The sequence below is a fragment of the Duganella sp. CF517 genome, from assembly GCF_900110275.1.
Lineage (GTDB): Bacteria > Pseudomonadota > Gammaproteobacteria > Burkholderiales > Burkholderiaceae_D > Rugamonas.
This window is the reverse complement of record NZ_FODC01000003.1, coordinates 573,822-631,492: the sequence shown is the minus strand read 5'-3', so window position 1 is coordinate 631,492 and position 57,671 is coordinate 573,822. Positions and strand designations below refer to the sequence as shown.

Genomic DNA, 57,671 nt, shown 5'->3' with positions numbered 1-57,671 from the left:
CGAGCGGACCGCCTCCAGGCTGCGCCGCTCGACGCTCTCGTTCACCTGCGCGATCGGCTCCATGATGGCGGCCTTGGCGCGGTGGTACGTGTCGTCGAAGAGCAGGGCCAGGGCGGCGGCGACGGCCATCGGATCGTCGCCGCCGAAGTCGCGCATCGCCAGCGCCTTGTTTTCGATCGCCGTCAGGCGGTCCGATTCGTCCTTGGCCCGGGTCAGCAGCGACAACTCGGCCGGTGTGAACGGAGTGTTTTGAATGAGTTCCATCAGCGCGACCGGATGGCCGTCGCGCCTGGGCCGCTGCTGCTGTTCCAGCACCAGGTCCCAATAGACATTGTCGTAGCTTTGCGGGCGCGCCTGGCGGCCGTCGCGGATATCGATAATCTCCTGATAATTTTTCCGGTATTTGGGGTCGCCGGTGGCCACATACGTGCGCGCCATGCGGGTCAGGTCGTCCGACGATTGCCGCAGTTCCTCCACCAGGCTGCGGGAGACGTAGCGCAGCTCGTTGGCGCGGTCGATGCGCTTTTCGGTCCACACGTACAGCAGGAAGGCGATGGTGACGATGAACAGGGCGCTGAAGCAGGCCCACAGCATGCTGGCGAATGGGGCGGCTTTGCGGAGTGCGGGGGACGTCATCATCATCGATTGCGGCGGCGGCGGAAAATGGAAACAGCGCTGGGGGTGGCTGGTTCAGTATATTGCTGGAATGACAGACAAACCAGCGCGCGCCAACCGAACATGGCCGCCGGGGCCGGCGCATAACCATAAAACAACGGCAATCGCACCGGAAACGGCGAGGCGCACTATAATATCCGCTCGCTTTGTAACGTTCTGCCAATAGCTGCCAGCCAACCTTGTCAGCCCAACCGGACTTTCTAATCTATGCACTACGTGTCTACCCGCGCCGCCGCATCGGCCGCTTCGTCATCTCCCCAACAATTTTCGGACATTCTGCTCGGCGGCCTGGCCGTCGACGGCGGCCTGTTCCTGCCGTCGGCCTACCCGCAGGTGACCGGCGCGGAGCTTGACGCGTGGCGCCAGCTGTCCTACGCCGACCTGGCGTTCGAGATATTGAAGAAGTTCGCGACCGACATTCCGGAAGGGGACCTGCGCGCGCTGACCGCCAAGACCTACACCAAGGAAGTCTACCGCAACGCCCGCGCCGGCGAAAAGGCCAGCCAGATCACGCCGTTGCGCGTGCTCGAAGAGGGCCCGAACGGCACCAAACTGGTGCTGCAGGCGCTGTCGAACGGCCCGACCCTGGCCTTCAAGGACATGGCGATGCAGTTGCTGGGCAATCTGTTCGAATACACGCTGGCCAAGCAGGACGCGGAACTGAATATTTTCGGCGCCACCTCTGGCGACACCGGCAGCGCGGCCGAATACGCGATGCGCGGCAAGAAGGGCATCCGGGTCTTCATGCTGTCGCCGCACCAGAAAATGAGCGCCTTCCAGACCGCGCAGATGTTCAGCCTCCAGGACCCGAACATCTTCAACATCGCCATCGAGGGCGTGTTCGACGACGCCCAGGACATGGTCAAGGCGGTGTCCAACGACCTGCCGTTCAAGACCAAACAGAAGATCGGCACCGTCAACTCGATCAACTGGGCGCGCGTGGTCGCGCAGGTGGTGTACTACTTCCGCGGCTACCTGTCGGCCACCACGTCGAACGACCAGAAGGTCTCGTTCACCGTCCCGTCGGGGAATTTCGGCAACATCTGCGCCGGCCATATCGCCCGCATGATGGGCCTGCCGATCGACAAGCTGATCGCCGCCACCAACGAAAACGACGTGCTCGACGAATTCTTCCGCACCGGCGTGTACCGCGTGCGCAAGTCGGCCGAGACCTACCACACCAGCAGCCCGTCGATGGACATCTCCAAGGCGTCCAACTTCGAGCGCTTCATCTACGACCTGGTCGGCCGCGACGGCGAGCGCACCCGCGCGCTGTTCCACAAGGTGGAGACCCAGGGCGGCTTCGACCTGTCGGGCAAGCCTGGCAGCGACGGCGACGAATTCAAGCTGGTGTCCAAGTACGGCTTCAAGTCCGGCAAATCGACCCACGACGACCGCCTGGACACGATCCGCGACGTCGCCGACGATTACGGCATCGTCATCGACACCCATACCGCCGACGGCATCAAGGTCGCGCGCGAGAACCTGGAACCCGGCGTGACGATGATCGTGCTGGAGACCGCGCTGGCGGCCAAGTTCAACGAAACCATCCTCGACGCGCTGGGCGAGGACGCCGAACGTCCGCAAGGTTTCGAGAACATCGAAGACCTGCCGCAAAAGTTCGTGGTCATGAAGCCCGACGTCGAGAAGATGAAGGCTTACATCGCCGCCAACACCGGGCTGTGATCATGAGCGCACCGCTGTCCCCGTCCAAACCGCCACCGAGGCCGATGCTGGCCGTCGCCGAGGCGCAAGCATTGATGCTGGCCGCCGCGCGTCCCGTGGCGGACACCGAAACGGTGCCGACGCTGAACGCCAACGGCCGCATCCTGGCCCACGCGCAGGTCTCGGGCATGAATGTGCCGGGCATGGACAACACCCAGATGGACGGCTACGCGGTGCGCGCCGCCGATTGCGCCGGCGGCGACGCGGTGCTGACGGTGTCGCAGCGGATACCGGCCGGCCATGTCGGCCAGCCTTTGCTGCCGGGTACCGCCGCCCGCATCTTCACCGGCGCCCACATCCCCGAGGGCGCGGACGCGGTCGTCATGCAGGAGCAGTGCGAGTTGGTGGGCAACCTGGTCACCATCCGGCACGCGCCCAGGTCGGGCGAATGGATACGCCGCGCCGGCGAGGACATCACCAACGGCAGCGTGATCCTGCCGGCCGGCGCGCGCCTGCGCAGCCAGGAGCTGGGTCTGGCGGCGTCGGTCGGCCTGGCCGAATTGCCGGTCAAGCGCAAGCTGCGCGTGGCCGTTTTCTTCACCGGCGACGAATTGACCATGCCGGGCGAGCCGCTGGCGCCCGGCGCCATCTACAATTCCAACCGCTTCACTTTGCGCGCGCTGCTGGAGAACCTGGGCTGCGAGATCACCGACTACGGCATCGTGCCCGATTCGCTCGAGGCCACCCGTTCGGTGCTGCGCGAAAGCGCCCAGGCGCATGATCTGATCATCACCTCCGGCGGCGTTTCCGTCGGCGAGGAGGACCACGTCAAGCCGGCGGTCGAGGCGGAAGGAAAGCTGAATATGTGGCTGATCGCCGTCAAGCCGGGCAAGCCGCTGGCGTTCGGCCAGGTCAAGGACGCATTCTTCCTCGGCCTGCCGGGTAATCCGGTGGCCAGCTTTATCACCTTCCTGATGTTCGTGCGGCCGTTCATCCTGCGCTTGCAGGGCGTGTCCGGCGAGATCGCGCCGCGCGCGTTCTCCATGCGCGCCGATTTCGACCTGCCCAAGGCCGACAAGCGCAACGAGTTCCTGCGTGCGCGCATCAACGCCGCCGGCGGACTTGAATTGTTCAGCAACCAGAGTTCCGGCGTGCTGACATCGACCGTCTGGGGCGATGGCGTGATCGACAACCCTCCCGGCACCACCATCTCCGCCGGAGGCATGGTCCGGTTTATTCCGTTTAGCGAGTTGATGTACTAATGGCTGTTACCGTAAAATTTTTCGCCAGCGTGCGCGAGGCCGTTGGCGCCTCGTCGGAGACGCTGGTTCTGCCGACATCCGTGACAACGGTCGGCGAGTTGCGCGCCCATCTGGCGGCGCGCGGCGACGCGTGGGGGCAGGCGCTGGGCAGTCCGGCCTTGCGCATGGCCTGCGACCAGATCATGTGCGGCGCCGACAGTCCCGTCGCCGACGGCGCCGAGGTGGCGTTCTTCCCGCCGGTGACCGGCGGCTAAGCCGGCGGATCAGACGGCGGAGGGCGGCGGCGGAGGGGCGGCGGCCGGACCGCCGCCACGGTTATTTGCCGGTTTTGCGCGCAGGCGGCGTCGGTGCAACCCCGGCGCGCGCTTCGGCTTCGCGATAGCGGCGCCACGCGCTCCACGTGAACAGCGCGGCCGCCAACAGCGCCCAGGCGGCGGCGCTCAGATAATCGTTGCGCGAGGTCGAGCCCTTGAACCATTCGACGGCGGCCAGGATCGCAAACAACGGCACGGCGGCCAGCAAATAGCGTTTAATCCAAAAAGTCGTGCCCATCATGTCTCCAATAATATTGTTCTTTATCTCGATCGTATCGGACCGAATGCATGCAGTCTAGTTTGACACCTTTTCGCGTCGCCGTCATCGGTGGCGGGCCCGCCGGCCTGATGGCCGCGCAAACGCTGGCCCAGGGCGGCGCGCAGGTGGACGTGTACGACGCGATGGCGTCGGTCGGGCGCAAGTTTTTGCTGGCCGGACGGGGAGGGATGAATATCACCCACGCCGAGCCGTATGCGGAATTCGTACCGCGCTACGCCGCCGCCGCCGCCGCGTTAAGGCCGATGCTCGACGCGTTCGGCCCGCAGGACGTGCGCGACTGGGTGCATGGCCTGGGCGTGGAGACGTTTGTCGGCACGTCCAGCCGGGTTTTTCCGACCGATATGAAGGCCGCGCCTTTGCTGCGCGCGTGGCTGCACCGGTTGCGCGAAGGCGGCGTGCGGTTTCACATGCGTCACCGTTGGCTGGGGTGGCGCGACGGCGTCCCGCTGCTGCAAACGCCCGACGGCGAGGTATCGGTGCACGCCGACGCGGTGGTGCTGGCGTTGGGTGGCGCAAGCTGGGCGCGATTGGGTTCCGACGGCGCCTGGGTGCCGCTGCTGACGGCGCGCGGAGTCGATGTGGCGCCACTGGTGCCGGCCAACTGCGGCTTCGATGTCGACTGGAGCGAGCATTTCAGCAGCCGGTTCGCCGGCGAGCCGCTGACCACCGTCGCGGTCATCTCGACCGGGGCGGATGGCAAGCAGTTCCGCAAACAGGGGCAGTTCGTGGTTACCGCCGGAGGCGTCGAGGGTAGCCTGATTTACGCGCTGTCGGCGGCGCTGCGCGACCAGATCGCGGCCGATGGCGGCACGACGATTTATCTGGATCTGCTGCCGGATTTGTCGGCGCAGCGCGTGTCCGATGAAGTGTCGCGCCCGCGCGGCGCGCGCTCGCTGGCCAGTCATCTGCAAAGCCGGTTGGGGGTCAAGGGCGTCAAGTCGGGACTGTTGCGCGAATGTTTGGGCAAAGAGGAATACGGCGATCCGGACCGGCTGGCGCGGGCGATCAAGATGCTGCCGGTGCGGCTGGTGCGTCCGCGGCCGATCGACGAGGCGATCAGCAGCGCGGGCGGGGTGCGCTGGGATGCGCTGGAGGGCACGATGCTGAAGGCGGCGCCGGGCGTGTTCGTGGCCGGCGAGATGATCGATTGGGAGGCGCCGACAGGCGGGTATCTGCTGACGGCGTGTCTGGCCAGCGGGCTCGCGGCGGGGCGTGACGCCCTGGCCTGGCAGGCTATCCGTTCTACTCCCAGCTGACGTCACCCGAACCGCTGCGGTTCACGTTGCGCTGGTCCGGATTGCCCAGCACCCGGATGTCGCCGCTGCCGCGCAAGGTCAGATCCGCCGACTGCTTGGCGAAGACATGGCTGGTGCCCGAACCCTTCAAGTCCACCGTCACCTTGTCCGCCGCCAGGTGGCGCGCATCCAGGTCGCCGGAGCCGGTCAACTGCGCGTCCAGCGTTTTGCAGCTGCCCGACGACTTGATCTCCCCGGAACCGACCAGCTCCAACTCCACATGCTCGCTGCTGCCGGCGTTCAGATGCAGGTTGCCGCTGCCATGGGCCCCGGCCACCAGATTGCGATAGCGCCCCGAAAAGTTCACGTTGCCGGAGCCGTGCAGCCGCAATTCCAGCCTGTCGCCGCTGAAACCGGACACCTTGGTGTCGCCGCTGCTGCGCACGGTCAGCTCTTCCAGCATCGGCAGCACCAGTTCGACCTGCAGGCGGTGTTTAGGATTGAGCAGCATGCCCTTGGTGCCGATGTGCAGATCGCGCCCGTCCTGTATCGTTTCGATATTGGCCAGCGAGCGCTGCTCGCCACGCACCTTCATCGACGCCGTCGGCCCCTGGGTCAGGATCAAGTCGATCGGCCCCTCCAGCACCACGGTCACCGCCATCGCGTCGACCTTGCGGGTTTCGCCGCTCAAGGTGCGGCCGGCCACGCTGGTCGGGCTGGTGGTGCCGTAGGCCTTGAGCATGCTGTAGGTCACGCCGATCAGCAAGAACGACAGCAGCAACAGCCCGATTCCGATTTTGAGTAATGCACGCATCAATGCCTCCCTAGCGTCCGCGCAGCAGCGACATGTTCATCGCCGCGTAGCGCCGCAAGCCGATCACGGTGTAGCGCGTCAGCACGATGCTGATCAAACACAGGCCGATGCCGGCCAAGATCAGGCCGAAGCCGATGAAGGTCTGCGTGGTGCGGGCGCCGCTGTCGAAATCGGTGGTGATGTGGACGTCGCCCGAGGCCACCGCCTCGGCGCGGTCGAACAAGCGGCTGGCGCGGCTGGTTCCCTGCACCGTCTCGGCGCCGCCCTCGTCGTCGCCGCCGGGCGCCTTGCTGATCTGGATGCCCATGTCGTTGATGGCGATGCGCCAGCTCTTGGCCTCGGCTTCCTCCTCCTTGGTGTCGAAACGGGAGTGGGTCAGCGCCATGACGTGGTGCAACGGACCTTCGAGCGACAACTCGTTCTGGCCCGACAGCCCGCTGGCGGTCACCGCCACGCCGCCGATGTAGAACGCGAAGGCCGACACATAGACCGCCAGCAGCATTGCCGCGTACACCATTGCCGGAATGACCATGAACAGGTTGAAGACCGCCAGGCCGACGAACGACACCATCACCCGGACCAGATTGGCAGGCGTCTTTTTTTGCTCAAAAGAATTTAAATGGGCCGAGGCGCGCAATGTCATCGCGATCTTGCGCGGTTCGTCGAGTTCCTTGTAGACCTCGGCTTCGCTTTTGCCGGCCACCAGGCCGTCGATAAAGCGCTGCTCGTAGTAGGCCAGCGTCTTGGCCACCGTTTCCGGTGGCAAGCCCTGCATCGCCTGCTTGAGCGCATCGAGGTATTGCTGCTTGCTCATGATGTGTTCCAATGACGTCTTTGTCGATGGTGCAACTGTACGCAGATCGGCGGCCCCATGCCAACGCCATGTGACAGGCTGCACAAATCGCGGGGCAGGCGACAGAAACCGCCCACCGGACGGGTGAGGGTTAGGTGACGCCCTTCAAATGGGCGGCCGCCGCCACGCCGCTGCGCACCGCCGATTCCAGCGTCGCGGGGTAGTCGCCGGCCGTGTAATCGCCCGCCAACGCCAGCCCCGGCAGGCCGCTGGCATTGCGCGGACGCACCAAACCGGGCGAACTGGCGTAGGTTGCGCGCTTTTCGGTGATGACCTTGAACCAGCTCGGCCGGCCCAATTCCGGCCACTGGAACGCCGCCGCCAGCTGCACGGCGACCGCTTCGGCCAGCAGATCCTGCTGCTGCGCGGCGACGCCGGCCGAGGCGCTGATGACCACCGCCAGCAAACCGGCCTGGCTGGCGTCGAGCTGGCCCCGGTCGAAGACGAACTGGCCCCACTGGTAATTGTCCGGGTCTTCCAGCAGCGCGAAGAACGGCAACGCCAGCCGCGTGGCGGCATCGTATTGAAGATACACGGTGGTGATGGCTTCCGATTCGAACGCCGTCAGCCGGGCGCACACGTCCGTGGTGTCGCAGTCGGGCACGGCGTGCAGCAGCGAGGCGGCCTGGACGGCGCCGGTGGCCAGCACCACGCCGTTGAAATACGTGCTCCAGGTGCCGCCGACGGCCGCGCCGCTGACTTCGACCTGCCACAGGCGCCCTTCGATCGACCGCAGCGCCTGCACCTTGGCGCCGGTGCGTACCGCGCCGCCGTGCGCCCTCAGGAAGGCCGAGGCCGCGTCCGGGAACAGCGCCGACAGGTCGACACGCGGCAGCAGCATGTCCGAGGCGCTGCGTTTGGCGCCCAGGCTGTCGCGCAGCACGTTGAGGAAAACCTGGGCCGAGGCGCGTTCCGGCGGCGTGTTGAGCGCGGCCAGGCACAGCGGGCGCCACATCAGCTGGATCAGGCGCGGCGTCTGCTCGAAGCGTCGCAGCAGTTCGCTGACGCTGCAGTCATCGTTGAGTTGCCAGCCCATCCAGCGCGCCGTGCTCGAGAAGCGCGCCAGACTCATCTTGTCGGCGCGGTCCAGGCCTTTGCTGCGCAGCAGCGCGAGCGCCAGGTGCAGCGGGGCGGGCAGGCGCGGCGCGACGAAATCCATGCCCCCGCCGCCGGGTGGATAGCGCATTTGCAGCGGCAGCGTCAGCAGCGCCTGGTCGCGGTCGACGCCGACCAGTTTCATCAGGCGCAAGGTTTCGCTGTAGGCGCCCAGCAGGATGTGCTGGCCGTTGTCGAGCAGCTTGCGGTCCGTCTCGATCCGGCGCGCGCGTCCGCCGAGCGTGCGCGCCGCCTCGAACAGCGTGACCTTGAAGCCGGCCCGCGCCAGTTCGACGGCGGCGGCGCATCCGGCCCAGCCGCTGCCGATGACGGCGACCGAGCGCACATTGGACGGTTCGGCTTTCGCCGCCGAGCGTTTTTCTTCCGGCGACCCGGTCACGGCGTCATCCCCGGCCACGGCGTCGTCGTTAACCACGAATATAGGTCTTCCAGGCGAGCCACAGCTTGCGGATGGGCGTGAGCGAAATGCGCTGGGTCAGCACGTGGTAGCCGTCGTCCCGCACTTCCGTCAGCAGTGTGCGATAGATGGCGGCCATCATCAGGCCGGGACGCTGCGCGCGCCGGTCTTCCTTCGGCAGCAGCGCGAAGGCGTCGTCGTACGCCTGCTGCGCGCGGGCCACCTGGAACGCCATCAGCTTTTCGAAGTTCTCGCTGTGGCGGGCGTTGAGCAGGTCGGCGGCGGTCACGTTGAACTGCTGCAGCTCGTTGATCGGCAGGTAGATGCGGCCCTTGCGCGCATCCTCGCCGACGTCGCGGATGATGTTGGTCAGCTGGAAGGCGTGGCCCAGCTTTTCCGCGTACTTCAGCGTCTCGGGCCGGGTCGCGCCGAAGATGCTGGCCGACAGGATGCCGACCACCGAGGCCACGTGCCAGCAATACGTGGTCAAGGCCGGATAGTCGAGGTAGCGGGTCTGGTTGAGGTCCATCTCCATGCCGTCGATGATGGCTTGCAGATGCTGCTGTTCCAGCTTGTAGATGGCGATGTGCGGCTGCAGCGCTTGCGTCACGGGGTGGCTCTGCTTGCCTTCGTACATATTGGCGATTTCCTTGCGCCACCACGCCAGCTTGATGCGCGCCACCGATTCGTCGGTGCATTCGTCGACGGTGTCGTCGACCTCGCGGCAAAAGGCATACAGGGCGGTGATGGCTCGGCGACGCTCCGGCGGCAGGAACAGAAAACTATAATAAAAACTGGAGCCGCTCTGGGCGGTCTTTTGCTGGCAGTAGTCGTCGGGGGACATGAATAAAAAAGCAAGGAATGACTATCGAAGCCGCTATTCTATAGTGTTAAGCGCACGGATGGGGGCTGGGTTATGGTCGCCATTTCCTTGGTTGCGGGAGCGGCGCGAGGATACGGATCCGGGAAACAGACCATATCGTTTTGCGGGTGGTCGAGCCGGAGCCGATGCCGCATGTCTGCGGCACCGTGTTCGGCTGCCCGTTGGAGGAACGGCAAGACGCCATCGGCCTGGTACAGCTGCGCCGGCGCCTCGAGGATCGAGCTGGTGAGCGTGGTCGAGCTTAAAGGCCCGCCGGCATCCGGTTGGCGCGCCGGCGGCCCGGTGGATCGGACAGCACGCGCACGATGACGTTGACCGGGATCGCGCGGCGCACCAGGAATTCCGACGCGAACGCCTTGCCGTGGCTTTGCTGCAGGCGCACGCCCAGTTCCACGATCTTGGACGTTTCGGTATCCGGACGCTGCGACTGGCCCATCGCCATGCCGAAGTAGGAGTTGTGTGACAACATGATGACACCTCGTAATTTTTCCCGAACATAACACAACAAGTGACTATTGTGCAGCGGCAACGATTAAATCGTACAAGGCTTGCAGCTTACTGCTGAGCCAGGCCCGCGCCTTGAGGCTTGATCACCGCCACCGCGCCGCCGGACGGCGCCAGCTTCAGCGTCAGGTGCCCCGTCGCCGAGACCTTGCTGTCGCTGGCGTTCAAGCGGGTCGGATCGGCGCCATCCTGCAGCACGTGCGCGGTGAACGCGCCCTTGCCGAGGAACGACAGCGGCACTTTCAGCGTGCGGCCCGCCTCGTTGGTCATCGCACCGAGGTACCAGGTGTCGCCCTTGCGTCGCGCCGAGACGATGTGTTGGCCGATGTCGCCGGACAGGATGCGCGTCTCGTCCCACGACGTCGGCACCGCCTGGATGAATTCCGCGCCGTCGGCCTTGTCGTAGGCCGCCGGGGCATCCGACACCATCTGGAACGGGCTGTCGTAGACCACGTACATGGCGACCGCCTGGCCGCGCGTGGTCATCACCATCGGCTCGTGGTTGCGGTGCTTGAAGTTGGCCGGCGTGGTGTTGCGGAAACCGCCCGGCGTGTAATCCATCGGGCCCAGGATCATGCGGGTGAACGGCAACGTGACGTTGTGGCCGGCGGTGATGCGCGCGCTCCACTTGTTGTTCTCCGCGCCCAGCACGCCTTCTTGCGTGATGTAGTTCGGCCAGGTGCGGTTCAGGCCGGTCGGAGGATAGGCACCGTGCAGGTTGACCATCAGGTGGTGCTGGGCGGCCTTTTCCAGCACCTTGTGGTACCAGTCGACCATTTCCTGGTCGTTGCGGTTCATGAAGTCCACCTTGACGCCCTTGATGCCCCACGCTTCATACTGCTTGAAGGCGGCGTCCATCTGGTTGTCGAGCTGCTGCCACTGCAGCCACAGCCACACGCCCACGCCTTGCGACTTGGCGTACTGGAGCAGGGCGGGCATGTCCATTTCGGGCTTGCCGCGCGTGACGTCGGCGTCCGCGTTCGGTTCGATATCGCTGCCCACCGACCAGCCTTCGTCGATCAGGATGTCGTCCAGCTTCATGCGCTTGGAAAAGTCGACGAAGGCCTTGTAGGTGGCGGTGTTGACGCCGGCGTTGGGCACGTCGACGGCCCAATCGTTCCACCAGTCCCACGATGTCTTGGCCGGCTTGATCCAGCTGGTGTCCTTGATTTGCGACGGCGCGGCCAGCGTGGGGATGAGCGACGAGGCGGCCAGGTCGCCCGGCGCGTCGGCCAGCATCACCACGCGCCACGGCGACTGGAACCCCTGTCCCTTCAACTGCACGCTGGCGGAGATGGTTTTGCGGGAGCGGAAGTTGCGGTCGTTGTCGAAGCGCGGCGGCAAGGTCACCGCCACGCCCAGTCCGGCGTCGCCGCGTCCGGACAGGAAGAAGCCCGGATAGTCCTTGACGTCCGATTCGGCGATGGCGAAAGTGGTCTGGCCGGCGCCGGTCTTGCACACCAGCGGCGAGATGTAGTGGTGGAAGTTGCGCAGCTTCGACGCTTTGGTCTGGTCGTATTCGGCCTCGAAGCTGGTGTCGAAGCGGCCCATGTTGGCGCCCCAGCAGTCGTAATCCTTGGCGAAGTTGAACTGGGTGTTTTCGCTTTTCACCTTGACCGCTTTCAGGCCCGCCTGTTCCGGCAAGGTATAGCGGAAGGCGACGCCGTCGTCGTAGGCCCGCACCAGCAGGTGGAAGTCGAATGGTTTGCCGGCGGCCGCGAACGCCAGGTCGGCGTGGGTGTAGCGGTCGGGCGCGCTGCGCGCCTTGCCGACGACGATCTCGTAGGTCCCGTTGACGCTGCCGCCGCTGCGCCCGGTCAGCTTGGCGCCGGGGCCGATCGTGCCGATGTCCAGATTGAGTCCGAGCGGCGACGGCTCGATGATGACCTTGCCGTTGCGGCTGACCGAATAGGTCAGTTTATCGCTGTCGATGGTCACCACGTTGTTGCCGCCGGGTGACTTGACGGTGATGGTCTCGGCGTTGGCCGTCGCCATGGCGGCGACAACGGTGGTCATCGCGATGAGGGTGGCCGCGCGGACTTGATCTGACATGGTTCGGGTCTCCGATTATGGGTAGTTGGTTTGGTTGCCCCCCATTTTGCGAGAAACTTGTCATCGCGGCAATTACGAAATTCACCAAGACATAGCATGTAAATCCGCAACCCCGTCTAAATCGCTGGCAATCCCAGTTCTTTTCTTCGCTGGTTCAAATTGATCGGGTCGGCAATGGGTGCCACCTTGTTGCTGCCGTATTCGAACTCCGTGCCGTAGAGTTGTGGTTTGCCTTGTTTAACCAGAATCCTGTCGATCAGCATGGCCAACTCCATACCGGGGATCTCGCCCCGCTTGTTGGCCGCTTTGACCGTGTCGAGATATTTCAGCTGATAGTCGAGGTCGGCGTGCTGGATCGTGAGAAATGCCGCAAACGATGCGCGATTGCTGTTGAGTGTTCCCGGCCAGCCGCAGCGCCTGATCAAGTCGTCGAGCTTTGTTTGATTGCGGTTGTCCGTGTCGGAAATGCTGATTTCAAGGCGTTCCTTCTCTTTTAGGTCGACTTTTTGGTGCCTGTGCTCCATCTCAAGGATCCGGATATAACGACCTCTCAATGCTTGGTCATCCTTATGCATTTTTTCATAGGTTTTTGCCAGCGCGGTTTTCTCGCATGCGTCGGCGAGGGCGCATCCTGGGGAGGCGAGTGCGAGTGCGAGGGCGAGCAGACAGAAGTCGCGTGGTTTCATGGAAGTCCTTCTCAAATTAAGGTCTGATGTAGCGCGTCGAGCGTGCTGTGGGCGGTTTATGCCAGGAGCTGGCGCGCTGGACAGGGCTGCGGCTGGGATCGTGTCCGAATGACAGACTTGACCCCGGCGGGGGTGGCGCTCGGAACCTAGTATAGAAGTCAGGTTATCCTTTTGGCAAGTGCGGGCGGCGGTTTCAGGCGACGCGCGCCACCCGCTTCAGTTGCCGCTTCATCCGCACCGACGCCCAGAACACGTTCAGCCAATCGCGCTTGGTCAGCTTTGGACGATGCAGGAAGACGTCGTATTCCGCCTCTTCGATGGCGTCGAGGATGCGCAGGCCGCCTTGCACCATCATCCGCAGCTCGAAACCGATCCGACCCTTGAGCCGCAGCGCCAGCGGCGCGCCGCTCAGCATCAGGGCGCGCGCGCGCTCGACCTCGAATTTCATCATCGAACGCCAGCGGGGGCGGGCGCTGGCCTGGTCCAGCGCTCCAGGCAGGATGGCGTAGCGGTTCAGGTCCTCCAGCGGTATATAGATGCGTTCCTTTTGCAGGTCGATCGCCACGTCCTGCAAAAAATTGATCAGCTGTAGCGCGCTGCAGATGGCGTCGGCGTCGCGCAGGTTGTGCTCGTCGGCTGCGCCGTATAGATGCAGCATCAGGTGGCCGACCGGATTGGCCGACCGGGAACAGTAATCCAGCACCGCATCGTAAGTCTGGTAGCGGCTGACCACCACGTCCTGCTTGAAGGCCGACAGCAACGCGTACATCGGCTCGAGCGGCAGGTCGTACTCGCGTACCACCTGCGCCAGCCGTTCGAACATCGGCGCGTGGCCGCTGTCGCCGGCGGCGATGCGGTCGAGCGCGGCTTCATACGCGCTTAGCGCGGCCAGCCGCTGCTCCGGCGTGGCGTCGCCCTCGTCGGCGATGTCGTCGGCGCTGCGCGCGAACGCGTAGATGGCTTCGACTGCGGGACGTAGACGACTTGGTAACAAAATGGACGCAACAGGGAAATTCTCGTAGTGATCAACTGACATACACACCCAGCCTAAAGCAATATTTTTAGATTAATGACGCAAAAGTCATTTGCAAACGAATTTGCTCGGCTTATAATTAATTAACGGAAAGTCATTTATTTCCAACCCGTAATAGTAGTGCCAACTACCCTCCAGAGCAAGAAAAAGGACAGTACTGTGGTCGCCCCAAAAATCCCGCGTCAGATCTCCCCCCCTTTAATGGCGTTGCTGATGGCCGCCACCCTGGCCGCCTGCTCCAAGCCGCCCGAGAAAACCGAGGACATCCGTCCGGTGCGGGCGATTGTGCTCAGCAGCAGCGACGTCGATGTCAACGCCGAGTTTTCCGGCGAGGTGCGGGCCCGCGTCGAATCGCGGCTGGGCTTCCGCGTCGCCGGCAAGATCGTCAGCCGCAAGGTCGACGTCGGCACGTTGGTCAAGAAGGGGCAGGTGCTGATGCAGCTCGATCCGCAGGATTTGCAATTATCGCAGGCGCAGTCGCTGGCCGCGCTGCGCTCGGCTGAAACCAGCCGCGACCTGGCCAGGGCCGAGTTGAAGCGTTATCAGGAATTGCGCACCAAGAACTTCGTCAGCCAGGCCGTGCTCGACGAGAAGGAGTCCACCTTCAAGTCGGCGCAGTCCAACGTCGAGGCGTCGCAGGCGGCCTATCGCGGACAATCGAACCAGGCCGGCTACGCGGCGCTGGTGTCCGATGTCGACGGCGTCGTGACGGCGGTGTCGGCCGAAGCGGGCCAGGTGGTGCAGCCCGGTACCGAGGTGGTGCGCGTGGCCAAGGCCGGCGACAAGGAGATCGTCATCGGTTTGCCGGAAGATAAGGTCGATTCGCTGCGCAAGATTTCGGACGTGCACGTGCGGCTGTGGGCCGATCCGGGCAAATCGGTGATCGGCAAGATCCGCGAGATTTCGCCGGTGGCCGATCCCGCCACCCGCACCTACACGGCCAAGGTGACGATTCCGGACAGCCTGGCAGAAGCCAAGCTGGGCATGACGGCCGTGGTGCGGTTCGCGTCGAAGACGGCCACGCCGCAGATCAAGGTGCCGCTGACGGCGCTGTTCAACGAGAAATCGGTGACATCGGTCTGGGTGGTGGAGGGCGGCGTCGCCAAGCTGGTGCCGGTCACCGTCACCGGCGCCGCCGGCAACGACCTGATCCTGGGCAGCGGCGTCAAGCCGGGCCAGACCATCGTGACAGCCGGCGTGCATCTGCTGAAACCGGGCCAGAAAGTGAAGATCCTCGGTAACGATGTGCCGGTGGCGGCACCCGCGCCGGCCGCACCGGTCGTGCCGGCGGCGCCCGCAGCCGGGGCCGCCAAATGAAGGGCTTCAACCTCTCACGCTGGGCGCTGGAACACATTCCGCTGACACGCTATCTGATCGCCGTGTTGCTGATCGGCGGCGCCCTCAGTTACGGCAACCTGGGCCAGGATGAAGACCCGCCATTCACCTTCCGGGCGATGGTGGTGCGCGCCAACTGGCCGGGCGCGACCGCGCTGCAGGTGGCCGAGCAGGTCACCGACAAGCTGGAAAAGAAGTTGCAGGAAACACCGGGCATCGACGAGATCAGCAGCTATTCGAAGCCGGGCGAGACGCTGATCATCCTCAAGCTGCTCGAATCGACGCCGCCGAAGGACGTGGCGCAAGCCTGGTACCAGGTGCGCAAGAAGATCGGCGACATGCGCGGCACCTTGCCGCCGGGCGTGCAGGGGCCGTTTTTCAACGACGAGTTCGGCGATACCTACGGGTCGATCTTCGCGCTGTCGGGCGACGGTTTCACCTATGCCGAGATGAAAGACTACGCCGATTTCGTGCGCCAGCAATTGCTGGGCGTGAAGATGGTGTCCAAGGTCGAGCTGTTCGGCGTGCAGGACGAGAAGATCAACATCGAGTTCTCGCACAAGAAGTTTTCCCAACTGGGCATCCCGATCGAGACCATCGCCAACCAGATCGCCGCGCAGAACAGCGTCGAGTCGACCGGGGTGCTGGTCACGCCGACGGACAACCTGCAGGTGCGCGTCACCGGCGCGTTGAAAACCGTCAAGGACCTGGAGGAGATGGAACTGCGCGCGAACGGCACCACGTTCCGCCTGGGCGACTTCGCCACCGTCAAGCGCCAGTACCAGGACCCGCCGGGCGACAAGATGCGCTTCAACGGCAAGGAAGTGATCGGCCTGGGCGTGTCGATGGAAAAGGGCGGCAATATCATCGAGCTCGGCAAGCACATGGAGAAGACCGTGGCCGAGATGAAGGCCAAGCTGCCGGTCGGTATCGAGCTCGAACGCGTTTCCGACCAGCCCGAGGCGGTCAAGGCCTCCGTGGGCGAGTTCGTCCACACCTTGATCGAGGCGGTGCTGATTGTGCTGGCCGTCAGTTTCGTCGCGCTCGGCCTGCACACCAAGCCGTTCCGCCTGGATATCCGTCCCGGCCTGGTGGTGGCGCTGAGCATCCCGCTGGTGCTGGCGGTGACCTTCCTGTTCATGCGCGTGCTCGACATCGACCTGCACAAGATTTCGCTGGGCGCGCTGATCATCGCGCTGGGCCTGTTGGTGGACGACGCCATCATCGCCGTCGAAATGATGGTGCGCAAGATGGAGGAGGGCATGTCGCGCTTCGACGCGGCCACCTTCGCCTACACGTCGACCGCGATCCCGATGCTGACCGGCACCTTGATCACCGTCGCCGGCTTCCTGCCGATCGGCCTGGCCAAGTCGGCCGCCGGCGAGTACACGTTCTCGCTGTTCTCGGTCAACGCGTTGGCGCTGATCATTTCGTGGGTGGTGGCCGTCACGTTCACGCCTTACCTCGGCTTCATCTTGCTGAAGGTTAAGCCGCACGCCGACGGCGCCAGCGAGCACGACCTGTTCGACACGCCCGGTTTCCGCCGCTTCCGCGCGGTCGTCAACTGGTGCGTCGAGTTCCGCAAGACCACCATCGTGCTGTCGCTGGCGGTGTTCGCGCTCGGCGTGTACGGCTTCAACTTCATCGAGAAGCAATTCTTCCCGGATTCGAGCCGTCCCGAACTGATGGTCGAGATGTGGACGCCGGAAGGCACGACCTTCGCCGCCAACGAGGCGCAGGTGAAGAAATTCGAGGCCTTCATCCGCAAGCAGCCGGGCGTGGTCAGCGTGACCAGCTATGTCGGCACCGGCAGCCCGCGTTTTTACCTGCCGCTGGACCAGATTTTCCCGCAGACCAACGTCTCGCAGATCGTCGTCCTGCCGAAGGATTTGAAGGCCCGCGCCGAGTTGCGCCAGAAGATCGTCGATGTCTTCAAGGTCGATTTCCCCGAGGTGCGCGGCCGGGTCAAACTGTTGCCGAACGGGCCGCCGGTGCCGTATCCGGTGCAATTCCGCGTGACCGGCACGGAGGTGGCCAAAGTGCGCGCGATCGCCGACCAGGTCAAGGACATCATGCGTGACAACCCGAACACGCTGGGCGTCAACGACAACTGGAACGAGTCGATCAAGGTGCTGCGGTTGGACCTCGATCAGGACAAGATGCGCGCCGTTGGCGTGACTTCGCAAACCGTCATGCGCGCCGCCAACACGATTCTGTCCGGCACCACCGTCGGCCAGTTCCGCGAGGACATCAAGCTGGTCGACATCCAGATCCGCCAGCCGATCGACGAGCGCAACACGATCTCGATCCTGAACGACACCAACATCCCGACCGCCAGCGGCAAGTTCGTGACGATCAGCCAGCTGGCGCGCGCGCACTTCGTGTGGGAGCCGGGCGTGGTGTGGCGCGAAGGGCGCGAATGGGCGATCACCGTGCAGGCCGACGTCGGCGACCATATACAGGGACCGACCGTGTCCGGCCAGATCGATCCGAAGTTGAAGGCGCTGCGCGACGCGCTGCCGGCCGGCTACAAGATCACCGTCAAGGGCGCGGCGGCCGACAGCGGCTCGGCCGAGGCGTCGATCGCGGCCAACCTGCCGCTGGCGATCTTCATCATCTTCACGTTGCTGATGTTGCAGTTGCACAGCTTCTCGCGGGCGCTGCTGGTGTTCCTGACCGGTCCGCTCGGCGTGGCGGGGGCGGCGATGGCGCTGCTGTTGCTGGGCCGTCCGCTGGGCTTCGTCGCCAACCTGGGCATCATCGCGCTGTTCGGCATGATCATCCGCAACTCGGTGATCCTGGTCGACCAGATCGAGCAGGACATCAAGGCCGGCCACGATCCGTGGACGGCGATCGTCGAATCGGCGGTGCGGCGTTGCCGTCCGATCATCCTGACGGCCGCCGCCGCCGCGCTGGCGATGATCCCGTTGTCGCGCTCGGTCTTCTGGGGCCCGATGGCGGTGGCGATCATGGGTGGCCTGATCGTGGCGACCGCGCTGACGTTGTTGTTCCTGCCGGCGCTTTATGCCGCTTGGTTCCGGGTGAAAAAGCCCGCCAAATAGGCAAATACAAGGCGATACACGGTAAATTCACGGTAAATTCACGGGAAAATAAGCGAAAAACGGCGGAATGGTGGGGTTAGTTTAAAAATCACCACATTTCGCTAAAAAACCCGTTAGAATACCGCGTTGAAGTTGAAAGCTCCCACGGAGAATAGTGGGGCCGGGGCGACCGTTTTCACTTACGAGTCGCCCTTTGCTTTTGTGCAAACATGCCGCGAGGATGGCGAAATTGGTAGACGCACCAGGTTTAGGTCCTGACGCCAGCAATGGTGTGGGGGTTCGAGTCCCCCTCCTCGCACCAACTGTATTACTATTTTTTTGGACGATTTTTACATGGCAACTGCAGTCGAAACCTTGGGCAAACTCGAACGTCGTATCACGATCTCCTTCCCGCTGACCGAAGTACGCAGCGAAGTTGAGAAGCGCCTGAAAGTGCAAGCCAAAACGGCTAAGGCACCAGGCTTCCGTCCGGGTAAAGTTCCTCTGAAAATGGTCGCAGCACAGTACGGTTATCAGATCGAGACCGAAGTGTTGAACGACAAAGTTGGCCGCGCTTTCAACGACGCCGCAAACGAAGCCCAGCTGCGCGTAGCTGGCTACCCGAACATCCAGCCTAAGGAAGACTCGCCAGAAGGCGTGCTGACCTTCGACGCGACGTTCGAAGTCTACCCGGAAGTCGTCGTTGGCGACCTGACCACGGTGGAAATCGAAACCGTCAAGGCCGACGTCTCCGAAGCCGAGATCGACAAGACCATTGAAATCCTGCGCAAGCAGCGCGTGCACTTCCACACCAAGGGCGAAGCCGGCGAACACGGCGACGGCGGCGAGCCTGTGGCCGCCAACGGCGACCGCGTGACCGTCGACTTCGTCGGCTCGATCGACGGCGTTGAGTTCCCAGGCGGCAAAGCCGAAGACTACCCGTTCGTGCTCGGCGAAGGCCGCATGCTGCCGGAATTCGAAGCCGCCACCGTCGGCCTGAAGGTTGGCGAAGCCAAGACCTTCCCGCTGGCTTTCCCGGAGGACTACCATGGTAAAGACGTCGCCGGCAAAACCGCGTCGTTCACCATCACCTTGAAAAAGCTGGAATGGGCGCACCTGCCGGAAGTCGACGCCGAGTTCGCCAAGTCGCTGGGCGTGGCCGACGGCGACGTCGCCAAAATGCGCGAAGACATCAAAGTCAACCTGGAACGCGAAGTGGCCGGCCGTGTCAAGGCCCGCAACAAGGAAGCCGTCATGGACGCGCTGGTGAAAACCGCCACCCTGGACGTGCCACAGTCGCTGATCGCCCAGGACAGCGAGCGCCTGGCCGAAATGACCCGCCAGGACATGGAACAGCGCGGCATGAACGTCAAGGACGTGCCATTCCCGCAAGAACTGTTCGCCGAAAAGGCCGAGCGTCGCGTGCGCCTGGGCCTGATCCTGTCGCAACTGGTCGGCGAGAACAAGCTGCAAGCCCAGCCCGAGCAGGTCAAAGCGCAAGTCGAAGACTTCGCCCAGAGCTACGAAGACCCGCGCGAAGTGCTGAAGTACTACTACAGCGATCGCCGCCGTCTGGCCGAGGTGGAAGCCCTTGTATTGGAAGAAAACGTCGTCAACTACGTCCTGGGCCTGTCGAAGACTTCGTCCAAGGTCGTGGCCTTTGACGAACTGATGGGAAGCAACGCTCAAGCGTAATTCAGCACCGGCCGGAGCCGGCGATACGCACCAAGTTGACTATAACAATTTGGTGTAATATTGCCTTTCCGGCCTAGCTGCTTCACAAGGAAATAGAATGACTGGTTTTAACCGTAATCCGGCGCTGGACACTGAAATGCTCGGCCTGGTGCCGATGGTGGTCGAACAAAGCGGTCGCGGCGAGCGTTCGTACGATATTTACTCGCGCCTGCTCAAGGAACGCATCATCTTCATGGTCGGTCCCGTCAACGACCAGATGGCGAACCTGGTGGTCGCGCAGCTGCTGTTCCTGGAAAGCGAAAATCCGGACAAGGATATCTCGCTGTACATCAATTCCCCCGGCGGTTCGGTCTCGGCCGGCCTGGCGATCTTCGATACGATGCAGTTCATCAAGCCTGACGTATCGACCTTGTGCACCGGCATGGCCGCCTCGATGGGCGCCTTCCTGCTGGCCGCCGGCGCCAAGGGCAAGCGTTTCTCGCTGCCGAACTCGCGCATCATGATTCACCAGCCTTCCGGCGGTTCGCAGGGCATGGCATCCGACATCGAGATCCAGGCCAAGGAAATCTTGTATCTGCGTCATCGTCTGAACGCCATCATGGCCGAGCGCACCGGCCAAACCGTCGAGCAGATCGCCAAAGACACCGATCGTGACCGTTTCATGTCGGCGGAAGAGGCTGTAGAGTACGGATTGATCGACAAAATGTTGTCCACCCGGGCTTGATGCTTTCATCGCAGCGTTGCTGCGCAGTATTGCTGTAAAACGCGCCCGGGCGATCAATCGTTCGGGCGTTTCGTTTTTATTTCGGGTAGCATGTAGTGGTAGGCGGACTTTTCCGGAACGCCACACACGCTGCAACAGCAAAGCCATTCTGTAACTCAAAGAAAACTGCCCCATGTCAGACAAAAAATCCTCCAGCGGCGAAAAATTACTGTACTGCTCGTTTTGCGGCAAGAGCCAGCACGAGGTAAAGAAACTCATCGCCGGCCCGTCGGTGTTCATCTGCGACGAGTGTATTGACCTGTGCAACGACATCATCCGCGACGAGACCTCGGCCATCGAGTCGGTCGCCGGCGCCAAGTCGGACCTGCCAACCCCGCATGAAATCAAGGACTTGCTGGACCAGTACGTCATCGGCCAGCAAACCGCCAAGCGCATCCTGTCGGTGGCCGTGTACAACCACTACAAGCGTCTGAAGCATCTGGGCAAGAAAGACGACATCGAACTGGCCAAGAGCAACATCTTGCTGGTCGGTCCGACCGGCTCGGGCAAGACCCTGCTGGCGCAGACCTTGGCGCGCATGTTGAACGTGCCGTTCGTCATCGCCGACGCCACCACGTTGACCGAAGCGGGCTATGTGGGCGAGGACGTCGAGAATATCATCCAGAAACTGTTGCAGAGCTGCAACTACGACGTTGAGAAAGCGCAACGCGGCATCGTCTACATCGATGAGATCGACAAGATCTCGCGCAAGTCCGACAACCCGTCCATCACGCGCGACGTGTCGGGCGAGGGCGTCCAGCAGGCGCTGTTGAAGCTGATCGAGGGCACGATGGCGTCGGTGCCGCCACAAGGCGGGCGCAAGCATCCTAACCAGGACTTCGTGCAGATCGACACCACCAACATCATGTTCATTTGCGGCGGCGCGTTCGACGGCCTGGCCAAGGTCATCGCCAACCGTTCGGAAAAGTCGGGTATCGGCTTCTCGGCCAGCGTCAAGAGCAAGAAGGAACGCAACGCCAGCGAAGTGCTGCTGGAAGCGGAACCGGAAGATCTGATCAAGTTCGGCCTGATCCCGGAACTGGTCGGCCGTCTGCCGGTCGTCGCCACCTTGTCGGAGTTGACCGAGGAGGCGCTGATCCAGATCCTGATCGAGCCGAAGAACGCGCTGGTCAAACAGTACGCCAAGCTGCTGGACATGGAAGGCGCCGAGCTGGAGATTCGTCCGGCCGCGCTGCACGCGATCGCCAAGAAGGCGCTGGCGCGCAAGACCGGCGCCCGTGGCCTGCGTTCGATCCTGGAACACGCGTTGCTGGACACGATGTACGAGCTGCCGAATGAAACCAATGTCACCAAAGTGGTTATCGATGAGAATACGATCACCAGTGGTGCCAAACCTTTATTGATATACCAAGATCAGGCCAAAGCCTCTGGTGAGAATTAAATAACTTGTGCACACTTGCCCCACGCCGACGCAAAATTCATTTCGCATCCGTGGGGCAAGGCGGTACAATTTAAATCAATAAAAGAGCAGGCTTCATTCGAAAAGCCACACGTGACAGCCGCTGTCGCGCGTGGCTTTTTTATTGGATGGTTCTTTTAGATTGGGCTGGCGGCTTAGAAAAAACTCTTTTATATGAGAATTATTTCTTGCGGTTCGGTCTTGTGATTCGGCATATCAGCGCCCACATCATAATCACGCTTTCACATAAGGTACGCCATGACAACTTCCAAATTAACAGAGCAAACTCAACTGCCGTTATTGCCCCTGCGGGACGTTGTAGTTTTCCCGCATATGGTGATACCGCTGTTCGTAGGTCGACCCAAGTCGATCAAGGCGTTGGAAGCCGCAATGGAGCAGGGCAAGAGCATTATGCTTGCCGCGCAAAAAGCGGCCGCCAAGGACGAACCTTCTGCCTCCGATATTTACGAGATCGGCTGCGTGGCCAATATTCTGCAAATGCTGAAGCTGCCCGACGGCACCGTGAAGGTGCTGGTCGAGGGCTCGCAGCGCGCGCGCATCAACCGCATCACCGACGCGCCGACGCACTTCGTGGCCGACCTGACGCCGCTCGATTCCGAGCTGGGCGACGATTCGGAAATCGAAGCGATGCGCCGCGCCATCGTCCAGCAGTTCGACCAGTACGTCAAACTGAACAAAAAGATCCCGCCTGAAATCCTCGCTTCGCTGTCGGGCATCGACGACGCCGGCCGCCTGGCCGACACCGTCGCCGCGCACCTGCCGCTCAAGCTCGAGCAGAAACAGGTGATCCTGGAAATCTTCAGCGTCGCCAAGCGCCTCGAGCATCTGCTGGGCCAGCTGGAAGGCGAACTCGACATTCTGCAGGTCGAGAAGCGCATCCGTGGCCGCGTCAAGCGCCAGATGGAAAAGTCCCAGCGCGAGTACTACCTGAACGAACAGGTCAAAGCCATCCAGAAGGAACTGGGCGAGGGCGAGGACGGCGCCGACCTGGACGAGCTCGAGAAAAAAGTTGCGCTGGCCAAGATGCCGAAAGAGGCGCTGGACAAGGCCACCGCCGAACTGAAAAAACTCAAGCTGATGTCGCCGATGTCGGCCGAGGCGACCGTGGTGCGCAACTACATCGACACCCTGGTCAGCCTGCCGTGGAAGAAGAAGTCCAAGGTCAACAACGACCTGACCAACGCCGAGAAAGTGCTCGAGGGCGATCACTACGGCCTGGACAAGGTTAAAGAACGCATCCTGGAATACCTCGCGGTCCAGCAGCGCGTCGACAAGCTGAAAGCGCCGATCCTGTGCTTCGTCGGTCCTCCGGGCGTGGGTAAAACCTCGCTGGGGCAGTCGATCGCCCGCGCCACCAACCGCAAGTTCGTGCGCATGGCGCTCGGCGGCGTGCGCGACGAGGCCGAGATCCGCGGCCACCGCCGTACCTACATCGGCTCGATGCCGGGCAAGGTGCTGCAGTCGCTGGCCAAGGTCGGCGTGCGCAATCCGCTGTTCCTGCTGGACGAGATCGACAAGATGGGCGCGGACTTCCGCGGCGATCCGTCGTCGGCCCTGCTCGAGGTGCTGGACCCGGAACAGAACCACACGTTCTCGGACCACTACATCGAAGTCGACTTCGATCTGTCCGACGTGATGTTCGTGGCGACGTCGAACTCGTACAACATTCCGCCGGCGCTGCTCGACCGCATGGAAGTGATCCGCCTGTCCGGCTACACGGAAGACGAGAAGACCAGCATCGCCCAGCGTTACCTGCTGCCTAAACAGATCAAGAACAACGGTCTGAAGGAAGACGAGATCGCCGTTAGCGAAGCGGCGTTGCGCGACATCATCCGCTACTACACCCGCGAAGCCGGCGTGCGGTCGCTGGAACGCGAAGTGTCGAAGATCTGCCGCAAGGTGGTCAAGATGCTGCTGCTGAAGAAGTCGGAGAAGAAGGTCGCCGTCACGCCGAAAAACCTGGACAAGTTCCTGGGCGTGCGCCGCTACGACTTTGGCGTGGCCGAGAAGGAAAACCAGATCGGCCAGGTCGTCGGTCTGGCGTGGACCGAGGTGGGCGGCGATCTGCTGACCATCGAGGCCGTGCAGATGCCGGGCAAGGGCGGCGTCATCCGCACCGGTACCTTGGGCGACGTGATGAAGGAGTCGATCGAAGCGGCCCGCACCGTGGTGCGCAGCCGTGCCAACCGCCTCGGCATCAAGAACGAAGTGTTCGAGAAGAGCGACATCCACATTCACGTGCCGGAAGGCGCGACGCCGAAGGACGGTCCTTCGGCCGGCGCGGCCATGACGGTGGCGATGGTGTCGGTATTCACGGGCATTCCGGTGCGCGCCGACGTCGCCATGACGGGCGAGATCACGCTGCGCGGCGAGGTATTGCCGATCGGCGGCCTCAAAGAGAAACTGCTGGCGGCCCAGCGCGGTGGCATCAAGACCGTGCTGATCCCCGAGCAGAACGTCAAGGACCTGGCCGACATTCCGGACAACGTCAAGAACAAGCTGGAAATCGTGCCGGTGCGTTGGATCGACAAGGTGCTGGAAATCGCGCTCGAGCGTCTGCCTGAGCCGTTGACCGAGACCGCGCCGGTGGAGGCGGTGGCAGCCGCCGCCGCCAAAGCCGACGGCCAAACAGAAGTGGTAAAACACTAACTTTTGTTCGTCATTAGTATCTGGTATTACAAAAACAGGCGCTTTTATAGCGCCTGTTTTTTATTTTGGCCCACTTTTCTACAGTGCAGTGCTTGACACGACACGGGGCTGGCTTGTTTAATACGGCCTGAGATTTTTCTCGGCCGGCGCTGCGGTTTTAAATACCGGAGTTTAGCGGCTAAACGATATAACCTTTGTGACGGGGAATTGCTTTGAATAAGACTGAATTGATCGACCATATTGCCACTTCCGCTGACATCTCGAAAGCCGCCGCCGCACGCGCGCTGGACGCGGTGATCGACGGCGTGACCACGACCCTGCAAAACAACGACAGCGTGACCCTGGTCGGCTTTGGTACCTTCTCCGTGAGCGAACGCGCTGCCCGCACCGGCCGCAATCCACGCACCAAGGAAGAGATCACCATCGAAGCAGCGAAAGTTCCTAAATTTAAAGCTGGTAAAGCTTTGAAAGATGCTGTAAACTAACGGACTTCGGTGAGCAGCTCATGTAAATGAGGGGTTCACTGGAACAAAATGCGGCAAAACGGGCGGTTAGCTCAGTTGGTAGAGCGGAGCCCTTACAAGGCTTAGGTCGGGAGTTCGAGCCTCTCACCGCCCACCAGTTTTGTCGTAGCAGCAAGCAGTACCCAGTGTTTTGTTGGAGCGGTAGTTCAGTTGGTTAGAATACCGGCCTGTCACGCCGGGGGTCGCGGGTTCGAGTCCCGTCCGCTCCGCCAACAAAATGCGCATGCAAGTGCAGGACCAAAGGAGCGGTAGTTCAGTTGGTTAGAATACCGGCCTGTCACGCCGGGGGTCGCGGGTTCGAGTCCCGTCCGCTCCGCCAAGAACAAGATACCCCGCAGCTTATAATGAGCTGCGGGGTTTTTCTTTTGCGCGCCGGGTTTATCCCACGGCACCGACTTGAATATCGCGGGTCCGGCTTTATATTATCCGCGATATGAACCGTTATTAACTTTGTGGTGAATATGCTCACGCCGCCGGACAGGCGCGTGCGGCCGGGCCGTGACGGCCGGCGGCGGCGGTGCCGTTCTGTCATGATTTACCCTTGCTATAGAGGGTGCCTCGCTGTAAAATCCGCCAACCGGAATTGGCGAACGCGAGTTCGCCTTTTTTGTATGTGCAAGTTCCACTCAATCCGAATTGGCTGACCATGTTTGAATTTATTCGTACCCATCAACGCTTGATGCAGATTCTCCTGGCGATCATCATCGTACCTTCGTTCGCGTTAGTCGGTCTCGAGGGCTACAAGGGCTTCGGCGACGACGCCACCACGATCGCCAAAGTCGCCGGTCAACCGGTGAGCCAGCAAGAGTTCGACAACGCGCTGCGCAACCAGCTCGACAGCTACCGCCAGCGCATGGGCGCGCAGTTCGACCAAAAGATGTTCGATACGCCGGAATTCAAGCAAAACCTGCTCGACCAGCTGATCGCCGAGCGCGCGATCGCCGCCGAGGTCACCCGCTCGAACCTGAGCGTGAGCGACGTCCAGCTGCAAAAGGCCATCACCGAACTGTTCGGCGGTCCGGGCACGTTCGACATGGAACGCTACAAGCAGATCCTGGCCGCCCAGGGCTTGACCCCGGCCATGAACGACGCCCGCATGCGCCGCGACATCGCCCTGCAACAGCTGGCCGGCTCGGTGCAGAGCACCGCGTTCGCCCCGCGCAGCGTCGCCAAGACGCTGTCGGACATCGGCGCGCAGGAACGCGAAGTGCAGGAACTGCTGCTGCCGGTCGCCGATTTCGTGCCGCAGGTCAAAGTCACCGACGAGATGGTCAAGGCCTATTACGACAAGAACGGCAAGTTCTTCGAAGTGCCGGAACAGGCCAAGATCGAATACGTGGTCCTCAACAGCGACGCCGTGATCAGCCAGATCGCCGTCACCGACGCCGAAGTCGCCACCTACTACAACGCCAACCAGGCCGCCTTCACGACGCCGGAAACGCGCCGCGCCGCGCACGTGCTGGTCGCCTTGAAGAAAGGCGCCAACGCCGCCGAGACCGCCGCCGCCAAGGCCAAGGCCGACGCCATCGTCGCCGAGCTGCGCAAGAGTCCCGCCGACTTCGCCAAGGTCGCCAAGGCCAAGTCGGAAGACCCGGTCTCGGCCGAGCAGGGCGGCGATCTGGACATCGTCACCAAAGGCGTGCTGCCGGCGCCGGTCGAAGCGGCCGTCATGAAGCTCAAGCAGGGCGAGATCAGCGACGCCGTGCAATCGGAGTTCGGCTTCCACGTGCTGACCGTCAGCGCGCTGACGCCGGCCGTCGTCAAGCCGCTCGACGCGGTCAAGGCCGACGTGGCCGAGGCGCTGAAAAAGCAGAAGGCCGCCAAGAAATACTCGGAAATGGCTGAAACCTTCACCAACACCGTCTACGAGCAGTCCGACAGCCTGAAGCCGGTCGCCGACAAGCTGGGCCTGAAGATCGAAAGCGCCGCCAACGTCTCGCGCAATCCATCGCCGATGGCCGGCCCGGCGCCGTACAACAACGCCAAGTTCCTGGCCGCGCTGTTCTCCAACGATTCGATCAGCAGCAAGCGCAACACGGAAGCGGTCGAAGCCGCGCCGAGCACCCTGATCGCCGGCCGCATCGTCGAATTCAAGCCCGCGGCCAAGCGTCCGCTGGCCGAAGTCGATGCCGCGATCCGCCAGCGCGTGACGATGGAAGAAGCCGGCAAACTGGCCACCAAAGCCGGCGCCGACAAACTGGCGGCGTTCAAGAAGTCGGGCGACGCCGCAGGTTTCGGCGCGGCCAAGCTGGTTTCGCGCGCCAAGGCCGAAGGCATCAACGGCCTGGCCATGCAGGAAGTCATGAAAGCCGACACCAGCAAGCTGCCGGCGTACGTTGGCGTCGACGTGCCGGGCATGGGCTACGGCATCTACCGCATCGGCAAAGTGCAGCAGCCGGCCGAGCAGGACGTCGAGCGCCGCAAATCGGAAGCCGAGCAGATCAGCAGCATCGTCGCGCAGCAAGAGATGTACGAATACATCCAATTGCTGAAGCAACGCGCCAAGGTCAAGGTGCTCAAGCCGATCCAGACCGCCGCCGTCACCGAAGTGAAATGAGTTTGAATTAGCAAGAAAAAAGCCCCGGACGCCAAAACGTCCGGGGCTTTTTTGTTGGGCGGATCAGAAGGTGTAACCGACCCGCGCGTAATAATATCCGCCGTTGATGCCGATCGGCGAGAACGACGGGTACTGCGTCACCGCCGCCGTGTTGAGCGCCGCGCGCGCCGCCGCCACATACTCCCGATTGACCTTGTCCGGATACTTGTTGAACAGGTTGTTGGCGCCGGCCGATACCGTCACCGCCTTCGTCACCCGGTACGACACTTCCAGGTCCGTCGTGAACAAGGTGTCGATCTTGGTCTCGAAATAGTTGACGTTGTTGAGCGAGCTATACCCCGACGACGGCCCGTAGATCGATTCGCGCAGGTTGACCGTCCAGTCCCCCTTCTTCCACAAGCCGCCCAGGTTGACGCGCACCTTCGGCGACGAGTTCTCCAGCGAGGCGATGGCCGACTGGTCCAGCAAGCGCTGCGGCAGCAGCTGCGACGGCGCCTGGTTGACCTTGGTCACCGTGACCTGGTTGTAGTTGGCCGCCGCCGACCAGTCCACCCGGCCCAGGTCGCCGAAATTGCTGCCGTACGACAGCACCGCCTCGATCCCCTTGTTGCGGGTGTTGGCCGCGTTCGAGAACACGCTGATGCCGGTGCGCGTGACGGTCGGGTCGAGGATGTTGCCGTTGGCGCGGATGGCGGCCACCACCGCCGGCGAATTGACGGTGTTGCCCGACCCGAACAGGGTGCCGCTGCCGACGATGCGGTCGTGGATGCTGATGCTGTAGGCGTCCACCGTGACGGTCGCTTTCGGCACCGGATGGAACACCATGCCCAGGCTGTAGTTCTGCGACTTCTCCGGCTTCAGGCCATTGATGCCGACCAGCGCGGCGGCAGGCGAGTTCGGCGCCAGCTGCACCGACGCCTGCGTCGGCGAGACGTTGGTGGCCGAGTAGTACTGTTCGGCCATGGTCGGCGCGCGGAAGCCGTTGCTGACGGTGCCGCGCAGCGCGAACGCCGGGGTGAAGTCGTAGCGGGCCGTGAACTTGCCGACGCGCGCGCTGCCGAAGTCGCTGTAGTCCTCGAAGCGGGCGGCGACGTCGATTTTCAGATTGGCCACCGGCGAGCCGGCGACGTCGACATAGACCGATTTGTTGTTGCGGTCGTGCTTGCCGGCGTCGGTCAGCGAGAAGCCCGGATACGATTGCGAGCCTTCCTTGTAGCGCGAGGCGGGGTCGCCGGCGCCGATCTCGTAGCCGTCGCGGCGGTACTCGACGCCGCCTGCCACCGACAGCGGCGAGGCCCAGCCGACGGCGAACTCGCGGTTGACCTCGAGCGACGTGGTCCACTGGGTGGCAGTGAAGGTGCCGGCGTGGAACAGGGTCGGCGAGGCGCCGGTGTCGTTGAACAGCGAGATGTTGCCGGAGTTTTTGACGCCGATTTTCGCCTCGTCCTTGCCGTAGGTGCTGCTCAAATCCCAGTTCCAGCCGGCCAGCTCGCCCTTGGCGCCGCCGGTGAAGCCGTAGTCGGTCTCGTCCAGCGTCTGCTTGGGGTTGAAGCCGTTCGGGTACATGCGCGGAATGCGGTTCGGCACGCGGTAATTCTGGAACGAATCGGCCTCCTTCTTGCCGTAGGTGGCGATGGTGTACAGCTCGGTGCCGCCGAGATCGACGCCGCCGTTCAGGGACAGCAGGTTCAGGTGGTAGGCGGCGTCGCCGGAGATCTTGTTGGCGTACGGATAGCCGTCGGCCTGCGTCAACGTCGGCATCGACGCCAGGTTGGCCGGGTTCGTCACGCGCGGATCGACGTCCGAGCGCATGCTGTGGCCGTGGTACTTGGTTTCGCCGGTCAGGTTCAGGTAGCTGTTGGCGCTCGGCTCGAAGCCGATGTTGAAGCTGGCGTCGCCGGTCTTGCCGCCTTCGTCGAAATAGCGGCCGGCGGTGCCGGTCAGCGAGCCGCCCGAGTTGTCCTTCTTGAGGATGATGTTGATCACGCCGGCGATCGCGTCGGTGCCGTACTGGGCGGCGGCGCCGTCCTGCAGCACTTCGATATGGTCGATGGCGGCCACCGGGATGAAGTTCAGGTCGGTCGCGGCGCCGCCCTGGAACGGCCCGGCCAGCACCGCCAGGTTGGCGGTGGTGTGGCGGCGCTTGCCGTTGACCAGCACCAGCGTGTTGTTAGGGCTCAGGCCGCGCAGGCGGGCCGACAGCGTCATGTTGGCGGTATCGCCGCCGAAGGCCTGGGCGGTGAAGGAGGGCAGGTTCTGCGCCAGCGCCTGGATCAGGTCCGGCTGGCCGGTGCGTTCCAGCGAGCCGGAATCGAGCACCTGGATCGGCGACGCGCTATCGACCGCCTTCAACCCGCCCCGGCGGGTGCCGGTGACGATGACGGCCATCACGTTGTCGCCGGCGGCGGCGGGCGCGGCTGCGGCTGCGGCCGCAGCGTCGGCCGCGCCCGCGCCTGCGGCGGTTTCGGCGTCGGCGGCCATCACGTTCGCTGCCGCGCCGGCGGTCAGTGCCAGCAGTACGGCTTGGGTCAACAAGCGTTTTTTCGTGTGCATCGGTTGCTTCATTGGTGCCGCTCCTTCAGGTTTAAAAAATTTAGGCGCAAGTGTCCCCAGACCCCGTCGCGGGGTTTTCTTTTGGGCTACAGGTGGGTGGACGCCGGCATGAAACTGGCGTAAGGGACAATTACCTTATCGCAAGATGTGTGCCAAGATAGCAAACTGAAAGCTATGTAAATACTTTAGCGGATTGGCGGGGGCGGCTGCCCGGGAGGCGATTTTTTTTATGCAGAAATCCGCATGCGCCGCTTTGTAACAAAGTTGTTACAAGCGGCGTCCAGGGATGCACTGTTTTGGTGTAGTCTTGCTGTTACCGCGCGGTGGCGATCAAATATTGCGCCGCCTTGTCGAAGGCGGTTGTGTCGATATCGTCAAGTTCGAGCAGCGTCGCCGCGCCGAATTTGACGAAGTTGCGGTCGATCGACCTCAGATAAGCCGGATCGTAATGCCGCTCCAGCAATTCCTCGACCAGCGGCGCCATCTGCCCGCCGTCTGACAGCGCTTGCCAGCGGTTGATCGTCTCGCGTCCGTGCAGCGCCGTCAAATGCTCCAGCTGCTCGTTCAGCGACGCCGGGCTGACCAGGAAATGCTGATAATCCTCCATCAGCAAGCGCACGCGGTTGGCGCGCGACAGGGTCAGCGAAATGCAGTCCGACGCCCGCATCGACTCCATCAGCGCCGTGGGCACGCGCAGGTTGCCGACCTTCTTGCTCTCGGACTCGACAAACACCGGCAGCGCCGGGTCGAAGCGGCGTAGGGTTTCCCAGATGCTCGTTTCGAACGCCTTCTGGCTCGGCTGCGGCTGGCTGGGCAGGTTGCCCAGCACCGAGCCCCGGTGCGCGGCCAGCTGTTCCAGATCCAGCACTTGCGCGCCGTGCGCGTGCAACACCTCCAGCAAACGGCTCTTGCCGCTGCCCGTCGTGCCGCACACGACCTTGAAGCGCAGCGGCGGCGCCACCTCCAGCGCGGCGTTGACGTGCGCGCGGAAGGCCTTGTAGCCGCCGTCGAGCTGCACCACGGGCCAGCCGACCTTGGCCAGGATGTGCGCCATCGAGCCGCTGCGGTTGCCGCCGCGCCAGCAATAAATCAGCGGGCGCCATTCGCGCGGCTTGTCCAGCCACAGCCGCTCCAGGTGGTTGGCGATGTTGGCCGCCACTAGCGCGGCGCCGACTTTCTTGGCCTCGAACGAGTTGATCTGCTTGTACATGGTGCCGACGCGGATGCGCTGCTCGTCGTCGAGCACCGGCGCGTTGATGGCGCCGGGCAAGTGGTCGAGCGCGAATTCGGACGGGCTGCGCGCGTCGATGATGGCGTCGAAACTGTCCAACTGCCGCAGCACGTCGTCGATGCCGAGAATTTCCGGATACTTCATTTTGCCTTGATGGTTTTTTGCAGCACGGGCCAGATATTGGCCAGGATGGTCGGGTGGGCTTGCGCCAGCGGATGCAGGCGGTCGGGCTGGAACAGCGCGGTCTTGTCGGCGACGCCGTCGAGCATGAACGGCACCAGCGGCGCCTTGAATTCCTTGCTCAGCGCGCCGTACATGGCGAAAAATTGCTCCGAGTAGTCGCGCCCGTAGTTGGGCGGTATGCGCATGCCGACCAGCACGACCTTGGCGCCGGCCCTGGTGGCGGCCTCGTTCATCGCGCGCAGGTTGGCCTCGGCGGCCTTGACCGGCAGTCCGCGCAGGCCGTCGTTGGCGCCCAGTTCGATGACCACTAGCGCCGGTTGATACTTGGCCAGCAGCGCCGGCAGCCGGGTGCGGCCGCCGCTGGTGGTCTCGCCGCTGACGCTGGCGTTGACCAGCACGGCGTCGATCTTCTCGTCCTTGAGCTTCTTCTCGGCCAGCGCCACCCAGCCGGCGCCGCGCGCCAGGCCGTATTCGGCCGACAGGCTGTCCCCGAGCACAAGCACGGTTTTTGGTGCAGAATAGGCGCTCGCCGCTGCCGACAACATGAGCAGGGCGGCCAGTGCGTGTACACTTAGTTTCTTCGATAAATCTGTTACCAACTTACTCAATACATTTCGCATGCCCGATTTCCCTAAAGCGTCTTCCAATTTCGTGCCGGATGGTCCCGGCGGCGGTTATAGCACGGCAAGTACGGCGGCCGCCGTGGCCGACGGCGCGGCCATCGCCGTCGTCGGCCTGGCCAAGCGTGTCGCCGATGCCAGCGGCGAACTGACGATCTTGCACGAGGTGGATTTTACCGTGCAAAAAGCCGAGACGCTCGCCATTGTAGGCGCATCCGGATCGGGCAAGTCCACTTTGCTCGGTTTGCTCGCCGGCCTGGACACGCCGAGCGCCGGCAAGGTGGTGCTCGACGGCGTCGACATCTACGCGCTCGACGAGGACGGCCGCGCCGCGCTGCGCAAGGAAAAACTGGGCTTCGTGTTCCAGTCGTTCCAGCTGCTGGCGCATTTGACGGCGGTCGAAAATGTCATGTTGCCCCTGGAATTGAGCGGCGCCACGCACGCGCGCGAGAAGGCGGAAGCGATGCTGGACCGCGTCGGCCTTGGCAGCCGCTTGAAGCATTATCCCAAATACCTGTCCGGCGGCGAGCAGCAGCGCGTGGCGCTGGCGCGCGCCTTCGTCACCGAGCCGCCGCTGCTGTTCGCCGACGAGCCAACCGGCAGCCTGGACGCGGCGACCGGCGAATCGGTCATCAAATTGATGTTCGAATTGAACCGCCAGCACGGTTCGACGTTGGTGTTGGTCACGCACGACCAGTCGATGGCGGCGCGTTGCGGGCGAACCATCACCATCGCCGCCGGAAGATTGGTCTGACGTAGGGCGGATTAGCGTAGCGTAACCGGCCATGCATGCGCCTCCGATGGCAGCCGCAAGGCCGATGACGAGGTTCCGCCAATCCGCCCACGTGTCATACGTGTCTTCTTGCCAACGGGCCTATCTGCCGTGATGCTGCACCATCCGGTTCAGCGCCACCCGGATCGCCGGTATCAACTCGCCGGCCGTCAAGCCGATCGGCCCGGCGCCGTCGGCCACCAGCACATCGGCGGCCATGCCGTGCAGCCACACGGCCCCCAGCGCCGCCTCCCACTGCGGCCAACCCTGCGCCATCAAGCCGCCGCACAGCCCCGCCAGCACGTCGCCGGTTCCCGCCGTCGCCAGCGCCGGATTGCCGGTGGTGTTGATGACCACCGCGCCGGTGGGCGCGGCGATCACCGTGCCGGAGCCTTTCAGCACCACCACCGCGTTCAACGACGCCGCCAGCTTGCGCGCCGCCAGCACCCGGTCCGCCTGCACCTCGGCCACCGGACACTCCAGCAAGCGCGCCGCTTCCAGCGGATGCGGCGTCAGCACCGCCGGGTGCTTGCGCCCCGCGAGCGCCTCGCGCAGCGGCGGCGTGGCCGCGATCAGATTGAGCGCGTCGGCATCGGCCAGCAGCGCGCCGTCGCCGGCGATGGCGCGCGCCAGCAAACCGGCTGCCGCCGACGAGGCCCCGAGGCCCGGGCCTATCACCAGGGCCGCCGTCTCCAGATCGAAATCGCCGGCGCCACGGCACATCAGTTCCGGCTGGCCGGCGTCGCACGGCAGCGGCTCGTCGACGAACAAGGCGTAGACCCGGCCGGCGCCCGTGTGCAGCGCGGCGCGCGCGGCCAGCAACGGCGCGCCGGCCATGCCGCGTGCGCCGCCAATCACCGCCACGTTGCCGTAGCTGCCTTTGTGCGAGCTGTGCAGGCGCGGCCGCAGATGGCGCGCGAACAACTTGACGTCGTTCACGTGCATGCTGGCCGGCGGGAACAGGGCAGCGTCGATGTCGAGCCGCGAGACGTCCACCAGGCCGGCGTGGTCGCGGCCCTCCCAGGTGTGCAGGCCCGGCTTGTCGGCGATGAAGGTGATCGTGTGCGTGGCGCGCACGGCCACGCCTTCCGCTCCGACGACGGCGCCGGTGTCGGCATTGAGGCCGCTGGGCACGTCGAGCGCCAGCACCTGGCACTTGAGCAGGTTGACCGCCTCCACCAGCGAGCGCATGGCGCCGGTCAGCGGCCGCTTCAGGCCGATGCCGAACAGGCCGTCGACCACCAGGTTCCAGTCGGCGCCGGCCACCAGCGCCTCGGCGGCGCCGGCCGTCCCGGTGGCCGCGTCGGTATCGGTGGCACCATCGGTATCGGCGGCCTCGGCGAACTGCGCGTCGCTGACGCGCGCCCGCTGCAGCGCGGCCTGGCGTTCGGCCGAGGACTCGCCGGTGGGCGGGTAGTGCAGCACCGTGACGCTGGCGCCGGCGTAGGCAAGGTGGGCGGCCGCCTCGAGCGCGTCGCCGCCGTTGTTGCCGGGACCGGCAAGCACAAGCACCCGGGCGCGGTTGGTGGAGAACGGCAGCATGTCGAGCGCCGCGTTGGCGCCGGACTGGCCGGCGCGCTGCATCAGCGCGCCGTCCGGCAGTACCGCCGCGGCGGCGTGTTCGATGGCGCGGATCTCGGCGACGGAGTAGAGTCTATTCATCGTGCCATCTTAGCATCAAAATTTGTGGGGCACCGCAGGAACGGCGCTTCCAAGCGTGCCGCCCACACACTACAATAGACGCTTCACTAGGTGTTTTGGGGCATGCATGGATTGGCAATTCTGGATCGACCGCGGCGGCACGTTCACCGATATCGTGGCGCGTCCGCCCGATGGCCGCCTGCGTACGTTGAAGCTGTTGTCCGAAAATCCGGAACACTATGCCGACGCCGCCATCGCCGGCATCCGCCAGTTGATGGGCGTCGCAAAGGGCGCGCCGATGCCGGTGGCGCGGATCGGCGCCGTCAAGATGGGCACCACGGTGGCCACCAACGCGCTGCTCGAACGCAAGGGCGAGCCGACCGCGCTGGCCATCACGCGCGGCTTCGGCGACGCGCTGCGCATCGCCTACCAGAACCGTCCGCGCCTGTTCGACCGCCACATCGTGCTGCCCGAGCTGCTGTATCGGCAGGTGATCGAGATCGACGAGCGCGTCGGCGCCCACGGCGACATCGTCGCCGCGCTCGATCTCGACGCCGCCCGCGCCGGCTTGCAGGCGGCCTACGACCAGGGCCTGCGCTCGCTGGCGATCGTCTTCATGCACGGCTACCGCTACCACGAGCACGAGGACCGGGTGGCCGAGGCGGCGCGGGCGATCGGCTTTACTCAGGTGTCGGTGTCGCACCAGGCCAGCCCGATGATGAAGCTGGTCGCGCGCGGCGACACCACCGTCGTCGACGCCTACCTGTCGCCGATCCTGCGCCGCTACGTCGACCAGGTGGCCGGCGAGATGCCGGGGGTGAACCTGCAGTTCATGCAGTCGAGCGGCGGCCTGACCGACGCCCGCGCCTTCCAGGGCAAGGACAGCATCCTGAGCGGCCCGGCCGGCGGCATCGTCGGCATGGTGCGCGCCAGCGAACTGGCCGGTTTCGACAAGGTGATCGGCTTCGACATGGGCGGCACCTCGACCGACGTGTCGCATTACGCCGGCGAGTTCGAGCGCGTGTTCGACACCCAGGTGGCCGGCGTGCGCATGCGCGCGCCGATGATGAGCATCCACACGGTGGCCGCCGGCGGCGGCTCGATCCTGCACTTCGACGGCAGCCGCTATCGCGTCGGCCCCGACAGCGCCGGCGCCAATCCCGGCCCGGCCAGCTACCGGCGCGGCGGGCCGCTGGCGGTCACCGATTGCAACGTCATGCTCGGCAAAATCCAGCCGCAGCATTTCCCGCGGCTGTTCGGCGGCGACGGCGGCCAGGCGCTCGACGCCGCGACCGTGCGCGCCGGCTTCGGCGAGCTGGCCGCGCGCATCTCCGCCGCCACCGGCCTGGAGACGACCGCCGAGCAGGTGGCCGAGGGCTTCATCGAGATCGCCGTCGGCAACATGGCCAACGCGATCAAGCAGATCTCGGTGCAGCGCGGCCACGACGTGACCGAGTACACGCTTACCAGCTTCGGCGGCGCCGGCGGTCAGCACGCCTGCCTGGTGGCCGACGCGCTGGGCATGAAAACGGTGTTCGTCCACTCGCTGGCCGGCGTCATGTCGGCCTACGGCATGGGCCTGGCCGACCAGAGCGTGATGCGCGAGGCGGCCGTCGAGGCGCGCCTGACCGAACAGCTGCGGCCGGACCTGGGCGCGCGCCTCGAAGCGTTGGGCGAACAGGTCCGCGCCGAGCTGCACCGCCAGGGCGTGGCCGACGCGCGCATCGCGCTGATACGGCGCGTGCATCTGCGCTACGAGGGCACCGATTCGGCGCTGATCGTGCTGTTCGATACCAACGACAGCATGCAGGCCCAGTTCGAGGCGGCGTACCGCAAGCGCTACTCGTTCCTGATGCAGGCCAAGGCGCTGATCGTCGAGGCGGTGTCGGTGGAGGCGGTCGGCAAGTCCGACGCGCCGGCCGAGAACGTCGCGCCGCCGCCGCCGCGCGCCGGCGGCCTGGCGCCGGACGCCATCGTGCCGATGTACTCGGGCGGGCGCTGGCGCCAGACCAATCTGTACCAGCGCGCGTCCACGCGCATCGGCGACATCCTCGACGGCCCGGCCATCATCGCCGAGGCCAACGCCACCACGATCGTCGAGCCGGGCTGGCAGGCCGAGGTCTCGCCGCACGACCATCTGGTGCTGCGCAGGGTGGCGGCGCTGCCGGCGCGGCGCGCCATCGGCACCAGCGCCGATCCGGTGATGCTGGAGATCTTCAACAACCTGTTCATGTCGATCGCCGAGCAGATGGGGCTGCGCCTGCAGAACACCGCGTACTCGGTCAACATCAAGGAGCGGCTCGACTTCAGCTGCGCCATCTTCGACGCCGAAGGCAACCTGATCGCCAACGCGCCGCACATGCCTGTGCACCTGGGCTCGATGGGCGAGAGCATCAAAACCGTGATGCGCGAGAACGCCGGCAAGATGCGCGCCGGCGACGTCTTCATGCTCAACGACCCGTACAACGGCGGCACCCATTTGCCCGACGTGACCGTCATTTCACCGGTGTTCGACGAGGCGGCCGAACAGATCCTGTTCTATGTCGGCTCGCGCGGCCACCACGCCGACATCGGCGGCACCACGCCCGGCTCGATGCCGCCGGACTCGCGCATCATCGAGGAAGAGGGCGTGTTGATCGATAATTTCAAGCTGGTCGACGGCGCCGACGGCGGCCGCCTGCGCGACGCCGAAACGCGGGCCCTGCTGGCCGGCGCGCGCTATCCGGCGCGCAATCCGGACCAGAACATGGCCGACCTGCGCGCGCAGGTGGCCGCCAACCAGAAAGGCGTCGACGAATTGCGCAAAATGGTCGCGCACTTCGGCCTGGACGTGGTGCGGGCCTACATGGGCCACGTGCAGGACAACGCCGAGGAAGCGGTGCGGCGCGTGATCGGCTCGCTCAAGGACGGCGCCTACACGCTGCCGCTCGACAACGGCGCGCAAATCCAGGTGGCGGTGCGGGTTGACCGGGCCAATCGCGGCGCCGTGATCGATTTCACCGGCACCTCGGCCCAGCTGGACAACAACTTCAACGCGCCGTCGGCGGTGTGCATGGCCGCCGTGCTGTACGTGTTCCGCACCCTGGTCGACGACGAGATTCCGCTCAACGCCGGCTGCCTCAAGCCGCTGAAGGTGATCATCCCGCCGGGTTCCATGCTCAATCCGCACTATCCGGCGTCGGTCGTGTCGGGCAACGTCGAGACGTCGACCTGCATCACCAACGCGCTGTACGGCGCGCTGGGGGTGATGGCGGCCGCGCAGGGCACGATGAACAATTTCACGTTCGGCAACGCCAAGTACCAGTACTACGAAACCATCAGCGGCGGTTCCGGCGCCGGCCCGGGCTTCGACGGCACCAGCGTGGTGCAGACCAATATGACCAACTCGCGCCTGACCGATCCCGAAATCCTGGAGTTCCGCTTTCCGGTGCGGCTGGAGAGCTACGCGATCCGCCGGGGCAGCGGCGGCGCCGGCCGCTGGCGCGGTGGTGACGGCGGCGTGCGCAAGGTGCGCTTCCTGGAGCCGATGACGGCGGCCATCCTGTCGAACAACCGCATCCACGCGCCGTTCGGCATGGCCGGCGGCGAACCGGGCGCGCTCGGACGCAACACCGTGCTACGTAGCGACGGCGGCGTCGAGCAGCTGGGCCACATCGGCAAGGTCGACATGCTGCCGGGCGACGTGTTCGTCATCGAAACGCCCGGCGGCGGCGGCTACGGCGAAGCGGAGCGCGCAACCGGGCGTTGATCCGGGCCGCGCAGCGCGGATTTGCTCGCTATGCCCCTGGCACGTCCACGCGTTTCAGATGGCGTCACGCGTCGATGGGATACCCGCCTGCCCGGGCGCGGCGCGGGGCCGCTGTGTAAACATGGTCGAGAACATCGGCTTCAGGAAGCTGGCGCCGTAGCGGCTCAGATGGTCGTCGTCGAAGTACATCGAGCGGTTGTTCACCAGCGCGTCGCAACGGTCCTTGCCGCACAGGTACGGCAGCGGATCGAGGATGGTCACGCCGCACCGGGCGGCCGCCGCGTCCTGCGCCTCCCACACCGGCGCGTGCCGCGTCCGATACTCGCCAAGCGGCATGGAGATCTTCCGGCGCTCCCCCAGCACCATCGCATGGCCCAGCGTACTGGGCACGTCGATCCGCATCTCCGGGACCGGCCGCATCATGTAGACCTTGTGGTGCCTGGCGATGGCGCAGGCGGTGTCGATCATGTTCTGCCGTACTTCACGGTAAAACGCCGGACTGCGCGCGGCGTAGGGCTTGCCAAAATGGATATCCGGAACGTTGACGTCCTCGTCCACCTCATCCTCGTTCGGTCCCCGCATGTAGAGCGAGCTGCGGTTGATGATGAGCACCGGCACCGCGGCCGGCACCGTTTCCATCCGGCGCATGACCCACGCCATGAAGCGGTCGCAATGGAAGGACGGATCGTTGCTGCTGTGGATGTTGAGCATGGACGGGCAGCCGGACATGGCCCAGCGCACGGCGCCCATGTCGGCCCGGGGGAGTGCGCTTTTGACGGCCCCGAACAGCGCCCCGGCGTGGCTGTCGCCGAGCACGATCACTCCCGGGTTGGCGCCGCCCGCCACGCAGCCGTCGTCATTGCCGTGCTCGAGGATGCGGCAATCCGGAAACGCATCCTCCTTCTCTTTGGCGACGGCGAACATCTGTTGGACGTCGTCCGGCAGGCGCGATGGAATCCCGCCCAGGTAGGCGATCATCGATCCGGGCAGCACGATGGCCGCGCAGGCGCCGGCCAGCACGGCGGAGCCGGCGCCGCGCGCCATGGTCTCCAGCGGCCGGCGCATGCGCGTTTCGACCAGCGCATACGACAGGTGGCCGAGCACGAAGGTCAGCGCCACGCAGCAGGCGGTCAGGACCAGGTTGTTCTTGTCGCCGAAATAGTAGATGCCCACCACCAGCGGCCAGTGCCACAGGTACATCGAATACGAGCGTTCGCCGATCCAGCGCAGCGGCGCCCAATTGGTGAGGATGGAGTCCTGCTTGGCGGCGATCAGCACCATCACCGTGCCGAGCACCGGCACCAGCGCGCGCCATTGCGGCCAGACCAGATGCCCGAAGGTCAGGATGGCGCAGGAGATCAGGGCCAGGCCGCCGATCTCGAGGCCGTCGCGCAGCGCCGCCGAGCGTGGCGGCGCTGACGCCGTCAGCGCCACCAGGCCGCCGGCGATCATTTCCCACGCGCGGAACGGCAGCAGGAAGAAGGCGGTGGCCGGTTTGCTGGCGCCCGTGTGCAGGCACAGGCCGAGCGACAGCAGGCCGCCGCCGACTAGCAGCAGTAGCAGGGCGCGCGGCGACGGCCGGATTTTCCAGGCCAGCAGCATCGCCACCGGCAGCAGCATGTAGAACTGCCATTCGACCGACAGCGACCAGGTGTGCATCAGCCAGATGCCGTGGGCGTGGGCCGTGAAGTAGCCGGCCTCGCGCCAGAATTTTATATTCGAGAAAAACAGCACGGCGCCGCGGGCCTGCTCACCGTAGGCGCCGAATTCCTCCGGCGACATGACGAACCAGCCGATGACGAACATCGTCGCGCACATGACGATCAGCGCCGGCCAGATCCTTTTGCCACGGGCCAGAAAGAAGTTCCACAGAAAAGCGGACGGCGCGGCCGCCGCGCCGCCTTGCAGCGCGCGCGCGATGATGCCCGTCATCAGAAAGCCGGAGATCACGAAGAAGATGTCGACCCCAACGTAACCGCCGTCGAAGCCGGCTACTTTAAAGTGAAACAAGATCACAGCGAGTACCGCCCATGCCCGCAGTCCATTAATATCCGCGCGAAAACCCCGGTGGCCCGCCTTATCCATACTCGTCCCTGTCAAAATTACCGTTGCTTAACTATTACCGCAATAGTTAGTAATTTTACCATAAAAATATAAAAATGCTATTAAAATGGCGGATGCGCCAGGGCGTGGCAGCGCGGCGGCGCGGCCAGCAGGTGGATGGCGCTACCATGGGTAGCGTCAGGCGATACCGTGGAGTTGGCGCTTGTTGAAAAGAGGGGTGTTCAGTACAGTTCGCTTTTGTCCAAAGACGAGACAATCATGCGTACCTTATTCAGGCTCCTGCGCGGACACGGAACGCCCAACTCGGCGGTCGTTTCCGCCTTCGTGTTATGCGCGCTGTACTTCGTGTCGTGGTATCTGATCACCCATTGGTCGGACTTCCCGGCCTCGCCGATCTTCTACCGCTGACGCGGCGCCGCGCCGGCCCTAGGCCGTGGTGGCGATACCGTACTTGCGCTGGGTGTGATAATACTGCGCCTGCAGCGCCTCCAGCGACGGATGGGCCGGGTCGATCTTGCGCATGCGCTCGAGCAGATAGGCGCATTGCTCGGCCAGCGGCACTTCCCAGCCCAGATCGTCCAACTGCTTCAACATCGCCGAGGCCGCCGCCGGCAGCAGCGACATGTTGGCCGGCGCCTTGCGCAAACCGGCGTTGAGCGTGTCGAGCGCGCCGCGCAGGTCGCCGTGGCCGCGCATCGCGGCCGCGTCGGACAGCAGCTCGCCCACCTGCATCTTGATCTGTTCGCCCATGCCCTCGGCCAGGTCGTGGCGGCCGGCCCGTTCGAACACCTGCACTGCGTCGTCCATCGTCACGCCGCTGTCGGTGTCGTTCATCAGGTTGAGCATGACGTTCGACGCCTGCTGGTCGAGCTTGACGCTCAGGCAGCTGTGCACCAGGCCGATCTTCAGGCCGGTCGACAGGCCGCGCGCGTTCTCGATGGCGTTGACGGCCGTCGTCAGTTCGGTGGCGGCGCCGGCCAGGTTGCCCGTCATTTCCTGCACCAGGCCGGCGGCGATGGCGCGGCACGCCTCGGTGTTGGCGTTGCCGCGCAGCGAGCGCTCCATGTCGCGGATCACGCCGCTGGCCTGGTTGGCGTCACCTTTCTTGACCAACGTTTTGACCAGCTTGACGTGGTCCTCGGGGTCGCGGAACTCGGAATACTTGGCCTTGGCGACGACCTGCTTGAAGGCCTTCTCGGCCACGCCGACATCGCCGGTCTCCAGCGCCACCTCGCCCAGGTGGCGCAGCCGGCGCACCATGTTGGGGGAGATGCCGACCGCGTCCTCCAGCACCTTCTTGGCCGACTCCTGCTGGCCCAGCGCCTCGTGGGTGCGCGCCAGCAGGTCGTAGGCGGCCATGAATTTCGGATGCTCGTCGAGCAGGGCGACCAGCGTTTGCTGCGCCTCGACGAATTTTTGCAGCCCGAACTGGCAGCGCGCCATGCCCAGGTGGGCCCAGGCGGTGGGGCGGGTCATCAGGATGGTCTGGTAGACGAATTCGGCCTCGACCAGGTCGTCGATCGACACCAGCAGCTCGGCGCGCAGGCGGGCGTAGTCGTTGGCGTAGCGCGGATGCTTATCCTCGCCCTCCTTGCAGCTGCCGATGGCCTTGCGGATGCTGCCGGCGGCGAGCTGCTGGTACACCGGCCAGAACACCTCGCGCCGGTCGACGGCGCGGCCGATGCGCTGCAGCAGCGAATCGACGGTGAACGGTTTGAGGATGTAATCGGTCGGCGCCAGCTCGACCGCGCCGATGACCTTGCTATACACGCCCTCGGAGGTGAGCATGATGAAGATGGTCCATTGGGCGATCAGCTTGTGGTGGCGCAGGTCTTCCAGAAGCTGTTGTCCGTCCTGGCCGTTGGCTTCGCCGCTGCCGTTGCCCAGGTCGTATTCGCACAGCACGATGTCGTAGGGCTTCTTGGACAACTGCCGGATGGCGGTACCGGAGCTGACCGCGTATTCGATCTTGGTGATGGACGATTGGTTCAGCATATTGTGCAGGCTGCCGCGCATCCCCGGGTTCGGGTCGACGATGAGCACCGACAAGTCGCTATATTCCGGCATGATGAAACCTCTGCTTGTGTTCCCGCTTATTCGGCTTAGCATACTCCAAGGCAAGTAAAAATGTTACAGAAACCAACTGTTTAGCGCCGAAACAGGGGCTTTTCAGGCCGAAATGGGCGATTAATGTTGCTTCGACGGCAGTTTTTGAGTGGAAATGGCGCTGTATGGGGAAGCTGCTAACGGGTATAATGCGCGCAAAGGAACACTGCAAGAATTAGCCTCATGCCCCATCGCCCTTTAATCCGCAGCCTTGCTGCATCAACCATCCTCCAAATATGTTGATTCTGCCGGGCTCCAACGCCCTGTCCGCATTCCGTAGCCAACGCCTGTTGACCCAACTGCAAGCCGCGCTGCCGTCCGTCGCCGCCGTCCAGGCGCGCTATGTCCACTTCATCGACGCCGCCCAGCCGCTGTCGGCCGACGACACCGGCCGCCTTGGCGCGTTGCTGACCTACGGCGAGCCGGCCCACGCCGACAACACCGACGGCGCGGTCGAAGAATTCTTCGTCATCCCGCGTTTCGGCACGATCTCGCCGTGGGCTTCCAAGGCCACCGACATCGTCCACAACTGCGGCATGGCACACGTCAAGCGCGTCGAGCGCGGCATCGCCTTCCGCATCAACCTGAAGACGGGCATTTTGGGCAGCAGCATCGGCGCGCCGAAGAAACTGTCGGACGACGAAGTGCAGACCGTCGCCGCCTTGCTGCACGACCGCATGACCGAATCGGTGCTGCGCTCGTCGGAGGAGGCCGCCGGCCTGTTCCGCACCCTGGACGCCAAGCCGCTGGAGTCGGTCGACGTGATCGGCATGGGCAAGAATGCGCTGGACAAGGCCAACACGGACCTGGGCCTGGCGATGTCGGACGACGAGATCGAGTACCTGGACGCCGCCTTCACCAAGGCCGGCCGCAATCCGACCGACGTCGAACTGATGATGTTCGCGCAGGCCAACAGCGAGCATTGCCGCCACAAGATCTTCAACGCCGACTGGACCATTGACGGCGTGGCGCAGCCGAAGTCGTTGTTCGGCATGATCAAGAACACCCACCAGTTGCAGCCGAAGGGCACCATCGTCGCCTACAGCGACAACTCGTCGATCATGGAAGGCGCCGAAGTGATGCGCTTCTTCCCGCAGGGCGAGGCGCAGCAGTACGCGCCGATGACCGAATTGACGCACACCCTGATGAAGGTGGAAACCCACAACCACCCGACCGCGATTTCGCCGTTCCCGGGCGCCTCCACCGGCGCCGGCGGCGAGATCCGCGACGAGGGCGCGACCGGCCGCGGCGCCAAGCCGAAGGCCGGCCTGACCGGCTTCACGGTCTCGAACCTGCTGCTGCCGGGCGCCGTGCAGGCCTGGGAAAACGACATCGACGTCACCGCGCCGGTGGCTGGCTACCGCGACAGCGCGTCCGCCAAGGCTTACGGCAAGCCGGACCGCATCGCCTCGGCGCTGCAGATCATGATCGAAGGCCCGCTCGGCGGCGCCGCGTTCAGCAATGAATTCGGCCGTCCGGTGCTCGGCGGTTACTTCCGCACCTACGAACAGAACATCGGCAAGCAGTTCGCCGGCGCCCAGGACACCGTGTTCGGCTACCACAAGCCGATCATGATCGCCGGCGGCATCGGCAACATCTCCGGCCAGCACACGCACAAGAACGACATCCCGGTCGGCAGCCTGCTGGTGCAGCTGGGCGGCCCCGGCATGCGCATCGGCATGGGCGGCTCGGCCGCGTCGTCGATGGCGACCGGCACCAACACGGCCGACCTGGACTTCGACTCGGTCCAGCGCGGCAACCCGGAAATGGAACGCCGCGCCCAGGAAGTGATCAACGGCTGCTGGCAGCTCGGCGCGAACAATCCGATCATTTCGATCCACGACGTCGGCGCCGGCGGTTTGTCGAACGCCTTCCCGGAGATCACCAACGACGCCAAGCGCGGCGCGATCTTCGACCTGCGCAAGATCCCGCTGGAAGAAAGCGGCATGGCGCCGAAGGAAATCTGGTCCAACGAATCGCAGGAACGCTATGTGCTGGCCATCGCGCCGGAGAGCCTGCCGCTGTTCAAGGCGCTGTGCGAGCGCGAGCGCTGCCTGTTCGCCGTCGTCGGCACCGCCACCGAGGAACGCCAGCTGAAGCTGATCGATCCGGAGCTGGGCAACGAGCCGGTCGACATGCCGATGGATGTCCTGCTGGGCAAACCGCCGAAGATGCAGCGCGACGCGCACCACGTGCGAAACGATTTCCCGGCCATCGACCTGACCGGCATCGAACTGGAAGAAGCGGCCAAGCGCGTGCTGCTGCTGCCGACCGTCGGCGACAAGTCGTTCCTGATCACCATCGGCGACCGCACCGTGGGCGGCATGTCGGTGCGCGACCAGATGGTCGGCCCGTGGCAGGTGCCGGTGGCCGATTGCGCCGTCACCGCGATGAGCTTCGAAGGGTATCTGGGCGAGGCGATGGCGATGGGCGAGCGCACGCCGCTGGCCGTCATCAACGCCGCCGCGTCGGGCCGCATGGCCGTCGCCGAATCGATCACCAACATCGCCGCCGCGCCGATCAAGGATATCTCCGACATCAAACTGTCGGCCAACTGGATGGCCGCCTGCGGCCAGCCGGGCCAGGACGCGGCGCTGTTCGACACCGTCAAGGCGGTCGGCATGGAATTGTGCCCGGCGCTGGGTATCAGCATCCCGGTCGGCAAGGATTCGCTGTCGATGCGCACCACGTGGAAAGACGATGGGGACGGGGAGCCTCGACCTAAAGCGGTCACGTCGCCAGTGTCGCTGATCGTCTCGGCCTTCGCGCCGGTGTACGATGTGCGCAAATCGCTGACGCCGCAGATCAAGACCGACGCCGGCGACACCGCCATGATCCTGATCGACCTGGGCCGCGGCAAGAACCGTCTGGGCGCCTCGGCGCTGTCGCTGGTCATCGGCCAGCTGGGCAACGAGACGCCGGACGTCGACAGTCCGGAAGACCTGAAAGCCTTCTTCGCCGCGATCCAGCAATTGAACGCCGACGGCAAGCTGCTGGCCTACCATGACCGCTCCGACGGCGGCCTGTATGGCACCCTGACCGAGATGGCCTTCGCCGGCCGCGCCGGCCTGTCGATCAACCTCGACATCCTGACCCTGGAACAGGGCCATGGCGCCGACCAGGGCGACGCCAAGAACTGGGCCGGCCAGATCGCCGAACGCCGCAACGAGCAAACCCTGCGCGCGCTGTTCTCCGAGGAGCTGGGCGCCGTGATCCAGGTGCGCGCCGACGAAAAGTCGCTGGTCATGGACGTGCTGCGTTCGTTCAACCTGGGTGCGTGCAGCCATATCATCGGCAAGCCGAACGACCGTGGCGTGATCGAATTCACCCGCGACGCCAAGATCATCTACAACCAGCCGCGCTCCGCGCTGCACCGCCTGTGGAGCGAAACCAGCTGGCGCATCGCCCGCCTGCGCGACAATCCGGCCTGCGCCGACGCCGAATACGACCGCATCCTGGACGAAGCCGAACCGGGCATGACGCCGAAGATCACCTTCGACCTCGCCGAGAACGTGGCCGCGCCGTTCATCGCGACCGGCGTGCGTCCGCGCGTGGCGATCCTGCGCGAGCAGGGCGTCAACTCGCACATCGAGACCGCGTACGTGATGCACCAGGCGGGCTTCAACGCCGTCGACGTGCACATGAGCGATCTGATCGCCGGCAGGGTCAAGCTGGACGACTTCCAGGGCATCATCGCCGTCGGCGGCTTCTCGTACGGCGACGTGCTGGGCGCCGGCGAGGGCTGGGCCAAGACCATCCTGTTCAACGCCGCCTTGTCCGAGCAGTTCGCCCGCTTCTTCGCGCGCACCGACAGCTTCGGCCTGGGCGTCTGCAACGGTTGCCAGATGATGAGCAATCTGAAGTCCATCATCCCCGGCGCGCACGCGTGGCCGAAGTTCACCACCAACAAATCGGAGAAATTCGAAGCGCGCTTCGCGATGGTGGAAGTGCTCGATTCGCCGTCGATCTTCTTCAACGGCATGGCCGGCACGCAAACGCCGATCGCCATCGCCCACGGCGAAGGCTACGCCGACTTCACGCAGACCGGCAACATCGCCGAGGCGGTGGCGGCGATGCGTTTCGTCGACCAGCGCGGCGCGGCCACCGAGGCCTATCCGTTCAACCCGAACGGCTCGCCGCAGGGTCTGACGTCGGTGACCACCGCCGACGGCCGCTTCACCGTGATGATGCCGCACGCCGAGCGCGTGTTCCGTTCGGTGCAGCAGTCGTGGCATCCGGCAGCGTGGGGCGAGGATTCGCCTTGGATGCGCATGTTCCGTAACGCCCGTAAGTTCGTGGGCTAAAACCGGCGCGCAACCGCGCGCTGGGATATCGAGGCAGCCGGGAGCAATCCCCGCTGCCTCGTTGACGCTTCGGGCAAGCTTATCGAAAATCTATGAATTGTATTTTATTAAAATATAATTAATGTTATTGTATTGGCTGGCAAATTTGCCAACTAATTTAATAAACGAGGATTTCGATGAAACTGCGCATACTCGCATCCATTTTGAGCGTGTTGACGTTTTCCGCCCAGGCTGCCGCTCCTGGACATTACTCAGTGACCTCCCTCGGCTCGCTGGTCGGCCTGGATATGAACAACCATGGCCAGGTGGCCGGGTATACGTTCGCCTCCGGCAGTCAGCAGGCCGCGATCTACAATGGCGGTACCGTGTCGGCGATCTCCGGCACCACGGGAATTTCGTTCGCCAACGGCATCAACGACGCCGGCCAGATCTCCGGTAATTTCGGTGACTATGCCGAACGGGGCTTCCTGTATTCGTCGGGCTCGCTGACGGCGATCGCCGGTTTCGAGGCCTACGGCATCGATAACCAAGGTAGTGTTGCCGGAATTGCTAGCCACCCCACGCAATTTGGCGGCTATACCACCACGTCGTCCCTCTACGCCAACGGTCAGATGACGGACGTGAGTCTGGGTGGGCAGTTCATGCGCACGATAGGCATCAGCAAGGGCGGCACGATGTACGGCTTTGGGAATCCGCCGGATTCCGGCGCGATGAATCCCTATACGTACCGCAATGGCGTTCTCACCAACTACGCGAACGTCCTTGGCGAGTCGGCCATCATCGCGGCGGCCAACGACCACAATCAGTTATTGGGTACCGACGTTGCCTCGCTGTCACACTTCATCTACTCGAACGGTGTCGTGGAATACCTGCCGAGCGGCATAGGGTATGACAGTATCAACAACGCCGGTTGGGCCGTCGGTGGGTTGCAGGATCTGACCGATTACAGCTTCCTCAAGGGGCTGTTGTTGGTCGATGGCGTGTCGTACGACTTGAACTCGCTGATCGATCCGGCCTCCGGTTGGAACATCACCAGCGCAAGCGTCATCAACGAAAACAACCAGATCCTGGCGCAAGGTTGCAATGCCAACGGTTGCGGTTCGCTGCTGCTGTCGCCGTTGACCGTTGGTTCCCCGGCGGGCTCTCCGCTTGGCGGTCCGGTCGCGGCGGTTCCAGAACCTGAAACCTACGGCATGATGCTGTTGGGATTGGCCGCCATCGGTGCGGCCGCGCGTCGTCGTCGCAAGCAGGCTGCGAAATAATCGACGTGGTTTAAATATCGGAGGCGATGTTTTTATTCGCCTCCCGATAATTGAGCGGGGAAAGCCTGGCTTTCTCCGTTACGGTGAATATCCGCACAGCTTGCGGATTGTGGCGCGCATAGTCCCTCAGCGCCCGGGCGATCGCTTTCTAAATGATGAACTCCTTTTAATGCGCGCATTGCGGCGAATAGGAAAAGTGCAAAGCCTCATCGGTTTTATGCCGCCATCCCAATTGGTGTAATAGCGCGCCGCGCCGCACCCACATATTCCTATGACCGATGGCCTGGTCCATCAACCTGATTGCGCATATAAACGGCGATCTGCGCGCGACGCGCCGGATCGGCGACGCCTTCAAGGGCAAGCACAATAGCGTCAATATCCGTTTCCTCGGGAGGCAAGGGGCAAAGGGATCAAATTAAGCTAAAGACTGGCACGTAATCGCCAAAATATGGCGCAAACAGCCAGGTCCAACGGCCGTGGCGCCATCTGAGCCCCGTAGGCGGATTGGCGGCCGCGTAATCGGCCTAGCGCCGCTGACGGCCAGGAACAACGGCCGATTGCAAATGCTATAGTCCTGGTACAACGCGCGCGACACAACCTACCGTCCAATCAAAAGGAGCAACAATGTCAATCGATTGGCAATCCTTCACCCCATGGACATCGCTTGCCGGTGGCATATTAATCGGCTCGGCAGCGAGTGTACTGATTTTATTCAACGGTAAAATAGCCGGCATCAGTGGCATACTCGGCGGTTTATTCCATGCTCAAAAAACCGATATCAGCTGGCGCCTGGCATTCATTGCCGGCCTGATCGGCGCGCCGTTACTTTACCGGCTATTCACCGAACTGCCCGTTATTCAAATCGACGCCAATCTCGGCGTACTGATCGCCGCCGGCCTGATAGTCGGCGTGGGAACCCGTTACGGTTCCGGTTGCACCAGCGGCCACGGCGTCTGTGGCTTATCCAGATTATCGCCACGCTCCCTGGTGGCGACAATAGCCTTTATGGTAGCCGGATTCGCCGCCACATACGTGTTTCGTCATTTAATCAACTAGGGGAGGGAGCATGCCTATATTCACCGCTTTACTGGCCGGACTGGTGTTTGGCATCGGCCTGATAATTTCCGGAATGGCCAATCCCGCCAAGGTGCTTGGTTTTCTCGACCTCGCCGGCGCCTGGGACCCGTCGCTGATGTTCGTCATGGGCGGCGCGATTGGCGTGGCGTTCGTCGGCTTCGCGGCGGCCGCCCGGCGCAAGCAGACGCCATTCGGCGCGCCGATCACGCTGCCCACGGCGCGCCGCATCGACCGGCCTCTGGTGATCGGATCGCTGCTGTTCGGGATCGGCTGGGGCATCGCCGGCTTTTGTCCCGGCCCGGCGCTGGTCGGCGTGGGTATGCTGCAACCCAAAGCGCTGTTGTTCGTGTTGGCCATGCTGGCCGGCATGGGCCTGTTCGAATGGCGCCGGCGCACCGCCGCGTGAAAGTGTTGCCTGAAAAGCAAAACGCCCGATAAACCGCATCGGGCGTTCCATGCAAGCGGGGCGGCCGGGCCGCCCCGTTCAAGCCTGCCAGTGTTACTGGACCTTGGCTTTCTTGATCAGTTCGTCGCGGTAGGCGGCGATCTTTTTCTGTTGCAGGGCTTCGGAAACCTGGCCCTTGACCTCGGCCAGCGCCGGCAGCTTGGTCGCGCGCGACTCTTCCAGCTTGATGACGTGGTAGCCGAACTCGGTCTTGACCGGGGTCTCGGTGATCGCGCCTGGTTTCAGGGCGACCATGGCGTCAGCGAAAGGCTTGACCAGCTTGGCGGGCGTCATCCAGCCCAGATCGCCACCGTTGTTGGCCGAACCGTCTTTCGATACCTTGGCCAGTTCTTCGAACTTGCCGCCGGCTTTCAGCTTGGCGATGATGTCCTTGGCTTCCTGCTCGGTCGCGACCAGGATGTGGCGCGAGTGGTATTCCTTGTCGCCGACGGCGGCTTTGTACTTGTCGTATTCGGCCTGGATTTCAGCATCCTTGACCGGGTTCTTCTTGACGTAGTCGGCCAGCATGGCATTGATGGTGATGCTCTGCGCGGCGTTGTCGATGGCCGACTTCACTTCCGGCTTGGCGCCATAGCCCTGCTTGCTGGCTTCCTGCAGCAGCACTTCGCGGCCGATCAGTTCCTTCTTGACCATTTCGCGCAGTTGCGGGCTGTCGGGCTGCTGGCCCTGGGCGACCACTTGTTTGACCATCTGGTCTACCTTGGCGGCAGGAATAGCCTTGCCATTGACGGTCGCGGCGTTTTGCGCGAAAACCGGGGCTGCAACGACAGCGATCAGTGCTAACAACAGACGGGCTGGCTTCAACATCATTATTAAATCCTATAAAAAAACAAGAAATCGCACTCGGCGGTGCATTGTACCAACGCAGAATCAAAAACGGCGCCCCGCAGGGCGCCGCCTTTTATAACATTACTGCACTTTTGCTTTCTTGACCAGTTCTTCCTGGTACGCCTGCAGCTTCTTCTGCGCCAGCGCTTCGGAAATCTGCGGCTTGACTTCTTCCAGGGTCGGCAGCTTGGCCGGACGGATGTCGTCGACCTTGATGACGTGGAAACCGTTCGGGGTCTGCACCGGCTTTTCGGTCACGGCACCTTTTTGCAGGGCCACAAAGGCGGCCGAGAACGCTGGCGGGAAGGACGAAGGCGAGGCCCAGTCCAGATCGCCGCCGTTGGCAGCCGAACCGGTGTCTTTCGACGTTTTGGCCAGATCTTCGAACTTGGCGCCGGCTTTGAGCTTGGCGATCACGTCGTTGGCTTCGGCTTCGGTGGCGGTCAGGATGTGACGCACGTGGTATTCCTTGTCGCCGGCCTGCTTCGTGAAGCGGTCGTACTCGGCCTTGATGTCGGCGTCGGCGATCGGGTTCTTCTTGATGTAGTCGGCGATCATCGCGTTGATGATGATGGCCTGGCGGGCGTTGTCGATCTGCGCCTTCACCGCGGCATCCTTGCCGAAACCTTGTTTTTCCGCTTCCTGCATCATCACTTCACGGCCGATCAGGTCTTTCTTGATCAGGTCGCGCAGTTGCGGCGAGTCCGGCTGCTGGCCTTGGGCCACGACTTGCTTGACGACGGCTTCGACGCGCGAAGTTGGGATGGCTTTGCCATTAACAACGGCAACGTTCTGTGCGAATGCAGGCACGGCGACAACGAGAAGTGCGATCAGCAAACTGGCTGGCTTGAAAGTCATTATTAATTCCTGTAAGGGGAAAGTTTTAGCGAAATTGCCTGGAAGGAGTTGGATCAGCTATCTGTCTTTGTGTTCAGTTATTCTTGAAACCGATAGGACCGCTCCTCGCCGGGCGCTACATCATACTTCGGACGGAGCCAATGCGGTAATGGCCAATGCATGTATTTCACTATGCATCATATCGTGCACGGAATCATACACGAGTCGATGTCTTGTGACGAGTTTCAGGCCCTCGAATTGTAACGAAACGATTCTGACATTGTAATGAGCGCCGCCGGAAGCGGCGCCGGCGTGTCCGGCGTGCATCGCGGAATCGTCTTCCAGCACCAATTCCACCGGCGACAGCGCGGCCTGGAAGCGGCCGCGCATGCGGTCCATGCGGGTATCGCTCATGTCGGATCCTTCATATGGCGCGACAAATAAATCGTCTGCCCAACGATAAACACAAACATGATGGCCGTCGAGCCGAAGGCCTTGAAGCTGACCCAGGCGCTGGTATCGCCTTTAAAGAGCACGAAGGCGACATACCAATTGAGGATGCCCATGGCGGTGAAGAAACTAATCCACGCGAGGTTGAGGCGCGACCAGATCACATCGGGCAACTCGATGATTTCGCCCATCGATTTGCGCATCAGATTCTTTTTAAAGACGAATTCGCTGACCAGCAAACCGACGGCGAAGAACCAATAGACGATACTCAGTTTCCATTTGATGAATACTTCATCGTGCAGGTAAATCGTCAGCCCGCCGAAAAACACAAACATGCCCAGCGAGAACCACATCAGAAATTCGACTTTTTGACCGCGCAGCTTCAGATAGGCGATCTGGGCGATCGTGCCGATGATGCCGACCAGCGTGGCCAGCACGATCGGCGACTGGTCCGCCGTGACCGAACCGCCGGAGATGATGCCGCTCAGATATGTGTTGATGAAGTGCTGCGAGGCCTCGGCGTTGGCGCCGGAGAGCTTGTAGGCGCCGAAGAACAGCAGGACCGGCAAAAAGTCGAACAGAAATTTCATGGTGTCTTATAGCGTGGTTAGTCTTGTGGATCGAATCGCAAAGAGGCCGAATTGATGCAATAGCGCAGGCCGGTCGGCGGCGGGCCGTCCGGGAACACGTGGCCCAGGTGGGCATCGCATACCGCGCAAATGATTTCGGTGCGCAGCATACCATGGGTTCGGTCGGTTTTCTCGATCACATTGGCCGGGTCCAGCGCTTCGAAATAGCTCGGCCAGCCGCAGCCGGAATCGAACTTGGCGTCGGAACGGAACAGCGGCGTGTCGCAGCACACGCAGGTGTAGATGCCGTGCTCGTGATGATCCCAGAATTTGCCCGTGAACGCACGCTCGGTGGCGGCATGGCGCGTCACTTGATATTCCATCGGGTCCAGCATGTCGCGCCATTCGGCGTCGGATTTGGTTACTTTATTGGTCATGGATTGGTGCTCGCTTAAGAAGAACAGCTAACTTCGAGATGGCTTGCCCAGTCCGGCGGCAAAGCGGCGTAGTGGTCGTGCTCGGGCTGCTCGTCGTACGGGCGCTGCAATACCGCCAGCAGGCGCTCCACTTCGGAAAAGTCCTTGTTTTGCGCTTTCTCGATGGCCACCTGCGCCAGATAGTTACGCAGCACATATTTGGGGTTGATTTTGTTCATCGCAAGCTGGCGTAGCGCATCGTCGCTCGCTTCGGCGCGCAAGCGCTCGCGGTACCGGCCGGCCCAGGTGTCGAAGGCGGGACGGTCGATGAACAAATCGCGCAGCGGCTCGTCGGCGCTGGCGTCGGCTACTTTCAGGCCGCCCAGACGGCGGAAGAAGAGGGTGAAATCGACGCCGTTGGCTTGCATTAGCGCGAACATGGCGTCGAGCAGCGCGCGGTCGGCGTCGTCGTGTTGCGCCAGCCGGTTCAGCCCCAGCTTGGCGTGCAGCAGCTCGTCGAGCTTGGCCGCGAACGCGGGCTGGTAGACGTCCAGCGCGGCCTGTGCGGCATCGACCTCGCCGATCAGCGGCAGCAGCGCCTGGCCCAGCGCGTAGCAGTTCCAGTGGCCCACCTGCGGCTGGTTGGTGTACGAGTAGCGGCCTTGTTGGTCGGTGTGATTGCAGATATGGTCGGGATCGAACGCTTCCATGAAGCCGAACGGCCCGTAGTCGATCGTCAATCCGAGGATCGACATATTGTCGGTGTTCATCACGCCGTGCATGAAGCCGACCGCCTGCCAGTGCGCGATCATGTGCGCGGTGCGGATGGAGACCTCTCGCAGCAGGCCGACATACGGGTTGTCCTCGGCGCGCAGCGCCGGATAAAAACGGTCGATGACATAGTCGGCCAGCACTTTCAGCTCGTCCGGCTTGTTGCGGTAGAACCAGTGCTCGAACGAGCCGAAGCGCACGAAGCTGGGCGCCATGCGCACCACGACGGCCGAAGTTTCGACGGTTTCGCGCATCACGCCCTGGTCCGAGCCGGCGACCGACAGCGCGCGCGAGGTCGGAATGCCCAGCGAGTGCATCGCTTCCGAGCACAGGAACTCGCGGATCGACGAGCGCAATACGGCGCGGCCGTCGCCCATGCGCGAATAGGGCGTCATGCCGGCGCCTTTCCATTGCAGTTCCAGCGGACCGTCGGCGCTGGCGACCTCGCCGAACAGGATCGCGCGGCCGTCGCCGAGCTGGCCGGCCCAGACGCCGAACTGGTGGCCGGAATAGACGGCCGCCAGCGGCAGCGAGCGCTCCGGCACGGCGTTGCCGATCAGAATATCGACGTCGGCGGACAGTCCCGCAGGCGTCTGGCCGATCAGTGCGGCGGCAGGCCCGCTGACGGCGACCAGATACGGCGCGGGCAGCGGGGTCGGCATCAGCCGGGTGTAAAACGCGGGCGGCAAGGACGCAAATGAATTGTCCAGCGGCAGATTGGAAGCAGTAATAATAGTGTCCGTTCAAATAGGCTTGGCGGGGCTACCCGCCGAATGTCGATGATTTTACCGCAGGCGCCACCTGCTGCATTGCAGCATCGAAAACCGTTGACGGTGCTTGTACCGTCCGTCCACACTGGTTTGCATAAATAACCATGTTGCGGAGCGTGTCATGCAATTCAATCGTTCGGAGAATCCAGCGGCTGCCCCGGCGCCGTTGATGGGGCAAATGATGAGCCAGCCCTTGCTGATCTCCAGCATCATCGAATTTGCCGCCCGACACTACGGTGGCAGCGAAATCGTCTCGCGGCGGGTGGAGGGCGACCTGCACCGCTACACCTTCCGCGAATGCCACCGGCGCGCCAAACGGCTGGCCAACGCGCTGCACGGGCTCGGCGTGGCACAGGGCGAGCGGGTGGCCACGCTGGCATGGAACGGCTACCGCCATCTGGAAGCGTACTACGGCGTCTCCGGTTCCGGCGCCGTCTTGCACACAATCAATCCGCGTCTGCATCCGGAACAACTGGCCTACATCTGCAACCACGCCGAGGACCAGTATCTGCTGTTCGATTTCTGTTTCCTGCCCCTAGTTGAGGCCATCGCGCCCCATTGCAAGACGGTCAAGGGCTTCATCCTGCTGGGCGACGCCGACCGCATGCCGGCCGCTACCAACATCCCCAATCTGCTGTGCTACGAAGACCTGATCAACGGCCACTCGGACGACTACGCCTGGCCGCAATTCGACGAGAACACGGCCGCCACCTTGTGCTACACCTCCGGCACCACCGGCAATCCGAAGGGCGCGCTGTATTCGCACCGCTCGACGGTGCTGCACGCCTACGCGTCGGCGATGCCGAACGCGCTCAACGTCTCCTCCCGCGACGTGGTGATGCCGGTCGTGCCGATGTTTCACGTCAACGCCTGGGGACTGCCGTACTCGGTGCCGCTGTCGGGCGCCAAGATGGTGTTCCCCGGCGCCGCGCTGGACGGCAAATCGGTCTACGAGCTGTTCGAGAGCGAGCGCGTGACGTTCTCGGCCGGCGTGCCGACCGTTTGGCTGGGGCTGATCAATTATGCGCTGCAAAACAAGCTCAAGTTCTCGACCTTCCGCCGCACCGTGATCGGCGGCTCGGCCTGCCCGCCGGCGATGATGAACACCTTGATCGACGACTTCGGCGTCGAGGTCATCCACGGCTGGGGCATGACGGAAATGTCGCCGCTCGGCACCACCGGCGGCTTGCTCAGCAAGCACACCGAACTGCCGAAGGAACAGCAGCGCGCCATCCTGCAAAAGCAGGGGCACGCGATTTTCGGCGTGGACATGAAGATCGTGGACGACGATGACAAGGAATTGCCGTGGGATGGCGTCAGTTACGGGCATTTGCTGGTCAAAGGGCCATGGGTGCTGGCGAGCTACTTCAAGCACGAGGGTGGCGACGTGCTGGAGGACGGCTGGTTCCCGACCGGCGACGTGGCCACCATCGACGCCGACGGCTTCATGCAGATCACCGATCGTAGCAAGGACGTGATCAAATCCGGCGGCGAGTGGATCGGCACCATCGACCTGGAAAACGTCGCCATGGCGCATCCGGCGGTAATGCAGGCGGCGTGCATCGGCGTGGCGCATCCGAAGTGGGATGAGCGCCCTTTGCTGGTGGTGGTGTTGCGGCCGGGGCAGCAGGTGAGCCGCGACGAGCTGCTCGCGCACTTCACGGGCAAGGTGGCCAAATGGTGGTTGCCGGACGACGTTGTATTCGCCGAAGCCCTACCCGTCGGCGGTACCGGCAAAATCCAGAAAAACAAGCTGCGCGAGCAGTACAGGGACTACAAGTTGCCGACGGTTTGAGTTGTCGAGAGAGCGCACGCGTGACGCACGGGGTTCCCAAACCACTAAACCACGGCAGTGCTGAACGAGTCGGGTCGCCGCGCAAGCAAATGGGACAGCCGTTGAAGACCCGCTTGCAAGCGGCCACGGTCCTTGATGCTACCCAAACAGATTCGAATCGCGTTAACGGAAACGCTGCCTGTGGCGAATACCTCCGCCGGCGTGACGGCGATGCCTTCGCTGTCCGCTGCGCGCGCAAGCTGCGGGGAGTTCCAGTAGGCCGGCAGCTCAAGCCACACGTGCAGGCCGTCGCCGGCGCCGCTGTAGCGGCCCGCCAGAATATCCCGCGCCATCCGGTGGCGCAGGCGCGCCTCGTTGCGTACGCCTTGCATCAATTGGTCGGCCGAACCGTCGAGTATCCACTGGGTGGCCAGCGCGGCCGTCAGAGGCGCGGCCATCAGCGCAAATGACCTGAGCGCGGCCAGGAAGCGTCCGCGTTCGCCAGCGTCGCGTACCAGCACGAAGGCGACGCGCAAGCCGGGTGTCAGGCACTTCGACAGCGTGGAAATGTAGAACACCTGTTCCGGGGCGAACGTGGCGATCGGTGGCGGCGGGGCATCGGCAAGCAGCCAGTAGGGATCGTCCTCGACGATGCGCACAGCGCAGCGCTTCGCGATGCCGGCCAGCTCCTTGCGCCGGCTTGCGGGAATGGTGATGGCGGTTGGATTCTGCAATGTCGGGTTGAGGTAGACCAGCCCGGGCTTGTGCCGGCGGCACGCTTCCTCAAATAACCCGGGCACCATCCCGTGCTGGTCCGCTTCCACCGCGACGATGTGCCGGCCGAATTGGGCCGCCGCCGCAAGCAAGCCGGGATAGGTGCTGGGCTCCGCCAGGATCACATCGCCGGGCTCCGTCAGCGCAAGCATCAACGCGGCGATCGCCGCTTGCGCACCCGGACAGACGACAATCTGTCGAGCATCCAGGTGTCCGAACATCGGCGCCAGCCACCTGGCGCCGGCCTTGCGGTCGGAGTCGCTCCCGCCGCCCAGGTGGTAACCCATCAGCAAATCCGTATCCGCCCGCATCAGTACTTGGGATAAACCTTGCTTCAGCATGTCGTCGAAGTCCACGCCGGCCGGCGGTGGCGGCGTATTCATGCTTAGGTCGAGGATCGAAGTCAACTCGACTTTCGGCGCCGCGACATAAGTGCCGCGGGCGCCACGGCCCTCGAGCAAGTTGCGGCGCCTGGCTTCATCGTAGGCGCGCGTGACCGTCGTCAGGTCGACGTCCAGCTGGCCCGCCAACTGGCGCTGCGGAGGCAGGCGGTCACCCGGTTTCAGCGCTCCATTGAGCACCGCCGCCTGCAACGCGTCCGCGATCTGCAAAAAACGCGGGCCGCCGTGCGCCGCCAATCGCGGCAACCAGACCGGTACATCGTCGCCTTGTATGGTTTTC

Annotated in this window: 43 protein-coding genes, 4 tRNA genes and 1 pseudogene (1 of these 48 only partly in view); 24 read left to right on the top strand and 24 right to left on the bottom strand. The window is 63.6% G+C overall.

What is annotated here, in order from left to right; translation table 11 throughout:
* On the bottom strand, nt 1–642 hold the 5' end (the start) of the coding sequence (locus BMX85_RS30995) for a bifunctional diguanylate cyclase/phosphodiesterase (protein ID WP_229210459.1). Its footprint begins 2,505 nt before the window's first position; 642 of the gene's 3,147 nt are visible here — the first part of the coding sequence; it begins with the start codon at nt 640–642; the stop codon falls past the left edge of the window.
* 240 nt (nt 643–882) lie between these two features.
* On the opposite strand from BMX85_RS30995, the gene thrC reads away from it, so the two are divergent.
* From thrC to moaD, 3 genes are read left to right on the top strand one after another with little or no spacing between them, the layout of a single operon-like run.
* Complete coding sequence (thrC, locus tag BMX85_RS14405; RefSeq protein ID WP_090319105.1) at nt 883–2,361, top strand: threonine synthase; 1,479 nt, start codon at nt 883–885, stop codon at nt 2,359–2,361.
* A 2-nt stretch (nt 2,362–2,363) separates the two neighbouring features.
* Nucleotides 2,364–3,602: a molybdopterin molybdotransferase MoeA gene (gene glp / locus BMX85_RS14400; protein ID WP_229210458.1), complete on the top strand. Its 1,239-nt coding sequence runs from the start codon at nt 2,364–2,366 to the stop codon at nt 3,600–3,602.
* Nucleotides 3,602–3,856, top strand: coding sequence for a molybdopterin converting factor subunit 1 (gene moaD / locus BMX85_RS14395; RefSeq protein ID WP_090319099.1), 255 nt, complete (start codon nt 3,602–3,604; stop codon nt 3,854–3,856). Before glp ends, moaD begins: the two co-directional genes overlap by 1 nt.
* 61 nt (nt 3,857–3,917) lie before the next feature.
* Here moaD and BMX85_RS14390 read toward each other — a convergent pair whose 3' ends face one another.
* Entirely contained in the window at nt 3,918–4,154 is a 237-nt protein-coding gene (locus tag BMX85_RS14390; protein WP_090320086.1) for a hypothetical protein, read from the bottom strand.
* 50 nt (nt 4,155–4,204) lie between these two features.
* On the opposite strand from BMX85_RS14390, the gene BMX85_RS14385 reads away from it, so the two are divergent.
* Nucleotides 4,205–5,452, top strand: coding sequence for a TIGR03862 family flavoprotein (locus BMX85_RS14385; RefSeq protein ID WP_090319096.1), 1,248 nt, complete (start codon nt 4,205–4,207; stop codon nt 5,450–5,452).
* On the opposite strand, the gene BMX85_RS14380 is transcribed toward BMX85_RS14385, so the two are convergent.
* The 8 genes from BMX85_RS14380 to hpnC all read right to left on the bottom strand — a co-directional run bounded on the left by BMX85_RS14380 (nt 5,439) and on the right by hpnC (nt 13,772).
* Entirely contained in the window at nt 5,439–6,245 is an 807-nt protein-coding gene (locus BMX85_RS14380) for a head GIN domain-containing protein (RefSeq protein ID WP_090320084.1), read from the bottom strand. The genes BMX85_RS14385 and BMX85_RS14380 overlap by 14 nt on opposite strands.
* A gap of 10 nt (nt 6,246–6,255) precedes the next feature.
* On the bottom strand, nt 6,256–7,059 hold the full coding sequence (locus BMX85_RS14375) for a DUF1700 domain-containing protein (RefSeq protein ID WP_090320081.1): 804 nt from the start codon (nt 7,057–7,059) through the stop codon (nt 6,256–6,258).
* 130 nt (nt 7,060–7,189) lie between these two features.
* The gene (gene hpnE / locus BMX85_RS14370) at nt 7,190–8,593 is read right to left on the bottom strand and encodes a hydroxysqualene dehydroxylase HpnE (RefSeq protein ID WP_090320078.1); all 1,404 of its coding nucleotides are present in this window, start codon (nt 8,591–8,593) and stop codon (nt 7,190–7,192) included.
* 28 nt (nt 8,594–8,621) lie between these two features.
* Nucleotides 8,622–9,455 carry a presqualene diphosphate synthase HpnD gene (hpnD, locus tag BMX85_RS14365; RefSeq protein ID WP_090319092.1) on the bottom strand — a complete coding sequence of 278 codons (834 nt, stop codon included), beginning with the start codon at nt 9,453–9,455 and terminating at the stop codon, nt 8,622–8,624.
* Between the two features lie 280 nt (nt 9,456–9,735).
* A complete protein-coding gene (locus tag BMX85_RS14360) occupies nt 9,736–9,963 on the bottom strand; it encodes a hypothetical protein (protein WP_229210457.1) in 228 nt (75 codons plus the stop codon).
* Nucleotides 9,964–10,049: 86 nt separating this feature from the next.
* The gene (locus tag BMX85_RS14355) at nt 10,050–12,050 is read right to left on the bottom strand and encodes a glycoside hydrolase family 97 protein (protein ID WP_229210456.1); all 2,001 of its coding nucleotides are present in this window, start codon (nt 12,048–12,050) and stop codon (nt 10,050–10,052) included.
* Nucleotides 12,051–12,166: 116 nt separating this feature from the next.
* Nucleotides 12,167–12,736 (bottom strand): DUF6624 domain-containing protein, encoded by a 570-nt coding sequence (locus BMX85_RS14350; protein ID WP_090319088.1) that lies wholly within the window; start codon nt 12,734–12,736, stop codon nt 12,167–12,169.
* 193 nt (nt 12,737–12,929) lie between these two features.
* Nucleotides 12,930–13,772, bottom strand: a complete 843-nt coding sequence (gene hpnC / locus BMX85_RS14345) for a squalene synthase HpnC (RefSeq protein WP_090319085.1) — start codon at nt 13,770–13,772, stop codon at nt 12,930–12,932.
* Nucleotides 13,773–13,928: 156 nt separating this feature from the next.
* Between hpnC and BMX85_RS14340 the strand changes: the two genes are divergently transcribed.
* The 12 genes from BMX85_RS14340 to BMX85_RS14285 all read left to right on the top strand — a co-directional run bounded on the left by BMX85_RS14340 (nt 13,929) and on the right by BMX85_RS14285 (nt 27,774).
* Nucleotides 13,929–15,086: an efflux RND transporter periplasmic adaptor subunit gene (locus BMX85_RS14340; RefSeq protein ID WP_229210455.1), complete on the top strand. Its 1,158-nt coding sequence runs from the start codon at nt 13,929–13,931 to the stop codon at nt 15,084–15,086.
* Complete coding sequence (locus tag BMX85_RS14335) at nt 15,083–18,166, top strand: efflux RND transporter permease subunit (protein WP_090319079.1); 3,084 nt, start codon at nt 15,083–15,085, stop codon at nt 18,164–18,166. The genes BMX85_RS14340 and BMX85_RS14335 overlap by 4 nt, the downstream gene beginning before the upstream one ends.
* Before the next feature lie 214 nt (nt 18,167–18,380).
* A tRNA-Leu gene (locus BMX85_RS14330) sits at nt 18,381–18,467 on the top strand.
* Nucleotides 18,468–18,499: 32 nt separating this feature from the next.
* Complete coding sequence (tig, locus tag BMX85_RS14325) at nt 18,500–19,840, top strand: trigger factor (RefSeq protein WP_090320073.1); 1,341 nt, start codon at nt 18,500–18,502, stop codon at nt 19,838–19,840.
* A gap of 97 nt (nt 19,841–19,937) precedes the next feature.
* Nucleotides 19,938–20,564 (top strand): ATP-dependent Clp endopeptidase proteolytic subunit ClpP, encoded by a 627-nt coding sequence (gene clpP, locus BMX85_RS14320; protein ID WP_090319075.1) that lies wholly within the window; start codon nt 19,938–19,940, stop codon nt 20,562–20,564.
* Between the two features lie 172 nt (nt 20,565–20,736).
* Nucleotides 20,737–22,005 carry an ATP-dependent Clp protease ATP-binding subunit ClpX gene (gene clpX / locus BMX85_RS14315; RefSeq protein WP_090319072.1) on the top strand — a complete coding sequence of 423 codons (1,269 nt, stop codon included), beginning with the start codon at nt 20,737–20,739 and terminating at the stop codon, nt 22,003–22,005.
* A gap of 276 nt (nt 22,006–22,281) precedes the next feature.
* A complete protein-coding gene (gene lon, locus BMX85_RS14310; RefSeq protein ID WP_090319070.1) occupies nt 22,282–24,693 on the top strand; it encodes an endopeptidase La in 2,412 nt (803 codons plus the stop codon).
* A 212-nt stretch (nt 24,694–24,905) separates the two neighbouring features.
* The gene (locus tag BMX85_RS14305; RefSeq protein WP_090319067.1) at nt 24,906–25,178 is read left to right on the top strand and encodes an HU family DNA-binding protein; all 273 of its coding nucleotides are present in this window, start codon (nt 24,906–24,908) and stop codon (nt 25,176–25,178) included.
* A 60-nt stretch (nt 25,179–25,238) separates the two neighbouring features.
* Nucleotides 25,239–25,314 (top strand) — tRNA-Val (locus tag BMX85_RS14300).
* A gap of 38 nt (nt 25,315–25,352) precedes the next feature.
* A tRNA-Asp gene (locus BMX85_RS14295) sits at nt 25,353–25,429 on the top strand.
* Nucleotides 25,430–25,459: 30 nt separating this feature from the next.
* Nucleotides 25,460–25,536 (top strand) — tRNA-Asp (locus BMX85_RS14290).
* Between the two features lie 327 nt (nt 25,537–25,863).
* Nucleotides 25,864–27,774: a SurA N-terminal domain-containing protein gene (locus tag BMX85_RS14285; protein ID WP_090320070.1), complete on the top strand. Its 1,911-nt coding sequence runs from the start codon at nt 25,864–25,866 to the stop codon at nt 27,772–27,774.
* Between the two features lie 63 nt (nt 27,775–27,837).
* Here BMX85_RS14285 and BMX85_RS14280 read toward each other — a convergent pair whose 3' ends face one another.
* The 3 genes from BMX85_RS14280 to BMX85_RS14270 form a co-directional block, all read right to left on the bottom strand.
* On the bottom strand, nt 27,838–30,339 hold the full coding sequence (locus BMX85_RS14280; RefSeq protein ID WP_229210453.1) for a TonB-dependent receptor plug domain-containing protein: 2,502 nt from the start codon (nt 30,337–30,339) through the stop codon (nt 27,838–27,840).
* Between the two features lie 301 nt (nt 30,340–30,640).
* Nucleotides 30,641–31,702, bottom strand: a complete 1,062-nt coding sequence (mnmH, locus tag BMX85_RS14275; RefSeq protein WP_090319064.1) for a tRNA 2-selenouridine(34) synthase MnmH — start codon at nt 31,700–31,702, stop codon at nt 30,641–30,643.
* Nucleotides 31,699–32,361 (bottom strand): arylesterase, encoded by a 663-nt coding sequence (locus BMX85_RS14270; RefSeq protein ID WP_090319061.1) that lies wholly within the window; start codon nt 32,359–32,361, stop codon nt 31,699–31,701. The genes mnmH and BMX85_RS14270 overlap by 4 nt, the downstream gene beginning before the upstream one ends.
* A 31-nt stretch (nt 32,362–32,392) precedes the next feature.
* Between BMX85_RS14270 and BMX85_RS14265 the strand changes: the two genes are divergently transcribed.
* Nucleotides 32,393–33,115 carry an ABC transporter ATP-binding protein gene (locus BMX85_RS14265; RefSeq protein WP_090320065.1) on the top strand — a complete coding sequence of 241 codons (723 nt, stop codon included), beginning with the start codon at nt 32,393–32,395 and terminating at the stop codon, nt 33,113–33,115.
* Nucleotides 33,116–33,235: 120 nt separating this feature from the next.
* On the opposite strand, the gene BMX85_RS14260 is transcribed toward BMX85_RS14265, so the two are convergent.
* Complete coding sequence (locus BMX85_RS14260; RefSeq protein ID WP_090319058.1) at nt 33,236–34,795, bottom strand: NAD(P)H-hydrate dehydratase; 1,560 nt, start codon at nt 34,793–34,795, stop codon at nt 33,236–33,238.
* A gap of 106 nt (nt 34,796–34,901) precedes the next feature.
* Here BMX85_RS14260 and BMX85_RS14255 point away from each other — a divergent pair, with 106 nt between their 5' ends.
* Nucleotides 34,902–38,522: a hydantoinase B/oxoprolinase family protein gene (locus BMX85_RS14255; RefSeq protein ID WP_090319056.1), complete on the top strand. Its 3,621-nt coding sequence runs from the start codon at nt 34,902–34,904 to the stop codon at nt 38,520–38,522.
* 54 nt (nt 38,523–38,576) lie between these two features.
* On the opposite strand, the gene BMX85_RS14250 is transcribed toward BMX85_RS14255, so the two are convergent.
* A complete protein-coding gene (locus BMX85_RS14250) occupies nt 38,577–40,607 on the bottom strand; it encodes an acyltransferase family protein (RefSeq protein WP_090319052.1) in 2,031 nt (676 codons plus the stop codon).
* A gap of 237 nt (nt 40,608–40,844) precedes the next feature.
* On the opposite strand from BMX85_RS14250, the gene BMX85_RS30500 reads away from it, so the two are divergent.
* Nucleotides 40,845–40,994 carry a hypothetical protein gene (locus BMX85_RS30500; protein ID WP_177196725.1) on the top strand — a complete coding sequence of 50 codons (150 nt, stop codon included), beginning with the start codon at nt 40,845–40,847 and terminating at the stop codon, nt 40,992–40,994.
* A gap of 18 nt (nt 40,995–41,012) precedes the next feature.
* Here the strand turns inward: BMX85_RS30500 and BMX85_RS14240 are convergent, their stop codons facing one another.
* Entirely contained in the window at nt 41,013–42,653 is a 1,641-nt protein-coding gene (locus tag BMX85_RS14240) for a response regulator (protein WP_090319047.1), read from the bottom strand.
* Between the two features lie 275 nt (nt 42,654–42,928).
* On the opposite strand from BMX85_RS14240, the gene purL reads away from it, so the two are divergent.
* Both purL and BMX85_RS30990 read left to right on the top strand, forming a co-directional pair.
* A complete protein-coding gene (purL, locus tag BMX85_RS14235; protein WP_090319044.1) occupies nt 42,929–46,996 on the top strand; it encodes a phosphoribosylformylglycinamidine synthase in 4,068 nt (1,355 codons plus the stop codon).
* Between the two features lie 176 nt (nt 46,997–47,172).
* Complete coding sequence (locus BMX85_RS30990) at nt 47,173–48,258, top strand: PEP-CTERM sorting domain-containing protein (RefSeq protein WP_090319041.1); 1,086 nt, start codon at nt 47,173–47,175, stop codon at nt 48,256–48,258.
* 10 nt (nt 48,259–48,268) lie between these two features.
* Here the strand turns inward: BMX85_RS30990 and BMX85_RS30985 are convergent, their stop codons facing one another.
* The gene (locus BMX85_RS30985) at nt 48,269–48,400 is read right to left on the bottom strand and encodes a DNA alkylation repair protein (RefSeq protein ID WP_255372386.1); all 132 of its coding nucleotides are present in this window, start codon (nt 48,398–48,400) and stop codon (nt 48,269–48,271) included.
* A gap of 401 nt (nt 48,401–48,801) precedes the next feature.
* Here BMX85_RS30985 and BMX85_RS14225 point away from each other — a divergent pair.
* Nucleotides 48,802–49,314 (top strand): annotated as a pseudogene (locus BMX85_RS14225) (YeeE/YedE family protein); the annotation flags it as partial.
* Between the two features lie 10 nt (nt 49,315–49,324).
* Nucleotides 49,325–49,741, top strand: coding sequence for a YeeE/YedE family protein (locus tag BMX85_RS14220; protein ID WP_090319034.1), 417 nt, complete (start codon nt 49,325–49,327; stop codon nt 49,739–49,741).
* Nucleotides 49,742–49,834: 93 nt separating this feature from the next.
* On the opposite strand, the gene BMX85_RS14215 is transcribed toward BMX85_RS14220, so the two are convergent.
* From BMX85_RS14215 to BMX85_RS14190, 6 genes are all read right to left on the bottom strand, one after another.
* Entirely contained in the window at nt 49,835–50,611 is a 777-nt protein-coding gene (locus BMX85_RS14215; protein WP_090319031.1) for a peptidylprolyl isomerase, read from the bottom strand.
* A gap of 99 nt (nt 50,612–50,710) precedes the next feature.
* Nucleotides 50,711–51,487 carry a peptidylprolyl isomerase gene (locus BMX85_RS14210; RefSeq protein WP_090319028.1) on the bottom strand — a complete coding sequence of 259 codons (777 nt, stop codon included), beginning with the start codon at nt 51,485–51,487 and terminating at the stop codon, nt 50,711–50,713.
* Nucleotides 51,488–51,607: 120 nt separating this feature from the next.
* Nucleotides 51,608–51,880, bottom strand: coding sequence for a BolA family protein (locus tag BMX85_RS14205; RefSeq protein WP_090319025.1), 273 nt, complete (start codon nt 51,878–51,880; stop codon nt 51,608–51,610).
* Nucleotides 51,877–52,506, bottom strand: a complete 630-nt coding sequence (locus tag BMX85_RS14200; RefSeq protein WP_090319022.1) for a septation protein A — start codon at nt 52,504–52,506, stop codon at nt 51,877–51,879. Before BMX85_RS14200 ends, BMX85_RS14205 begins: the two co-directional genes overlap by 4 nt.
* Nucleotides 52,507–52,523: 17 nt before the next feature.
* Entirely contained in the window at nt 52,524–52,922 is a 399-nt protein-coding gene (msrB, locus tag BMX85_RS14195; protein ID WP_090319019.1) for a peptide-methionine (R)-S-oxide reductase MsrB, read from the bottom strand.
* A 14-nt stretch (nt 52,923–52,936) separates the two neighbouring features.
* On the bottom strand, nt 52,937–54,334 hold the full coding sequence (locus BMX85_RS14190; RefSeq protein WP_229210501.1) for a protein adenylyltransferase SelO: 1,398 nt from the start codon (nt 54,332–54,334) through the stop codon (nt 52,937–52,939).
* A gap of 229 nt (nt 54,335–54,563) precedes the next feature.
* Between BMX85_RS14190 and BMX85_RS14185 the strand changes: the two genes are divergently transcribed.
* A complete protein-coding gene (locus BMX85_RS14185; RefSeq protein WP_090319014.1) occupies nt 54,564–56,237 on the top strand; it encodes a 3-(methylthio)propionyl-CoA ligase in 1,674 nt (557 codons plus the stop codon).
* A 44-nt stretch (nt 56,238–56,281) separates the two neighbouring features.
* Here BMX85_RS14185 and BMX85_RS14180 read toward each other — a convergent pair whose 3' ends face one another.
* Complete coding sequence (locus tag BMX85_RS14180; RefSeq protein WP_090320061.1) at nt 56,282–57,664, bottom strand: aminotransferase-like domain-containing protein; 1,383 nt, start codon at nt 57,662–57,664, stop codon at nt 56,282–56,284.
* Nucleotides 57,665–57,671: the final 7 nt, after the last annotated feature.

Coding starts and splice junctions, on each gene's coding strand:
- thrC (WP_090319105.1), top strand. CDS start 883: ATGCACTACGTGTCTACCCGCGCCGCCGCATCGGCCGCTTCGTCATCT.
- glp (WP_229210458.1), top strand. CDS start 2,364: ATGAGCGCACCGCTGTCCCCGTCCAAACCGCCACCGAGGCCGATGCTG.
- moaD (WP_090319099.1), top strand. CDS start 3,602: ATGGCTGTTACCGTAAAATTTTTCGCCAGCGTGCGCGAGGCCGTTGGC.
- BMX85_RS14390 (WP_090320086.1), bottom strand. CDS start 4,154: ATGGGCACGACTTTTTGGATTAAACGCTATTTGCTGGCCGCCGTGCCG.
- BMX85_RS14385 (WP_090319096.1), top strand. CDS start 4,205: ATGCAGTCTAGTTTGACACCTTTTCGCGTCGCCGTCATCGGTGGCGGG.
- BMX85_RS14380 (WP_090320084.1), bottom strand. CDS start 6,245: ATGCGTGCATTACTCAAAATCGGAATCGGGCTGTTGCTGCTGTCGTTC.
- BMX85_RS14375 (WP_090320081.1), bottom strand. CDS start 7,059: ATGAGCAAGCAGCAATACCTCGATGCGCTCAAGCAGGCGATGCAGGGC.
- hpnD (WP_090319092.1), bottom strand. CDS start 9,455: ATGTCCCCCGACGACTACTGCCAGCAAAAGACCGCCCAGAGCGGCTCC.
- BMX85_RS14360 (WP_229210457.1), bottom strand. CDS start 9,963: ATGTTGTCACACAACTCCTACTTCGGCATGGCGATGGGCCAGTCGCAG.
- BMX85_RS14355 (WP_229210456.1), bottom strand. CDS start 12,050: ATGTCAGATCAAGTCCGCGCGGCCACCCTCATCGCGATGACCACCGTT.
- BMX85_RS14350 (WP_090319088.1), bottom strand. CDS start 12,736: ATGAAACCACGCGACTTCTGTCTGCTCGCCCTCGCACTCGCACTCGCC.
- hpnC (WP_090319085.1), bottom strand. CDS start 13,772: ATGTCAGTTGATCACTACGAGAATTTCCCTGTTGCGTCCATTTTGTTA.
- BMX85_RS14335 (WP_090319079.1), top strand. CDS start 15,083: ATGAAGGGCTTCAACCTCTCACGCTGGGCGCTGGAACACATTCCGCTG.
- tig (WP_090320073.1), top strand. CDS start 18,500: ATGGCAACTGCAGTCGAAACCTTGGGCAAACTCGAACGTCGTATCACG.
- clpP (WP_090319075.1), top strand. CDS start 19,938: ATGACTGGTTTTAACCGTAATCCGGCGCTGGACACTGAAATGCTCGGC.
- clpX (WP_090319072.1), top strand. CDS start 20,737: ATGTCAGACAAAAAATCCTCCAGCGGCGAAAAATTACTGTACTGCTCG.
- lon (WP_090319070.1), top strand. CDS start 22,282: ATGACAACTTCCAAATTAACAGAGCAAACTCAACTGCCGTTATTGCCC.
- BMX85_RS14285 (WP_090320070.1), top strand. CDS start 25,864: ATGTTTGAATTTATTCGTACCCATCAACGCTTGATGCAGATTCTCCTG.
- BMX85_RS14280 (WP_229210453.1), bottom strand. CDS start 30,339: ATGAAGCAACCGATGCACACGAAAAAACGCTTGTTGACCCAAGCCGTA.
- mnmH (WP_090319064.1), bottom strand. CDS start 31,702: ATGAAGTATCCGGAAATTCTCGGCATCGACGACGTGCTGCGGCAGTTG.
- BMX85_RS14270 (WP_090319061.1), bottom strand. CDS start 32,361: ATGCGAAATGTATTGAGTAAGTTGGTAACAGATTTATCGAAGAAACTA.
- BMX85_RS14260 (WP_090319058.1), bottom strand. CDS start 34,795: ATGAATAGACTCTACTCCGTCGCCGAGATCCGCGCCATCGAACACGCC.
- BMX85_RS14255 (WP_090319056.1), top strand. CDS start 34,902: ATGGATTGGCAATTCTGGATCGACCGCGGCGGCACGTTCACCGATATC.
- BMX85_RS14250 (WP_090319052.1), bottom strand. CDS start 40,607: ATGGATAAGGCGGGCCACCGGGGTTTTCGCGCGGATATTAATGGACTG.
- BMX85_RS30500 (WP_177196725.1), top strand. CDS start 40,845: ATGCGTACCTTATTCAGGCTCCTGCGCGGACACGGAACGCCCAACTCG.
- BMX85_RS14240 (WP_090319047.1), bottom strand. CDS start 42,653: ATGCCGGAATATAGCGACTTGTCGGTGCTCATCGTCGACCCGAACCCG.
- purL (WP_090319044.1), top strand. CDS start 42,929: ATGTTGATTCTGCCGGGCTCCAACGCCCTGTCCGCATTCCGTAGCCAA.
- BMX85_RS30990 (WP_090319041.1), top strand. CDS start 47,173: ATGAAACTGCGCATACTCGCATCCATTTTGAGCGTGTTGACGTTTTCC.
- BMX85_RS14220 (WP_090319034.1), top strand. CDS start 49,325: ATGCCTATATTCACCGCTTTACTGGCCGGACTGGTGTTTGGCATCGGC.
- BMX85_RS14215 (WP_090319031.1), bottom strand. CDS start 50,611: ATGATGTTGAAGCCAGCCCGTCTGTTGTTAGCACTGATCGCTGTCGTT.
- BMX85_RS14210 (WP_090319028.1), bottom strand. CDS start 51,487: ATGACTTTCAAGCCAGCCAGTTTGCTGATCGCACTTCTCGTTGTCGCC.
- BMX85_RS14205 (WP_090319025.1), bottom strand. CDS start 51,880: ATGAGCGATACCCGCATGGACCGCATGCGCGGCCGCTTCCAGGCCGCG.
- BMX85_RS14200 (WP_090319022.1), bottom strand. CDS start 52,506: ATGAAATTTCTGTTCGACTTTTTGCCGGTCCTGCTGTTCTTCGGCGCC.
- msrB (WP_090319019.1), bottom strand. CDS start 52,922: ATGACCAATAAAGTAACCAAATCCGACGCCGAATGGCGCGACATGCTG.
- BMX85_RS14190 (WP_229210501.1), bottom strand. CDS start 54,334: ATGCCGACCCCGCTGCCCGCGCCGTATCTGGTCGCCGTCAGCGGGCCT.
- BMX85_RS14185 (WP_090319014.1), top strand. CDS start 54,564: ATGCAATTCAATCGTTCGGAGAATCCAGCGGCTGCCCCGGCGCCGTTG.